Source organism: Marinobacter sp. (genome assembly GCF_033722735.1).
Taxonomy (GTDB): domain Bacteria; phylum Pseudomonadota; class Gammaproteobacteria; order Pseudomonadales; family Oleiphilaceae; genus Marinobacter.
On sequence record NZ_JAWVYN010000010.1, the window covers coordinates 57,672 to 114,786 of the forward strand.

Sequence of the window (57,115 nt, forward strand, 5' to 3'; positions counted from 1 at the left end):
CACCATCACCAGGGTGTCCCAACTGGCCCAGCCAATCTCCATCCAATCGACGTTACTCAGCAGGTCTTCCATCAGCGCAACACCTCCACGTGTACGTCGGCGGCCTCAAGGGCGCCCATGGCCACGTTCAGGTCGCCACCCACCAGGGACAAGGTGAGCTGGCCATAGGGGGTATCCTTGATGTGGTCAATGCGGCCGGAGAGGATGCTGAAATCCACCCCCGACTCCCGCGCCACCTTGCCCAGCAGCGGTTTGTAGGTCGCCTCACCGCGGAAGGTCAGGCGCAGGATACGGCCCTGGGCGTGAGCGAGGTCTTCCTCCAACTCCTGGTGGTCAATGCTCTCACTCTCGAACACAAAATCCCGGGTGGTAGGGTGTTTGGGGTGCAGGAACACATCGCTCACCGGCCCCAACTCCACCACCCGGCCGGCGTCCATCACCGCCACCCGGTCACAGACCCGGCGTACCACGTCCATCTCATGGGTGATCAGCACGATGGTCAGGCCCAGCTCCCGGTTGATATCAGCCAGCAGGCGCAGTACCGACTGGGTGGTCTGCGGGTCAAGCGCGCTGGTGGCCTCGTCGCACAGCAGGATGCTGGGACGGCAGGCGAGGGCACGGGCAATACCCACCCGCTGTTTCTGGCCACCGGACAACTGGGACGGGTATTTGTTGGCATGGTCACTCAGACCGACCCGCTCCAGCAGTTCCTGCACCCGTTCACGGATTTCACCGCGGCCATAGATACCCGCCAGTTTCATCGGAAAGGCGATGTTGTCCGCCACGGTCTTCGACGACAGCAGGTTGAAGTGCTGGAAGATCATGCCCACCTTGCGGCGGAAGGCCCGCAACTGGTCGGCACCGTAGGCGGTGACGTTCTCCCCCTCAATCAGAATACGCCCGTCGGTGGGGCGTTCGAGGAGGTTGATCAGCCGCACGAGGGTGGACTTGCCGGCGCCGGAGTGGCCAACAATGCCGAACACCTCGCCGGCCGAGATGGTCATACTGGTGGCATGCAGCGCGGGGATCGCCCGCCCGGCCACCTCGTAGGACTTCTGGACCTGATCAAATTCAATCACGGAGCAGCCTTGTGAGTGCAGCGTTAAAACGGGCAATTATAGACCAATCCGTTACTAAAACCCGAATGTGGCGTATGGTTAAAAGCCACTATAGGCGACTCACGTCTTCTTGATGACTGCGCTAAACTGCTAGCAGGCACCGTCTCTCCCACTCAACGCGGATACTGCAGTTTGACCGTTAACTCCGATAGCACGCCCACACGGATGACCTCAACCCAGGCCTGGGTAGCCTACCTGAGCAAGGTGGAACTGCCGGTGCTGGCCAATACCCTGCGCCGCATCAACGAACTGGCGGAAAGCAGCAACAGCACGGTCAACGAACTGGCCAACGTCATCCTCAACGACGCCCAGCTCACCTCCCAGGTACTGCGGTTGTCCAACACCGTGTTTTACAACCAGACCCGTACCCAGGTCAGCACCGTCAGCCGCGCCATTACCCTGATCGGCTTTGACGCGGTCAAGGCAATGGCCATCTCAAGCCTGCTGGTGGACACCCTGCTGCAACGCAGCGACCGGCCCCATCTGCTCAAGTGCCTGGCGCGGGCCCTGCACGCGGCGGTCCAGGCCCGTTGCCTGCTGCCCAAGCGCAGTGCCCAGGCCCTGGAGGAGGTGTTCATCGGCGCCCTGCTGATGAACATTGGGGAACTGGCGTTCTGGTCCTGCGACACCGACCAGGCGGCCGAGCTCGAACAGCAACTGCTCCAGGGCGAGCCGGAACTGGAGGCACAGAAATCGGTGCTGCACTGCAGCTTCGCCGAGATCACCCGGGGCTTGGTGGACGCCTGGGCGCTCGGTCCCTTCATCCGCGACGTGGTGGCGCCGGGACAGGCCCGCTCACCCGCCACCAGCCTGGTGAGGCACTCGGTGGAGCTGGCGCGGTTATCGGAGAACGGCTGGCGAGGCCCGGGCATGGACCCATTGCTGGACAAGCTGGCCCGGGACACCGGCCAGGCTCCGGCCACGCTACGGGACCAGCTCAAGATCAACGCCGACGAAGCCGCCAAGATGGCCGTCTCCATGGGTATTCCGGAAGTCACCGAGCTGCTCCCCGGGGCCCAGGGGCCGGCGGTGGAGGACCCTCCGGGTCCGGCACCGGTACGTGACCCGGCGCTGCAGCTGGAGATTCTGCGGGAGCTCACCCGCACCCTGACCGAGAAACCCGACATCAACGAGGTCTGCCAGCTGGTCACCGAGGGCATCCATCGGGCGGTGGGGATGGAACGGGTCGCCCTGCTGATGGGCGACCGCTCGGGCCAACACCTGGTGCCGCGCAAGATGGCCGGGCGCAACACCGACGCCTGGAAAGAGCATTTCGTCATCCCCCGGGACGGCACCGGCAAGCTGGGCGCCCTGTTGCCGTCCGGGACACCCACCATCTACCAGCCGGAGGCCACTGCCAGCGGCATCCCGGACGATCCCTGGCTGGGCCGGGTGCCGGCTCTGGTGGGCGCCCTGCTGGCCAGTGGCCGCCTGGTGGGCATGTTCTATGCGGACAACGCGGACGGCAACGCACAACCTTCGCAGGAGCAGCTCACCGCCTTCAGTCACTTCCTGCAGAACGCCCAGCTGTGCCTGACCATCCTGGCGAAGCGCTGACCCTTACCCTGGCCTTGCCATAGCCTTGCCCACGCTTACCCCGCGGGAACCGAAGCCCTGTTATCAACAAACCCGGGCAAGCCCGGGTTTGATTGACGCTGAGTTCGGCCGATGACCGTGACTAATGCAGTGCCCTGAGCTGTCGCGGGTAGAGTGCGGCGGAGACTTCCGGCTCTTCCAGCAGTTCCGCCAGCTCCAAATCCAGCTCGGTCTCTTCCCCTTCCTCGGGCAACGGCTCGAACAGGGTATTGAGCCACTCGGTCACCTTCGGAGCCTCTTCCCGCTGGTAATCGGTGGACAGGGCGCGAATGCCGCGAAAGCCGATGATGCGCTGGTGACGGGGGTCGCGGATCTGCTCGAAACCCCGCCAGTAGATCCGGTCCCGGGTGTGCAACTGCACGAACAGGGTGTCGATGGGATCGGTGGTTTCGGTCGTGCCGCTCTCAACGGCCTGCTCCTGCGCGGACTCGTCGTCCTCCACCTTGCGGCGAATGGTGGTCCAGGCCGGATAGAGCAGGGCCACTGCATCGGCCTCGACGTGTTCCCGCGCGGCGCGCAGAATCAACGCCCAGCGGGCCTTGTCGGCATCGGTTTCCAGTGAATTGATCGGTAAGTCGTAGCTTTGTTCGTTGGAGAGGACGATTGCCATCATCGGGGCGTCCAGTTCCCCCATGGCTTCGGCCTGTGCAACGGATACCAGCTCGTCGATTGCCATCGGTTGGTTCATAATCCACTCGCCTCCTCGATGCCATCAGGGTCAGGGAGCCCACCATCTTGAAGACTCCCTCACTGACAGCATAGCGTGTTCCGCACGTAAAGATAAACGCCAAAACCGTTACGATGGATCACCTCCCATCCGCCGGGAGTGGCTCAGGCTTTGGCCTGGGTTACAGGTGTTCGGTACGCCGGTAATGCTCAAACCAGGGCTGGGCTTCCTCCAGTTGGGCCGCCAGTTGCAGCAGCACCGCTTCATCCCCATGACGACCGCCAAACTGCACCCCGACCGGCAGCCCGTCCCGGGTCCAGTGCAGCGGGACCGACATCGCCGGGGTTCCCGTCAGGTTGGCGAGCTGGGTAAAGGGCGTGCGGGCCAGGTTGTCCAGGGCCAGTTGATCCACCTGACCGCTCTTGTGCACCAGCCGGCCCGCCTTCAGCGCCAACATCAACTTGGCCACCACCTGCAGGTGCGCGGGCGTCTCCATCTGGCCGATGCGTGCCGGCATCTGCCCAGTGGTCGGGCACAGGTACAGGTCGTAATTCTCAAAGAAGGCCCCCAAGGCTCGGGCGAAGTGGTTCCAGCGTTGGCGCATGGCAACGTAATCCGGCACTGGCAGGGTCCGCCCCAGCATCGCCAGCAGACGGGTCTCCAGCTCGAATTCCGATTCCCGAGCGCCAAACTCCCGTCTGGCCCGCTCCACCGCCGTCGACACCTCGCCGAAATACAGCCCCAGGTAACAGCGGGCCAGGTCGTGGCCATCATATTGCGGCTGGGCATACTCCACCCGGTGGCCGAGGCTCTGCAACAGCCGTCCGGTGGCCTCCACCGCCTCGATACAACTGGGGTCCACCTCAGTACCGTAAGGAGAGCTGGTGAACAGCCCGATCTTCAGCGGCCTTGGCGACTGCTGCATCAGCTTGGCAAAGGGTTGGGGCGGTTGGGGAATCTGGAACGGATCGCCCACCGCCGGTCCGGAGAGGACGTCCAGCATGGTGGCGCTGTCGCGCACGGTGCGGGTCACCACGTGATCGGTGGAGGCACCGGTCCAGGCCTCGCCCGCGATCGGCCCCACGGAAATCCGGCCACGGGAGGGCTTGAGCCCAAACAGGCCGTTATAGGCCGCTGGAATGCGAATCGATCCACCACCATCGTTGGCTCCCGCCATCGGCACAATACCGGCCCCAACTGCCGCGCCGGACCCGCCACTGGACCCGCCGGGGCTCAGTTGGGGGTTCCAGGGGTTGCGACTTGGCCCCCACAGGCGGGATTCGGTGATGGCCTTCAGGCCCAGTTCCGGGGTGGCGGTACGACCAATAATCACCAGACCGTTGTCTCGACTGCGACGCACGAACTCGGAATCCTGCTGCGGGATGTAGCGCTTGAAGCCCCGGCTGCCGTAGGTGCAGGGAACCCCCCGCTGTTCCTGGGCCAGGTCCTTGAGCAGGAAGGGCACACCGGCGAACGGCCCCTCCACCGCTGGCTGCCGGGTCAGGGCCTCGCTGTACTGGGGCTGGCAGATCGCATTGAGGGTGCCATTGACCCGCTGCGCCCGGGCGATGGCGGCCTCGCAGACCTCTCGGGTGGACACTTCCTTGCGCCGGATCAGGTCGGCCAGGGCCACGGCATCGTATTGCAAATAGTCGGTTTCTTTCATGGTCGGTTCCAGAACTCGTTGTTATTCAGTTCACTGATTGTCTGCCAGGATACCGGAGGCGGGGCAACAGGCAATTGACCCCATCGCCGGCCATGAAAAAGCGTAGATTGCGCTTGAAATCATCGACCTGGCGGGAAAAACTGAACATTCCTGTTCCCCGGATGAATTTGCCAGCCCGGACTATCAGCTCATGTGGAAATGGATCTTAGCCCTGCTTGTACCTGCCTTGTGCTGGGGCAGCCCAAACCAGACGGCCACAGTAACCGCCGCCGAGGACTGGATGTCGGTGGTGCGGGAGTCGCCTTACTGGGTCAGCCAGGGCGTCTATCAAAACATTGTGACCATCCGCCGCTGGGTCCTGACCGAATCCGGCTACTGTTCCGAATCGGACCGTCACATTCTGTTCGGCCGCCGGGGCCGCTTCCTGGGGTACATCGACAATGGCGTCTCCCGCATGGGAACCCAGCACCGCCTCAACGAGGCCCGCACCTCCCTGGCGCGCCGGGGCAAGGTACACACCTGGGTGGCAGGTGGCCCGGACAAGACCGGCTATCCCTTTGCCCTGGCCTGCGACCAGCCCCATGTCGAGCTGGAGCAAGCCATTGACCGATACCTGGGCACCAACGCCTCTGACCGTATCTGGGGGACCTGGGACGATCTCCGCTTCCGCACGGCGGAGGCCCCCGGAGCCCTGCACGATGCCCTGCGCCAGGTCTATCACACCCGCCTGAGCCAGAATCGCCTGCAGCTGCCTCGGGAACTGCCCCGCTACCTGGCCGGCCAGGTCCTGATTGAGAGCGGCGCCCGGGCCCAGGCCCATTCCGCGGCGAATGCCCGCGGCATCCTGCAACTGTCCCGCACCGCATTGGGCGACTGCGGCATTGCCCCCAACAACTACTGGCACCGGCTGGCCCAGCTCGACTGCGCCCTCAAGCTGATGAACCAGAATGCCCGCAACCTGCGCCCGGCTTTCGACAACCGCTTCGGTGAACTACCCGGAGCCAAACGCGAACGGCTGTTCACCCTGCTGCTGATCCAGGCCTATCACGGCGGCGCCAGCCGGGTGGAAGCGCTGCTGACCAGTGACGAGCTGTCCGCGCCGGCCGCCTACTTCTCGCAGCACCACGAACGCTACACCGCCGGGGACATCGCCTTCGGCATGGTGTACCACAACCTCGGCCGGGATCGACTCGGCCTGGCATCGCTGTATTATGTGGCGGATGTCGAACTGGCCACCGAAGCCCTCTGCCAACGCGCCCGGGCGCGGCAGGATGGCTTCTGCGACGACGCCAACTAGCCGTCCCAGGACCCGATCAGGAGCCAACTCTTGGAACTCGCCCTCATCCCGGAAGGACTGACCGCCACCACCGCCGTTGTTCTGCTGTTATGTTCTACCCTCACCTCGATGATCACCGCCAGCCTGGGGGCCGGTGGCGGGGTGTTGATGCTGGTGCTGATGGCCCTGTGGATCCCCCCGGCGGCGATCATACCGGTGCATGGCCTGGTACAGCTGGGGTCCAACGGGGGACGGGCGGCCATGACCTGGCGCCAGGCGGACTGGGCGGTGATTGCAGCCTTTGCCCCCGGGGTGGTGGTCGGCGCCGGCATCGGGGCCTGGCTGCTGGTGGACCTGCCCGCCTGGCTCTGGCAGCTCACCATTGGCCTGTTTGTGCTGTACCTGTGCTGGGGCCCGGCGTTGCCCGGGGCCGCCTTCGGTCGCGCCGGCGTTTTCCTGGCCTCGGCACTGACCACGTTCATCAGCCTGTTCGTCGGCGCCACCGGGCCGCTGGTGGCGGCGTTCATCAAGCAGATGCACGACAACCGCTTTACCACCATTGCCACCTTCGCCCAGGCGATGGTGTTGCAGCATGCCCCCAAGGCCCTGGTGTTCGGAGTCGCCGGCTTTGTCTTCCAGGATTGGCTGCTGTTCATCCTGGGCATGGTCCTGTTCGGGTTCGCCGGCACCTGGCTGGGCCTGCACACCCTGAAACGGCTCTCCAACCGCCATTTCCACCACATCTTCAATGTCGTGCTGACCCTGCTGGCCCTACGCCTGTTGTGGCAGGCGGCCGGCGCCAGTGGCTGGCTGGCTTAAGGCGTCTCGGGCGGCAACGGCACCGAAACGACGGTGTTGCGTCCCCGCGCCTTGGCGGCATAACAGCCCTCATCCGCCCGGGCCACGGTCTCCCGGGGGCCGCTGTCGCGGGCGGACAGCTCGGTCAGGCCAATGCTGGCGGTCACCCCAAACTGCTGGCCGTTATGGTCAACCCGCACCGAGGCCACCGCCTGGCGGATGTCCTCCGCCAGTGTCTCGGCCCGGGACAGGCCGCAGGCAGGCAGCAGGATACCGAACTCGTCCCCCCCCAAGCGGGCCACGGAATCGGATTTGCGCACCGATTCGGACAGCACGGACGCCAGTTCCCGCAACAGCTCGTCGCCAAGCAGGTGGCCGCCCTGGTCGTTCACCGGCTTGAACTGGTCCAGGTCAATCAGCATCAGCACGCTGGGTGTGGACAGATTGGCCGCCTCCCCCAGGTACTTGTTCAATGAAGCGGTGAAGGCCCGCCGGTTCAACAGCCCGGTCAGGCTGTCGTGGGTTGCCTCCCAGGACAGCCGCTCCTCCTGGCGCCGCCGCTCGGAGTCATCCCGCAGCACAAACACCAGCCGCTCCTTCTCCTCCCCAGGGTTCAGGCGCAGCATGGTCAATTCGATGTCGAATTCGTCCCCATCGCGGTTGTACAGTTCACCGTCCAGCACCGGCACCTCCCCCTCTGCCTGGAATCGCGCCGCATCCCAGCTTTCGCCGTCGGCCTCCACGGTCACCAGTTCGAAGAAATTGCCGCCAACGCCCGCCCCGCCGAATCCCAGGAAATCCCGGGCGGCCTGGTTGCTGTAACGGATATTGCCGTCACGATCGGTCAACAGCACCCCTTCCTGTAACACGCCGAGGATGCTCTCCGCCCGGCGCTGCTCCGCCCTGAGCTCCGCTTCCACTTCCAGCTCGTGGGTAATGTCCCGGGCCACGGTGATGGTACCCAGGGCCTTGTCGGCGGCGTCGATGCGCGCGGTCATCACATCCACCCAGATGGTACGGTCCTCTGAGCGGTGACGGATCCGGAGCTGGCCGCGATAGATGCCCCCCACGTTACGGGCCTCAAGCCACCGGCTCACCGCCTCGTCCCGGTCTTCGGGGTGGATGAAGGTGGCCAGGTAGCGATGGCGCAGTTCGTCGGCGTGGGCGCCGACAATCTTTTCAAAGGTCGGATTGACGAACTCAATGCGGCCCAGGACATCCGCCTGCAGAATGCCGATGGGGGCACTCTGGGACAGCGAGCGAAAGAAGGCTTCCCGGTCCGCCAGTGACGCCACCACCTCACTGCGTTCATCGAGCACGGTATTGAAGGTGTCCGCTACCTGACGGATCTCCCGCCCTCCGCCAACCTTTACCGCCCGGGACCGCAGCCCCAGGTGGCGCTCGGTGATCTGCTCCGCCAGGTCGGTCAATGGCGCCAACAGCCTGCGATACACCAGCAGTGCCAGGGGAACCAGGACCACCAGTACCGCCAGCGCGACCCATAGCAGGATTTGCGCCAGCCGTTCGGCGGGAGCGAAGGCTTCCTGCAAGGGCCAAATGGCGGCCACAAACCAGGGCGCCTGGTTCAGTTGCCTGATCGAAACCAGGGTTTCCAGCCCTTGCCGGTTGACGGCAAGCCGGGTGCCCTCGAAGCCGGCGAGGGCGTCCTCGAACACCTCGCTGCGGCTCGGCGCCGGTTGCAGCACCAGGGTGGGGGCACGGCCATGGGCCAACGTGGTGCCGGCCCGGGTCGCGGCATACAGGTAGCCGCTCTGGCCCAGTCGCACGTCTGCCAGGTCGGCCATGAAGTTATCGCCGTCCAGCCGGATGGCGCCGCCGAGCACACCAATCAGGCGCCCCCGGTGATCGAACACCGGCATGGCCATCATGAAGGCGGGAAGTTGGTTGCCATGGGACCGATAGGGCTCGGACAGGGCAAGGGTCAGTTGACCCGAGGCCTGCCGGAAATAATCCCGGTCGCTGACGTCCCGGCCAATCTGGTCATAGTCACGGGGGTATTCGCCGATCACGATGCCCTGCGTATCGAACAGGTAAACCGCATCGAACAGGTGGCGCAAGGCCACCTGGCGCTCCACCAACAGTTGGGCCCGTCCCTCGAACGCTTCCACTGTCATGGTCAACGATCGGGCGACATCGGTCAGCGCCTCCAGTCGCTCCACCAGCTTTCGGTCCAGTTCGGTGGCAATCAGGTTGGCCAGGGAGGCAACCCGGGTTTCCGCCTGGGCCTGAAGTTCCTGACGGCTCACCAGGCTGTTGACCACCGTCAACGCGACCGCTGTCAGGGAAATGGCCACGATGACCAGAATAACGGCGCGATTTACCAGACTGTCCAGCCAACGACGCAACATGATATCAGGCAATACCCTGCAGGAATGGCGCTCGAAAGCCGCCTGCTACTGGCGATGGTGATGTTTTGAGTGTAACAGATGCCCCTGAATCTGCAGGTGGCGGCTTTATTTTGGTAACGCAAATCGTTATCATTTGCGAGTTTATTCATTTTCTAGGTGCAACCATGTCAGACACTATGGATGTTACTTCGCCTGATGGACTCTTAGGGCCCGTACAGCAACTGGTTGAAATGGGTGGACCGGTGATCGTGGTGCTGTTGGCACTGGCCGTTGCCGGGCTGATCACCTTCTTCTATCTCCTGTTAGCCGGCGTGGTTTATGCCCCCCGGCGTACTCGCCAACTGCGACAGGCCCTCGACCAGTGGCAACAGCACCCGGACAGTGACTGCCTCGATCGGCTTCGAACTAACACCAGCTGGTTTGGCCGCGCCAACCCGCTCCGGTCCCTGATCATCGACACCATGCGGGCCCGGCTGGCCAAACAGGACCCTGCCACGCTGAAGGAAACTCTGGCCCGCGATGCCCGGGCTGCGCTGGAACCCTTCGAGGCGCCCCTGAAAATCATCGAGGTCATTGCCGCCCTGGCGCCCCTGTTGGGTCTGCTGGGCACCGTACTGGGCATGATGGATGCGTTTGGCGCCATGGCCACCACCGAAGGTCGGGCCAATGCCAGCCAGCTCAGTGGTGGCATCTACGAGGCGTTAACCACCACCGCCGCCGGCCTGATCGTGGCGATCCCCTTTGCCGCCCTGGCCGCCTGGATCGAGTTCCGCCTGCGCCGGCTCAACACGATGGTCAATGCCACCCTCGTTACACTGATGGCCCCGGCGATTGGCGCTGCCCGTCGGCAGCCGGCGGCCAATCCCGGGCCCGACAGGGTCAGCGACCCCCACGAGCCCTCCTTCGAGAGGGCAACCACGCGATTGGCCCATGCAGCTGGTTGAACCACGGCCGTCCCGGCCCATGCCCATCCGTATCACGCCGCTGATCGACGTGGTGTTTATCCTGCTGGTGTTCTTCATGCTCACCAGCCGGATGCTGCCCACCAGTTTTCTGGAGCTGGACAACCACACCGGCCAGGGCCAGTCCGTGGTGGGCGAACCGCGGCCGGAGTTGGTCATCGACACCTCCGGCCACGTGCAGTGGCAATCCGAAACCTGGGCACTGGCTGAGCTGACCACGGCATTGAAACGTCAGGGCCACCAAGATGTGAATCTGGCCACATCGGGGCAAACCTCGCTGACCAGCTTCACCGAAACCCTTACCGCCCTGCGGTCCGCCGGTATCGACGCCCATTGGCAACGCAACAAGCCTGCGCCGGCTAGCGACTAATCGAGCGAGTGTAAGCGATGGAATCCCTGGTACCTCCGCCGCCCGGCAGCGGCAAAGGCCTGATGGAGCGGGTCGAGGACAGCCTGCTGCCCCTGATCAACCTGGTCTTCCTGTTGCTGATGTTCTTCATTGTGGCCGGTCAGCTGTCCGACGACCCCTTGCCGGAGCTTCCCGGCATGGCGGATCAGGCCGACGAACAGAGGCCGGCTGCCGACCTGATTATCCAGGCCGACGGTGCTTGGCAGGTGAAGGGTAAGGCAATCAGCCCGGCCGATCTGCTCGATCACCTGCCCGCCCCATCCGAGGAACGACCGCTACGTATCGCCGCCGGTCGCGAACTCGCCATGTCGGAACTGGAAACCGTACTGGGGCAACTGGAAGACGGCGGCTACACCGAGATTATCCTGTTGACGGAGCCTGCCTCATGACCCACCGGGCTCGCTGGCTGTTTCTCCTGGTCTCAACGGCGCTGGCCCTGGCGGCAGTGGCCCTGGCACTGCCGCACGCTACGACCCTGCAGACGCCCGAGGGCGAAGCCGAGATCAACACCGCCGCCACCATCAAGATCACGTTGGCTGGCCAACCGACGCCGCAACCGGAAGAAGTGGTGGAACCACCCAAACCGGAACCTATGCCGGAGCCCGAACCGGAACCGGAACCGGAACCGAAACCCGAACCGGAACCCGAACCGGAACCCGAGCCCGAGCCCGAGCCGGAACCGGAGCCAACACCGGAACCCGAGCCGGTCCCGGCCGCCGAGGTTCCGTCTGAGCCCCAAACCACCCCGGTTGAACCGCCCCGGGTCGAGCAGGTGGAGCTGAGGGCTGGTGCCTCCAGCCAGGTGGACAACTACCTCAGCCGGTTGAACCGCCACCTCAGTCGGCACTACGACTATCCACGCCGGGCGAGGCGCCTGGGCCAGGAGGGCACGCCGGTGGTGGTGTTCGAGTTTGATCGCCAGGGCGCCTTGCTGAACTACGAGCTGCAGGCTTCCTCGTCTTACACCCTGTTGGACCGGGCGGCCATGGCACTTCTGCGATCGGCGGCGCCGCTCCCTCCGGTGCCGGATACGATGGAGGGCAACACCTTCACCTTCAGTCTGCCCATTCGCTTCCGCTTACGGTAGGGCCCGGAATCGCCGGGCAAAATCTTGCCCGGCCAGCAAGGGTTCGCCCGCTTCCCAGCAAGTACTTGCCTGCCAATCCAGGCTACCCGCCGACAAAATAATTAACTAGCTGTTATTTAAGCGTTTTCTATTATTGGCACGATAGTCGCTCTTGACTCGGGCGTCCAGGGAGATCCCCAAGGACAATCCTTTTCAACTACGTCATGGAGCAGACTATGCCAACTCCTTGTTATATCAGTATCGAAGGCCAAACCCAGGGCAACATCACCGCCGGTGCCTTCACCTCCGACTCCGTCGGCAACATCTACGTGGAAGGTCACGAAGACGAAGTGCTGGTGCAGGAATTCGACCACACCGTTACTGTTCCGACCGATCCCCAATCCGGTCAGCCCTCCGGTCAGCGTGTCCACAAGCCGTTCAGCTTTACCGCCGCGCTGAACAAGGCCACCCCGCTGATGTACAACGCGCTGGCGTCCGGTGAGATGCTGCCGAAGGTAGAACTGAAATGGTACCGCACCTCTGTAGAGGGCAAGCAGGAGCATTTCTTCTCCACCATTCTGGAAGATGCCACGATCGTCAACATTGACTGCAAGATGCCCCACTGCCAGGACCCGAGCAAGTCGGACTTTACCCAGCTGGTGCAGGTGTCCCTCGCCTACCGTAAGGTCACCTGGGAACACGCCATTGCAGGCACCTCCGGTGCCGACGACTGGCGCTCGCCGCTGGAAGCCTAATCCTTCCAGTAACGCATCAAGCGGCTCTATCTGACGCTTGGTGCGTTCTCCGTTTTATATACCTTGAACCGACTCATTGCCTCTACATCGCTCATTAAGATATCGTCGCTTACAGGCAAGCCAGCTCTTTGTCAGGGAGACAACGTGCCCACTGTCATAACGTTTTTTTTGAATAGAACCATCCTGTTTGCCACGATGCTGGCATTTGGCCTTATATTCTCCTCAGCACACGCACGAGAGCTCCTGCCGCTGCCAGAGCTGGAGCGGAGTGATATCGACGAACACATAAAAGTTAATATTCCCGGGCACCCTATCAAGCTGCCGCTGAACAGGCTGGATGGCGCCGTGTTCATGGGAAGCAATGGTGAAAGCATAATATTTTCCAAATCGAAACATTTCACTGTTGGCATGCTGGGCCCCCAAGACTGGCAAAACCAGGACATCACAATAAATGAAATACCCCAAGCCATATTCACCCAAAACTACCAGTCCATCCCAAGTCACGCAGTTCGGCAGCAAGTTGAAGCCATCTCAATCAATACCTTCAGAAAAGATCATGATTTCATTGGAAAGATGAGCTTGGGAGGAGGAACCACGGCCTTCGTAGCTTACTCACCAGAACGAAGTTCAATCATGATTACTTCAGAAGACAAACCACACATCTATACCGATATCGTGGTTTACGGTTTTTCATGGAATGAAATACAGAATTTGATTCTCAATGGAGTTGAGACCGAATGAGTATTCTTACATCCTCAGAAAAAGATCAAGTTATGGACATCCTCGGAGTTATTTTTCGAGGTCAACACTCCCAGTTTGAAAGTGTAAAGGATAACTTTAACTCCGATACACTCTACCTCCTAGAAGAGGCCCTTACAGCCCTTATGGAATGCAACCAAAGCATGAAGGAGCTCGCCACGGGCCTTGTTGGCGGAGCTTCCAGACTCACCAAGGGCTGGCTGAAACAGGTGCTGCGAACGATTTCCAGACGCCTGAAGGATGATGCGATTCAGTTCGATGGATTAGGCTGCCAGGTCACGGTAGTCAGGAACTATCGCACGGCTATCTATTATTCCGCCATGTGACGGCATTAAGAGCGTGGTCTTACCCCTGATAGGCCGTTATAGTTTTTATTTTGACCTTATCCATAACCTAAAGAAATGACTCTAGGCAGACAGCTACCTCGCTACAGGTTTTGGTAATCCGCATTACCATCTCTGCGGTTTCCTCCTTCCACATCTACCCGTATCATGGCTAGTACAGCCGACCACCCTTGCACTTCTTACATGTCTCCAGACCATCATCAGTCAATACAGCTTGGCGACCTCCTGTGCGAGGCCACCGAACAGCTGCTGTGGCCGTCCGCCCGGCACTGGGTGCGGGAGCGCCAGCCCAACAGCCTGCTCGAATGTCGGGTGGGTCATGGTCAGGCCACCTATCACCGCTTCGATTCCCGCCAGCAACACCATCTGATTACTTACGGCGCCCGTATGGTGGCGGCCAAGCAGCAGGCAGAAACCGCTATCCAGTGGCTCTCCAGCCGGGAGATTCAACAACGGCGATACTTCGCAGGTGAGCTGTCCACTCTGAACCTGCTGGCCCACACCTGCTGCCACGAGTTCGCCCACCTGTTGCAGCAGGTGGCGGGCAAACGGCTGCGGGGGTCGGTGCACAACCGGCATTTCTATGGGCTGCTGGACGACCTGCACCACCAGGGCAGGGCGGAAGAAGTGAGGGGCTACCTGGCCGAGGAGGCCCGGCGACGCAACCTGGCGTTATCGGCGACGCCCTTCACGCCGCCGGATCAGCGTACCCTGGTGGATCAGTGGCAAGTAGGCGACCGGGTCAGCTTCGGCGAGCCGCCCCGCCGGAAGCGGGGACGGATATTGAAGGTGAACCGCAAAACCTGCACCGTGGCCTGCGACCCGGGCACGGCGCGCTATCGGGTCCCGGTGCAGATGTTACGGCGGCTGGTGGTGAGTCCAGGCGACTAGGGCGTCACCTTGATCTCTTCGGCGTTGGCCACCAGGTCCTTCAGTTCCGGCAAACAGGAGCCACAGTTGGTACCGCAGCGCAATTGCTTGCCCAACTCCGCCACACTGGTGATGCCATCGGCGATGGCCGCCTCGATCTGATACTGCCCCACCTGGAAACAGCTACACACGATGGGGCCAATATCTTCGGCCTCCGCGTCGCGCGCAGCCAACAGCGCACGTCGATCGCGATCAGACAGGGTATCGCTGTCAAAGCAGGTCTCCAGCCACGCCAGGTCCGGCAGGCGGCTCACCTCCCGATCCACCAGGATCAGCGCTTCCAGCCGCCCCTCGACGATTCGGGCCGCGCGGAACATGCCCTGGGCCGGATCGTTCATCACCAGCTGGGGCACACCGCCGAGCCAGTAGTCCGCCTGGTTGCTCCAGTCTTCGTCCGCACGGCCCGCCAGCCACCAGCTGTCGCAGGCCGCCAGCGGCACATAGGTCCAGTAATCCGCCCGCCAGCGGTGGGGCCGGTTCTGCCGCACCAGCAGGCGGGCATGCCACCTGGCCTTGAAAGGTTTGACCGATGCCACGCCATGCTTGGATTCGGGCTGGCCGGAGACCGGGTCGGTCACCCGGGCCGTTAACGATGATGCCAGGCCGGCCGAGGTGAACTGCTGATTCCAGTGGATGGGCACGAACACCTCGCCAGGGCGCTGCTGGGGACAGCTGCGTACCTTGCCCACGTAATGCTGTTCGCCATTGTGCAGGCTGGCCAGTTCTTGGTCCTGCAGGCCATAGCGCGCCATGTCCTGGGGGTGCATCTCAATGAACGGCTCACCCCGGTGTTGCAGCAGTCGCGGTGATTTGGCGGTACGGGTCATGGTGTGCCACTGGTCCCGAACGCGCCCCGTGTTGACCACCAGGGGGGACTCATCGGAGGGCTGGCACACCGGCAGTACGGTGGCGATGGGCACGAATTTGCCTCGCCCGTTTTCGGTGCAGAACCTGCCCTCACCAAACAGCCGTGACCGGCCCGTGTCTTGGGGGGACAGCACCGGCCACTGGATCGGCGACAGCTGATCGTACTCGTCATCGCTCAGGTTCTGCAGGCCGGTGAGATTGAACACCCGCTGCCCCTCGTTACGAAACGCCGACAACGCCGCGTGCTCGCGGAACACATCCGCCGGGCGGGTATATCCAAAGGCCTCGCCGTGGCCCAGAGCCTTGCCCACCTCGCTCATGATCCACCAGTCCGGACGCACATCGCCGGGCAGCGGCAGGAACTGACGCTGGCGGGAAATGCGCCGCTCGGAGTTGGTCACGGTGCCGTCTTTCTCGCCCCATCCGGCCGCGGGCAGCACAATGTCGGCAAAGGCGCCGGTGTCGGTGCTGGCCATGCAGTCCGACACGATCACCGTTGGGCAGCGCTCCAGGGCCTCACGCACCCGGGCGGTATCCGGCAGGCTGACCGCCGGGTTGGTGGCCATCACCCACAGCACCTTGATCTTGCCGTCGTGGATGGCGTCGAACAGCTCCACCGCCTTGTGACCGGGACCGTCCGCCACCTGCTCACACTGCCAGAATTCCGCCACCAGCTCCCGGGCGCCCGGCGTCTGATAGTCCATGTGCGCCGCCAGGGTGTTGGCCAGGCCACCCACCTCGCGCCCACCCATGGCGTTGGGCTGACCGGTGAGGGAGAACGGACTGGCGCCGGGCCGGCCCACCCGGCCGGTGGCCAGGTGGCAGTTGATGATGGCATTGCCCTTGTCGGTACCGGCCACCGATTGGTTGGCGCCCTGTGAAAACCCGGTCACCGTACGTGGGGTCTCCAGGTACCAGCCATAGAAACACTCCACGTCCGCGATATCGAGATCACACTGGCGAGCGACGGACGCCACATCCGGCGCCGCCACACGAGCCGCCGCCAGGGCGTCGTCGAAGCCATCGCAATGACGGGCGATGTAATCGCCATCCAGCCCACGGTGATCCGCCAGCCACACCAACAGACCGTTAAACAGCACGGTGTCGGTGCCAGGCTTCAGTTTCAGGTGCAGGTCCGCCAGTTCCGAGGTGGCGGTTTCCCGTGGGTCGATCACCACCACCCGGCGGCCGTCCCGCGCGGCGGCCTTCATGCGCTGGTAGAGCACCGGATGGTTCCAGGCGGCGTTGCTGCCCACCAGCACCAGCAGGTCCGCCAGCTCCAGGTCTTCGTAACAGCCGGGGACCGCATCGGCGCCAAAGGCACGCTTGTGAGCCGCCACTGCCGAGGACATGCACAGCCGGGAATTGGTGTCGACGTGGGGCGTGCCAATAAACCCCTTGGCCAGTTTGTTGGCCACGTAATAGTCTTCGGTCAGTAACTGTCCGGACAGGTAGAATGCCACCGACTCGGGACCGTACTGTTCGATGGACTCACGGATGGCCGTGGCGGTCGCCTCAATGGCCTGGTTCCAGGCCACCTGACGTCCGGCCACCCGCGGGTGCAGCAGTCGGCCGTCGAGGTCGGTGGTTTCGTGCAGGTTGGTGCCCTTGACGCACAGGCGACCGAGGTTCGCCGGATGCTCGGTATCCCCGCTCACCGAGAGTCGGTCCGCGGTATTGGTAATGACACCACAGCCCACCCCACAGTAGGGGCAGGTGGTGTGGCATGAGGCCGTGTTAGAAACTGTCACGGTGTCTCCCGAAATTCTTGTCCGAGCCATAAAAAAAGCCCGAGTGCTCTTCCGTTGCCACGGATGGCAGCGTCGGGAAGGACAGTCGGGCTCCGGTGCCGGATCACTGGTGTATTCAAAAGGGTTAGAAAGTGGTTTGCCCAATATAGAAGCAATAACAGGGCCACCCCTGACCAATCAGGGTGTTAGCCCCTAACAGAGGGCGGCGACGGGACCGAACCACCTCAATTTGGTGCGCTTGCACCACAAAACGCACAAAAACCGGGCACAAAGGTCTTCCATGACATTGATCAAATCCCGTACAAATTGCCCTGACTGCTGAAATTCTGCACTTTGAACAAAATTGGCAAACTATTTGCTCACCTGACCCGGGTAAGCGGTAACACGCACGCCAAGTTCAGTTTTCAGAGGAATGCCGTCATGAATGCACAAGACCCACTTCGCATACTCCTTATCGACAAGGACAGCGACCGTGCCAGCCTGGTAAAGCTGGCGCTCGAGCAGGAGGGTCATGAGGTTATCAGTCAACGTCCCGACGCCACCGGCCTGACCGCCGCCGTCGCCCGGGATGAACCGGACATGGTCATCATCGATATGGATCTGCCGGACCGGGATACCCTGGAAAACATGAGCACCCTGAACGAGCACGCTCCGCGTCCCATCGTGTTCTGTGCCAACGAGCCGGCCGACCGCACTACCATTCGGGCCGCCATGCACGCCGGGGTCAGCGCTTACGTCATGGACGGCATCCAGCCGGACCGGGTTCGCTCCATCATCGATTCCGCAGTGGTGCAGTTCGAATCGTTCCAGGCCCTGCGTACCGAACTGGCCGAAACCCGCACCGCCCTGGAGGATCGCAAGCTGATCGAACGGGCCAAGGGCCTGATCATGAAGCGCGAAGGCTGCGACGAAGATGCGGCCTACCAGGTGCTGCGAAAGTCCGCCATGGACCACAGTGAGCGTCTGGCGGTGATTGCCGAGCGCGTCATCGAGTTGCTTGCTCCCGAGAATGGCACGGCAACAACAGACGGTCGCAACCTGAAACACGCTTCCTGAGGTTGCTCTCTCCATGTCCGCACTGACCCAGTTGCACAAACACCCGGGCTTCCAGATTCGCCTGGGGTTCGTGCCCCTGCTCGACAGTGCCCCCCTGATCATGGCCCAGGAACTGGGCCTGTTCGACACAGAGGGGCTGCACGTTGAACTGGTCAGGGAAGGCTCCTGGGCCTCAGTGCGGGACAAGATCAGTTTTGGGCTTCTCGACGGTGCGCAAATGCTCGCGCCCATGCCCCTGACCATGTCCCTGGCCAGAGGCCGGCCCACCACGGCCGTTGTCACCGGTATGGTTCTGAGCCGCAACGGTAACGGCATTACCCTTGCCAGCAAACTGTACAATCAGTTGCTGGGCCGTGGCGCCGATGTGGACGACCCCATTGCCTCTGCCCACTGTCTGATTGAACTGGCTCGGGAACGGGGGCGGCCAATCCAACTGGCCTCAGTCGCTCCCTGGTCCAGCCACGACCTGCAATTACGGGACTGGCTCAATTCCGCCGGCCCGGTCTCCGGCGACGATATCCAGATTATTCCGGTGTCTCCGATCCAGATGGTGGACGCCTTCCGTGCCGGCGCTATTGAAGGCTGCTGCGTGGGCGAGCCCTGGAACAGCCTGCTGGAACTCAAGGGATTGGGCCGCATTCTTCATTCCGGCCACCAGGTCTGGCAAAACGCTCCGGAGAAAGTTCTGGGTATGCGCGCCGACTGGGCAGAGCAGCACTCGGCCATCCACCTGCGTTTGATTCATGCCCTCTTGGGTGCCTGTCGCTGGCTGGATGATCCCAACAACCATCGCGAACTCCGCCAGGTACTGGCGCGCCCGGAATATCTGGGTAACCAGATCGACAGCCTCGATCACCATCCGTTCAGTCTGTTCCATCCCCGGCTGAACCAGCATTTCTTCCGCGATTCCGCCAATTTCCCCTGGCTGTCTCAGGCACACTGGCTGGCAACCCGGCTGGAATGCCACGGACAACTGGCCAAAACCGACATCACCACTCTCAAATCAGTGGTCAAACCGGCTTTGTACCGCCAGGCAGCGGATACGTTCGGAATCGACACCCCGCTGATCGATGGCAAGACCGAAGGCCGCCATCGCTTGCCGTTCACCCTCAACGGACGTCATGGCCCGGTTAGCGTCGCCAGCGACAGTCTTCTGGGCGAACAGCTCCACGAGTGGTAACGCCCACGCCTTGGCTTTGAGGCAATGCCCCAAAGCCGAACATCCCCGACTTTCCTCGCTCCAGTCGCTGCCCGACATTGAGGCAGTACGCTCAACTTCGGGCACGTCTTGCGCCAACTGACACCACCTACCGCCCCCAAATAATTCTATCATTCTGTTTTTATTGAACTTTCAAATGTGGCACGGAGTCTGCAGGTAACCCTCAAGCATGCATCGCCGGCCTTGGATCCACCCGGCATTACAACATCGAGATTGGCAAAGGCGCCCACCCTCATCCCATGTCATGGGCCGAAGGTTGTGGCGCCTTTTTATTGTTCTGAATTCTTCAAAGGAGAGGAATATGAGATTGAAGCCGTTATTGGTTGTATTGCTGTTCTGTAGTGGATGGCTGCAATCCGCCCTGGCCGAGATTGGCCCGGCGGAAAAACCCGACCTCAAACTGGGGTTCATCAAACTGACTGACATGGCCCCCCTGGCGGTAGCCTGGGAGCAGGGCTACTTTCTGGACGAAGGTCTGTTCGTGGAACTGGAAGCCCAGGCCAACTGGAAGGTCCTGCTGGACCGGGTCATTACCGGTGAGCTGGACGGTGCCCATATGCTGGCCGGCCAACCCCTCGGAGCCACCATCGGCTACGGCACCCAGGCGGACATCATCACCGCCTTCAGCATGGACCTGAACGGTAACGGCATCACCGTCTCCAACGACGTCTGGGAACAGATGCGCGAACACATCCCCAGCCAGGCAGACGGCAGCCCTGTCCATCCGGTCAGCGCCGACGCCCTGAAGCCGGTGGTGGACGCACACAAGGAGCGCGGTGAACGTTTCCCCATGGGTATGGTGTTCCCGGTGTCCACCCACAACTACGAGCTGCGCTACTGGCTGGCCGCTGGCGGCCTGAACCCGGGCTACTACGCCCCGCAGCGGGGCGACACCAGTGGCACCCTGGAAGCGGACGTGCACCTGTCAGTCACGCCGCCACCGCAAATGCCATCCACCCTGGAAGCCGGCACCATCAAGGGCTACTGCGTGGGCGAACCCTGGAACCAGCAGGCGGTGTTCAAGGGCATCGGTGTACCGGTGATCACCGACTACGAGATCTGGCCGAACAATCCGGAGAAAGTCTTCGGGGTCACCGAGGAGTGGGCCGAAAAGTACCCCAACACCCATCTGCGCATGCTGCGCGCCCTGATTCGCGCGGCCCATTGGCTGGATGAGAACAACAACGCCAACCGTGACGAAGCGGTGGAGATCCTGGCCCGCCCGAACTACGTCGGTGCCGACGCCCAGGTGATCGCCAACTCCATGACCGGCACCTTTGAGTACGAGAAGGGCGATGTCCGCTCGGTGCCGGACTTCAACGTGTTCTTCCGTTACTACGCCACCTATCCGTACCCGTCGGATGCCATCTGGTACCTGACCCAGATGCGTCGCTGGGGGCAGATTCCCGAAGCCAAGCCCGACAGTTGGTACATGGACATCGCCAAGAAGGTCTACCGCGCGGATATCTATGAGCAAGCCGCCCAGTCCCTGATCGACGAAGGCCTGCTCAACCCCGAAGACTTCCCGGACATGGGCGCGGAAAATTTCGAGCGACCGCAACAGGGCGAACTGATCGACGGGGTGACCTTCACACCGCGGACACCCAACGCCTACATCGACAGCTTTGAGATCGGTCTCAAAAGCCAGGAAACACCTTAATCCGAGTGATTACCGGAGGATGAGATGACTACCTTCACCCAGTCTGACAAATTAGCGGACGCCCCGCGCTGGTTGAGCGCCGTGACCGAGAAGCTGTCGCCCAAGGCGCTGCTTCGGTCTGGACAAACGCTGCTGTTGCCGATCATCGGCATCGCACTCTTCCTGCTCTTCTGGCAGTTGGTCGCGCCCCAGGTGAACACGTCACTGGGCACCTTCCCGGCACCGACGGATGTCTGGGAACAGGCGGGGCAACTGTGGCAGGAGCACAGCAACGAGCGTGACCGCGCCGACCGCTTTGTGACCATGCAGGAGCAACGCAACGCCCGCATCCTCCAGGAAAACCCTGACGCCGAGGTACGCATCCGTCCGTACCCCGGGGCACCCACCTTCATCGACCAGATCGGCACCAGCCTGGTCACGGTGCTGTCCGGGTTCCTCCTGGCCACCCTGATCGCGGTGCCCCTGGGCATCGTGGTGGGACTCAACCGCCACTTTGCAGCGGCGGTCAATCCGCTGATCCAGGTGTTCAAGCCGGTGTCCCCGCTGGCTTGGCTGCCGCTGGTCACCATGGTGGTCTCCGCCACCTACGTCAGTGACGACCCGATGTTCGAGAAGGCCTTCCTGACCTCGATGATCACCGTCACCCTGTGCAGCCTGTGGCCCACGCTGATCAACACCAGTGTTGGCGTTGCCGCCGTGAACCCGGACCTGCTGAACGTCTCCAAGGTGTTGCGACTGTCCTTCTGGACCCACACCCGCAAAGTCGTGCTGCCGTCTTCGGTGCCGATGATCTTCACCGGCCTGCGTGTGTCCCTGGGGATTGCCTGGATGGTGCTGATCGCCGCCGAGATGCTGGCCCAGAACCCCGGGCTCGGCAAGTTCGTGTGGGACGAATTCCAGAACGGCAGCAGCCAATCGCTCAGCCGGATCATGGTGGCGGTGGTCGCCATTGGCTTCATCGGCTTCCTGCTCGACCGGATCATGCTGCTGATCCAGAAGAAAGTCGCGTGGAATGAGTAATCGCCGACCGGAACGAATTGATAGGAGAGATCCCATGAGCAAGCCACATCTTGAACTGACCGGTGTCGACATGGCGTTTGACACCCCGAACGGCCCTTTCCTGGCACTGGACAAGGTCAACCTGAAGATCCGCAAGGGTGAGTTTGTCTCGCTGATCGGGCATTCCGGCTGCGGCAAGTCCACCGTGCTCAACATCGTCGCCGGCCTGCTGCAGGCCACCCGCGGCGGTTGCGTGCTGGACGGCCATGAAGTCAACACGCCCGGCCCCGAGCGAGCGGTGGTGTTCCAGAACCACGCCCTGATGCCCTGGCTGACGGTGTACGAGAACGTGGAACTGGCGGTGCAACAGGTATTCCGCAAGACCATGAACAAGAAAGAAAAGCGGGACTGGATCATGCACAACCTCACCCTGGTGAACATGCAGCACGCCATCGACAAACGCCCGGGAGAAATATCCGGGGGCATGGCGCAACGGGTGGGCATTGCCCGAGCCCTGGCCATGAAACCCAGCGTGCTGCTGATGGATGAACCATTCGGCGCCCTCGATGCGCTGACTCGTGCCCACCTGCAGGATTCGCTGATGACCATCCAGCAGGAGCTGAACAGCACCGTGATCATGATCACCCACGATGTGGACGAGGCGGTGCTACTGTCCGACCGCATCGTGATGATGACCAACGGCCCGGCGGCCACCGTCGGCGAGGAACTGACCATCGACCTGCCGCGGCCCCGCAACCGGGTTGCCCTGGCGGATAACCCGACCTACGTCCATTACCGGCAGGCGGTGCTGTCCTTCCTCTATGAGAAGCAGACCTTCCCGGGCAAGGGCGACGCCGCCGAGGCTGAGCCTGAACCCACGCCGGACGTGGAGGAGCCGGCCGAGCCCCCCGCTGCCGAGGAGGCCGAGACCGCCCCACTGGAACCGCAGCGCCGGGCCATTGCCTGACCGGCAAAGGCGTTAGCCCCAAAATTGGGCCAACACCCCGCCCTCGCCGCACACTTATGGTGCGAGCGAACCAGGGCGGGGCATTTGTTTCTCCTTTCCACCCCAGGATTCCCTTCATATCCCCTTGTAAATAAAGGGCAAACAACCTTGGCACGGTTATAGCTTTACAGAAACCAGGATGGGATCACCGACCCAGGTCGGCCAGACCATCCGATCTTCGTTGTTGGCAATGTTGCCGGACCATCCTGCCCGTACTGCGGGCGGCGATGCTCCGGCTTTTTTTATTGAGGCGGGAATCATGACGAACAAACTGGTGATCTGTGGCCATGGCATGGTAGCCCAGCGTTTGCTGGAGCAACTGTGTGCACAGCCGTCGATGCCGTATTCCCGCGTCGTGGTGCTCAGTGGCGAGCCCTCCCCGGCCTACAACCGCATCCTGCTGTCTTCCATGCTCGCGGGCGACGCCGGCGAATCCAGCCTGACCCTGCAAGGGGAGGACTGGTTCCAGCGCAACGGCATCGAGCGTCGCCAGGGGGATCCGGTGGTCCGCATCGACCGGGATGCCCAGCAGGTCGTTACCGCCAGCGGTCACAGCGAACATTATGACCACCTGGTGATTGCCACCGGCTCCCGGTCCGCCAGCCTCGGTCTCCCCGGCGAAGACCTGAAAGGGGTGGTGGGCTTCCGGGACCTGCGGGACACCCGCACCCTGATTGATCTGAGCCAGCGTTACCGCCGGGCCGTGGTGGTCGGCGGTGGCTTCCTCGGCCTGGAGGCTGCCGAGGGTCTGCGCTGTCGGGGCATGGCGGTCACCGTCCTGCACCGGGGCTCGCACCTGCTCAACCGCCAGCTCGACAAGGTTGGAGGCAACCTGCTCAAGGAGGCGCTGATCGAGCGTGGGCTGACCGTACGCACCAGCACCTCCCCGATGGCCCTGCTGGGCAACCAGCAGCTCCGTGCCGTGCAGCTGGCCGACGAAACCCTGATCAGCACCGACCTGGTGGTCATCGCTGCCGGCATTACCCCCAACGCGGAGATCGGCCGCGAGGCCGGTCTGGACTGTGATCGCGGCATTCTGGTGAATAACCGGCTGCAGACCAGCGATCCCAAAATCTTTGCCCTCGGCGAGTGTTGCCAGCTGGGCCGGGAGACCTTCGGCCTGGTGGAGCCGGGCTACGAGCAGGCCGCGGTGCTGGCGGAGGTGCTCTGCCAGACCAACACCACCGCCCAGTATCAGCCGTCGGTCATCGCCACCCGACTGAAGATCAGCGGTATCCCGATTTTTTCCAGCGGTCAGACCGAACCGGACGAGCACACCGAGTCGGTGGTCTGGCAGGACTACGAAACCAATCGCTATTGCCGGTTGATGATCCGTGACCAGAAGCTCACCGGCGCCGTGCTGTTCGGCGAAACCAGTGACGGCCCCTGGTACCACGAACGCATCCGCCTGGCGGACGACATTACTGAATACCGGGCCAGCTTGGCATTCGGGAAAGATTACTGCAACGCGGCAGCATGAACCCACCGGTCATTGATGAGAGGAAATCCCATGAGTAAGAAGAACCTGATAGTGATCGGCAACGGCATGGTCGGTCACCATTTTCTGGAACAGTTCGTTGATACCGAGGCTGCCGCAGGCTTCAACATTGTGGTATTCGGTGAAGAACCCCTGCTGGCCTACGACCGGGTCCACCTGTCCGAGTATTTTGGGGGTTCCACCCACGCCGACCTGGCCATGGGGACCGCCGAGTGGTACGCCGAGAAGGGCATCGATCTGCACCTGGACGAGCAGGTCACCGAGATCGACCGCGACAACAAGCGTGTAGTGACCCCGAAAGGCACCTACGACTACGCTGAACTGGTGCTGGCCACCGGTTCCTACCCCTTTGTACCGCCCATCCAGGGTAACGACCAGCCCAACTGCCTGGTGTACCGGACCCTGAACGACCTCGACCAGATCCGCGCCAGTGCCGAAGGCGGCAAGGTGGGCGTGGTGGTCGGTGGGGGCCTGCTGGGCCTGGAAGCGGCCAACGCCCTCAAGAGCCTGGGTCTGGAAGCCCACGTGGTGGAATTCGCCCCGCGCCTGATGCCGGTGCAGCTGGACGACGATGGCGGCGCCCTGCTGCGTCGCAAGATCGAAGAACTGGGCGTGCAGGTGCACACCGAGAAGGCCACCACCGCCATTGTCGAGGGTGAGGACTGCCGCCTGCGCATGAACTTCAGCGACGACAGCCACCTGGAGACCGACCTGATCGTGTTCTCCGCCGGTATCCGTCCCCAGGACGCCCTGGCCCGCAGCTCCGGTCTGGAGATTGGCGAACGTGGCGGCATCGTGATCAACAACCAGTGCACCACCTCCGACGCCAACATCCACGCCATCGGTGAGTGTGCGCTGTGGAACCAGCGTATCTTCGGCCTGGTAGCGCCGGGCTACACCATGGCCCGCACCCTGGCCGGCGCCCTCAACGGCGACGGCGAGGCCGCCTTCACCGGCGCCGACATGAGCACCAAGCTCAAGCTGCTGGGCGTTGATGTGGGCTCCATTGGCGACGCCCACGGCCAGACCCCGGGGGCCCGCAGCATCCGCTTCAACGACGAGGCCACCGGTGTCTACCGTCGCATGGTGATCAGCGAGGACGGCAAGAAGCTGCTGGGCGCCATCCTGGTGGGCGACAACGGCCCCTACGACACCCTGCTGCAGTATGCCCTCAACGGCATCGACCTGCCGGCCAGCCCGGAAGCGCTGATCCTGCCGGAATCCGAAGGCGGCGCCCCGGCCCTGGGCCCCGACGCCCTGCCGGACACCGCCTCCATCTGTTCCTGCCACAACGTCACCAAGGGCGACATCTGTGGCGTCATCGACGCTGGCTGTACCGACCTCGGCGGCGTCAAGGCCGAGACCAAGGCCAGCACCGGCTGTGGCGGCTGTGCCGCGCTGCTGAAGAACGTGGTCGACAGCGAGCTGGAAAAACGCGGCGTGGAAGTCAGCACCGACATCTGCGAGCACTTCCCGTACAGCCGCCAGGAGCTGTTCCACCTGGTCAAGGTCAACGGCATCCGCACCTTCCGCCAGCTGATCAGCGAGCACGGCACCGGCCACGGCTGTGACATCTGTAAGCCGGCGGTGGCCTCCATCCTGGCCACCGTGTGGAACGAGCACATCCTGGCCACCGACCATGTGCCGCTGCAGGACACCAACGACACCTTCATGGCCAACATGCAGAAGAACGGCACCTACTCCATCGTGCCACGGGTTCCGGGCGGGGAGATTACCCCGGACAAGCTGATCGTGCTGGGTGAGGTGGCCAAGGAATACAACCTGTACACCAAGATCACCGGCGGCCAGCGGGTCGACCTGTTCGGCGCCACCCTGAGCGAGCTGCCGGAGATCTGGGAAAAACTGATCGCGGCGGGCTTCGAGACCGGCCACGCCTATGGCAAGTCCCTGCGGACCGTGAAGTCCTGCGTCGGCAGCACCTGGTGCCGCTACGGGGTTCAGGACAGCGTCGGCATGGCGATCCTGCTGGAAGAGCGCTACAAGGGCCTGCGCTCACCGCACAAACTGAAAATGGCGGTGTCCGGCTGTACCCGTGAGTGTGCCGAGGCCCAGAGCAAGGACATCGGCGTGATCGCCACCGACAAGGGCTGGAACCTGTACGTCTGCGGCAACGGTGGTATGCGTCCCCGCCACGCCGACCTGTTTGCCACCGACCTCAGCGACGAGGAACTGATCCGCACCATCGACCGGGTACTGATGTTCTACGTCCGCACCGCCGACCGGCTGCAGCGCACCAGCGTGTGGCTGGAAAACCTGGAAGGCGGGCTGGACTACCTCAAGGAGGTGATCCTGGACGACAAGCTAGGCCTGGGCGCCGAGCTGGACGAGCACATGGCGAAGGTGATCGACACCTACCAGTGCGAGTGGAAGACCGCCGTGGAAGACCCCGAGAAGCGCAAACGCTTCCGTGAGTTCGTCAACGACGACCGTAAAGATCCGGTCCAGCAGTGGACCCAGGAACGCGACCAGCGTCGCCCTGCCGCTGAAGCCGAAACCGCCTAAGGAGGAAGACAAGATGAGCACCAAGACCCAATGGCAAGCCGTTTGTAAAGTCGAAGACCTGATCGCGGATTCCGGCATCGCGGTGTGGACACCCGCCGGCCCGGTGGCTATTTTCCACCTGCCGCACCAGACGCCAGCCCTGTTCGCGGTCGGCCACTTCGACCCGTTCAGCAACGCCAACGTGATCGCCCGGGGCATTACCGGCGATCTCGGCGGCGAGCCGGTGGTGGCCTCACCGATCTACAAGCAGCACTTCAGTCTGCGCTCCGGCGTCTGCCTGGAAGACGACAGCGTGCAGATCCCCACCTACCCGGTGCTGCTGGACGGCGATACGGTGATGCTGGAAGTGCCGGTGGAAAGCCGCAGCGAGGCGGTCGCCTAACCCGAGAACGGTTATCCGGGACAGCACCGCCTGTCCCGGTGTATTTCCCCGGGCTGGACCACCTCAGAACGTTTCGTTGAAGGGGCGCAGGTCCAGCTCATGGGTCCTGGCCGACCGTGGCTGCAGATGCAGTTGCCAGTAAACTTCGGCCACCGCATCCGGCGCCAGTGAGCCACCCGGGCACACAACGCGCGACCCAACCCTTCCCGCCTCCCCACACCAACGACGATTGCGCAGGGCGTTCCTTGCCGCTTATTCAACGCATCCCCTAGGTCGTCACACCGATGCTGCAACGGTGTCGCGGGTCACTTTCTCAATATGCACCGGCGCGTACTTATGATAGGGACAAGGTATCCAGGCGCATCAGCGGAACCAGCCAATGGGCGTCGGAGTACGCATCGGTGGACTTCAAGGCGACGGCGTGCAGGTCAATGGCGCAGAATAGAATCATGCCAGCCTCCAGTATCGGCGGTGTCTTTGCCGCCTACCAGCCTACTCCGGATGACGGGCTATGGAAGGCTAACTGCATAATTTTAAGATTGATTTCTAATTGATCGTCTCGATCCCTTTTTTACTTTTTTATAACCTTGTGGCGCCCTATTGCGCCCAATACAGCACAACCGAGCCCTATCAGTATTAGCGCTAACAGCACCCCATCGGGCACGTAGAAGCTGGTATACACATTCCAGCCCAGGGCACCGAGTATTTTAGAGAAGGCGGTGGGGGCACCGGCCAGATGGCCGCCCAGTGTGCCCGACATGGCAAACAGGCCACCTCCCAGCAACGCCAGGAATACCAGGACCCAGCGCCGCGCGCCGGTAAACGCGGCCGCGCCGGCACGCCAGATCAGGACGGCGACCATCGTCCAGACGGCCATGGACCACAGCGACATCAGGATGTGATTGCGGGCCAGAGGGCTGTGTAGATTGGCCTCCCAGGGCCATACCAGGAAGCCGGTGATGATCGCGGCCAGGGCCCCCAGCAAGCTCAGTAGCAATAGAGGCAGCAGGGCGGCCTGGGAAATCTCCGCCGTGCGACCCCGGCCCAGGGTCCCGAACAGAACCAACAGGACGGCGAGGGCCCAGAAACCCACAGGAAAGTGCACAATCATGTGATGCATGCCGGTCATGGGCAGTCCCCTTGGCGAGTGGGCGAAAAGCTGAACCAGAGTCCAGCCAGGGCACCGGCCAGCAACAACAGACCAGCGGCCAGGGTCAGCCACCACTGGCGGATGATGGCTTCGTTGAACTCCATTTCCACCCCGTAGTAGGCGAGCTGTTTTTCGCTGTGGCGGGGGCGCACTGGCTTGCCTTCGGCAATATCCGCGCTGCCGGCATGGGCCTGACTGATCAACAGCGGCCAATTCACCTGGCCAGGGTAGAATAGGGTGGCCTCAAACCACGCCTGGGACCAGTCCGGCTCACTCCCTTCGAAGGCGACAGCCTGGATGTCTGCACTGCGGCCAAGACCCAGGCTGAAGGGGTGGGATACGTAATGCCAACGACTGCCGGTAGCGTTACGGTGAACAGCAAACCCCAGGTGGTAAAGCCCCTGTTCCCGGAACATTTTGTCATCCAGCGGCATGCCGGTATCGCGGCTGCGCACCAGGGTTACGTCCCAGTAACCGTCGCGCCAACGGGCATCGCCATGCACCCGGATATCGCCCCGCGATCCAGCCCCTTCGCGCAGCAGGCGGCGGGGAATCACGTCGCCATCTTGCCAGTCGCGAGTGGCGTCGAAGGGAATGGCGAAGGCCTCGGCCAGGTAGTAGATACCGTCAAAGTCAACCCGGTTGGCCTGGACATCCTCCCAGCGCAGGGCATGGATGCCAGAGCGCTCAGGATCGAACATCCACAGCGGTTGCTTGGCATCGCTGTCCCAGTTGGTTGTGTAGGGCCCACGACCGGCATCGCCGTGGCGGTGCTCGCCAACCCACTGGTCATCAGACATACCTACGGCGTTCGAGCGCCCCGCGCGCCAGTGCCAGAGGTCCAGGAAATAGCCCGCCTCCCGTTGGGCCTGGAGCGCGTCGGCATCCACTACGGTTCGCCAGTCGCCGATGTCCTGGCGGGTACCCGGCAAGTGCTTGCGGATATCGCTCTGCCCCAGGGTATTACCCAGGTGAGGGTGGGAAGCTACATCCGCCGGGGTGGCGGAGTCGGTAAAGAAGCGGGCGTTGGCACCAATGGTGATATAGCCGCCGTAGCGGGCAAATTCCGGTACGCCGCCATCATCAACCAGCATGGACACCCGGTCTTCATAGGTGTTGTCGGGGTCAGGGCCCGCGCGGGAGGCCCCGTGGCGAATCCATTCGCCATCCGTGAAGCGCAGCATATCATGATAGACGTAGGCTTGATCGGCAGGCCAGCGGTAGCGAAAGAATATTTGCTCCCTGTTATATGAAACCTTGACTTGCAACGGCATTGTCAGTCGGCTCGGGATATAAATGTTGCGCTCGGGATCGTTATGGATGACGCCCATTCCCTGGGTCATCCAGGCAAGGCCCGTGGCGAGCACAAGGCCACAGAGTATGGCCGGAATCCGCCAATCGTGCATCTCCTGTGCCCTCCGATTATCTATTTTAGTGAGTCTAAAATAGACAATGTGGGTGTCGCTCTGACCTGCATCAATCGCCGTCCTGAAATTTAAGGCGTATCACTCTTTCTGCACCATCTTCCATGAGAGGGATTAACGGTGTTCGGTTTAGGAGCCAGGGCGGTGGCGAAAGCTGCTGGCTATCCGTGGAGGAGAACAGATGTTGGGTATAACGCTACTGAGGGCAAGCCGCCCGAACTTCCTGGTGCTTGCGCCCTTGTGTGTGGCGTTGGGCATTGTGTTGACATGGCGCCAGATGACGGCCCTGAATGGCATGCATCTGGCATTGGTCCTGGTGGGGGCGTTACTCGCCCATGCGGCAGTCAACCTGTTGAATGAATACCAGGACTTCCGCTCCGGGCTTGACCTGACCACCACCCGCACCCCGTTTTCCGGTGGTAGTGGCGCATTGCCGGAGATGCCGGAGGCCGCGCCCCAGGTCTTGGTTGCAGCATGGGCGACACTGGCGGCGGCTGCTGGGATTGGCCTCTATTTCCTGTGGTTGCGGGGCCTACCCATGCTGTTGCTGGGTGTGGGCGGGCTAGTCCTGGTCATTGGCTACACCCGGTGGCTCACCCGGTCGCCCTGGTTATGCCTGCTTGCGCCCGGCCTAGGCTTTGGGCCAGTCATGATATGGGGAACGCAAGTTGCCCTGGGCGGGCAGCCGGATGCTAGTTCTGTCCTGGTGGCCACGATAGTGATGCTGTGGGTCAGCGAGTTGCTGCTGATCAACCAGATCCCCGACGTGGCGGCGGATCACCAGGCCGGTCGTCGCCACCTGCCGATCGTGTTTGGCCTGAAGACGGCTGCGACGGTAGTGGCGATGTTGTTGCTGGTGAGCTACCTGCTACTGGGGATTGCCTTGTTAACCGGGGCACTACCAACGGCCAGCGGGGTGACAATGCTCACGTTACCAGCGGCGCTCTGGGTGACCTGGCGATTGCCCCATGCGCTGCATAGCACCGGCAAGTTGATCCCCGTGATGGGTGCGAATGCTGCCGCATTGCTGGCCACGTTGGCGTTGCTGGGGATAGCATTGTGGCAGGGGTAGATGAAGGCAAGAGCGACCGTTAAATGTGGGAAAGTTGGCTGTGGGCAGATCGGTCAGGCTGCCTTGGGAATGCCTCCTCATAAGCCCACCTGATCCTTTCCCAAGTCACCACCCGCTCACTCAGAGTCGTTCATCCACTGCGGTCTTGCTTGAGCGCTGGATAAACCCTATGACTTTTGGTCCTGATAATGTCGCAGCAGAAACTCAACGCTCTCAATCAGGAAGCTGGGAGAGGGCCACTTTACGACAGGCGGACAGCATCGCGACCTGCAGATCGGTGGAGTACACCGCTGGACCCAAATTGATGGCCGCGGCGGCCAGGCCCGTTGTCGACATTGCCACTTTCACTGCACGTCGGTTCCGGTAAGATCAGGGCTGACCTACAGAGCCAGCGAATCGCTCAGAGACGATTCCAGCCATAGCCAGCGGCTCCCGACAACAACCAACAATAAGGACATCCCCTTGAAACAGCTCAGCCCGGCAGACCAGCTATTCCTGTGGCTGGAGAAGCGCCAGCAACCGATGCACGTTGGCGGACTGCAACTGTTTTCCTTTCCCGACGATGCGCCGGACGACTATGTGGCGCAACTGGCCGAGCAACTGCGCCAGCAAACCCGGGTAACGGCCCCCTTCGACCAGCGCCTGACCAGCCGCCTGGGCAAGAGTTACTGGACCGAGGACACCCAGCTGGACCTGGAACACCATTTCCGCTTCGAGGCCCTGCCCACCCCCGGGCGCATCCGCGAGCTGCTGGCCTTTGTGTCCGCCGAACACAGCCACCAGATGGACCGGGAGCGGCCGCTGTGGGAGTTTCATCTGATCGAGGGCCTGCAGGACCGTCAATTCGCGCTCTACAGCAAGATCCACCATGCCCTGGTGGATGGGGTGTCGGCGATGCGCATGGCCCAGCGGATGTTGTCCCACGATCCCCAGGACCGCGACATGCCGCCGATCTGGGCGATGCCGACCCGTACCCGGGAGCACCGGCAGCGGCCATCCGTCATTAGCAGCCTCAGCCACCTGATGGGCGAGTCCGGTCGTCAGCTCGGTACCGTGCCCACGGTGGCCCGGGAGCTGCTGCGCACCGTCAATGAGGCCCGCAAGAATCCGGAATACGATTCCCTGTTCCGGGCGCCGAGCTGCATCCTCAATCAGAAGGTCACCGGCTCCCGTCGATTCGCCGCCCAGTCCTACAGCCTGCAGCGCATCAAGGACGTGGGGGCGGCGTTCGGCGCCACCGTCAACGACGTGGTGATGGCCATGTGCGCCAGCGCCTTGCGCACCTACCTGATGAATCAGGACGCGTTGCCGGACAAACCGCTGATTGCCATGGTGCCGGTGTCCCTGCGCAAGGACGACAGCACCGAGGGCAACCAGGTGGGCATCATCCTGGCCTCCCTGGGCACCCACCTGGCGGACCCGGGCGAACGGCTGCGCCATATTCACCAGGAGGTCAATGCCGCCAAGCAGCGCTACGCCAGCATGTCCTCCGAGGAGATCATGAACTACACCGCGTTGACCCTGGCGCCGGCCGGTTTCCACCTGCTGACCGGGCTGGCCCCCAAGTGGCAGACCTTCAACGTGGTGATTTCCAACGTGCCGGGCCCGTCGGAACCCTGTTACTGGAACGGTGCGAAACTGGAGGGGATGTACCCGGTGTCCATCGCCATGGACCGGCTGGCCCTCAACATGACCCTGACCAGCTACTGCGACCAGATTGAGTTTGGCCTGATCGGCTGCCGGCGAACTCTGCCCAGCCTGCAGCGGTTGCTGGACTACCTGGAAGACGGATTGAACGATCTGGAGCAGGCGGCGGGCTTGTCGCCCCGGCAGGGCACCGGGACAGGTTCATGAGGTAGCGCCGGTGGTTAACCGGCGATCTCCTCGGCGTTCTTGACGGACACCTGGTCATTGAGGGTCCAGAAATCGTAGAGCACCCCGATCAGGAACAGACCACCGGTGAGCAGGTAGAGGATACCGGTGATCCACTTGCCCATGTACATGCGGTGGACGCCGAATACCCCCAGGAAGGTGAGTAACAGCCAACTGATGTTGTAGCTGGTAGGCCCCGGACGGAACCGCAGGTCCGCCTCCCGGTCCATGGCGGGAATCAGGAACAGGTCGATGATCCAGCCGATGAAGAGCAGACCCAGGGTGAAGAACCAGATGGTGCCGGTTACCGGCTTGCCGTAATAGAACCGGTGCGAGCCCAGGAACCCGAAGATCCACAACAGGTAACCGAACAGCTTGCTGTGGGTGTCTGCTTGCTGCATGCCGCATCCTCTTGCTAATGGTTCCCCGTCGGGGGGCCCGACGGTGCATGATGGTGTGGCGCCACTTACCGGCAAATCCGCGCCTTGTCAGGGCCCCATTTCCGGAGCGGGATCCGGGCCATCCTCGCGGAATTCACTGGCGGACTTACCGGTCCACTTGCGGAAGGCCCGGCTGAAATTGGACAGGTCGGCGTAACCCAGTTCGTAGGCGATCTCGCTGACCGACTTGTTGGTGTAGCGCAGCAGCTGGATGGCCCGATCCTTGAGAACCGACTCCACCACCTCGCGGTAGGTGGTGTCCTTTTCCGCCAGTCGCCGTTTCAGGGTCCGTGACGACACGCAGAAGCGTTCCGCCATGGCTTCCAGGGACGGCAGGGGGCCGGGCATCACGTGCAGCATGTTGCGGATGGCAAAGGTGATGTCGCCCTGATCCTTGAGCGCCTTCTGCAGCTCGAACTCGCACTGGTCGCGGGCCATCTTGGAGGCCTCGGCGTCCGCCAGCCGCATCCGCGCCTGCAGCAGCGGCTTGGGGAAGACAATCATCTCGCTCTGCTGCCCGTACATGACGGTGACCGGGATCTGGTCGGCGAATTTCTGGAAGTACTCCGGTTCCGGGCCGGTCAGGTGAACCTCGATCATCTCGAGGTTGCCGGCGCTTAGGTCATACCCCAGCTCGGCGGCACTGTCCCGGTCGATCAACTGGTCAGTCAGCATCATCAGCATGGCCGCCACGGTTTCTGCCAGGAAGTGGTAGAGGTGGGGCACCTCAAACTCGGCTTTCAGGGTGACAATGGCCTTATCGCCGGCGTCGCTGAAGCCCATGCTGATAAAGGGCGCGCGAAGCTGCAGGTAACGACGCACGGATTCCAGGGCATCCCCCAGGGTGGAGCTGGTCAGCGCCGCAAATCCCAGGGTGCCGTGGACCGTCAGCCGCAGTTCCCGCGCCAGCAGGAAGCTCAGCCCCTGGTGCCCGGCCAGGTTTAACGCCCGCTCCGCCATCAGGATGGCATCGGTCACGAACACCCGGCTGTCGTTGGCCTTGAGGTCCTCGGCGGTGAAGTTCAGCCCCTCGAACAACTGACGTTCGTTATGACCCAGCTTGCCGACGGTTTCTGCGAGCACGCGCATATACACCCCCGGAACCAGGAAAAGACCCAGCATTTGGCGTTCTTTTTCAGGGCTAGTGGCTGCCATGACACGTCCTTCAGTAGTGATCGGCCCTCACCCAGCTTGCGCCGGCACCAATCGGATCATCGATATCTCGAGTATGGATGCTACCACGAAGCCGCACCCCTCCACACTGTGGCTGGCGCGCCTGTTCACCGGGTCAACGGGGTCAATTTTAACCAGCGCTGGCCCAACCTCCACGACCGGCGTCCCGTTTTCGCCTTCATCGCCAGGTTTGACTCGTGGACACTGAACCCATAACGACAGCGCAACGCGTGATAAAAATCAGACAAGCACCGGGAGTTTCAACAATGCTGACCACAAGCCGTTCCACTAACACCAAGACTCGCACCCCAGACAATGTCACCATCAAGCCTCAGCGCATGGGCTTTGAGTTTGATGAAAAGAACCCCCGTTACTGGCTCGACAATAGCTATCTGCTGAGCCACACCATGAACGCCCTGTCGGTACTGTTCCCCCAGGGCGAGCAGTTCTTCGTGGATTCAGTGCGCTATTTCCGTGACCAGATCACCGACCCCAAGATGAAAGAAGAGGTGCGTGGATTCATCGGCCAGGAAGCCATGCACTCCCTGGAACACATTAGCATGAACCAGCACGTGCGCGACCAGGGCATGCCGGTGGAGGAGCTGGAAAAGCAGCTCAGCGTGATCCTGGGCATCGCCAAGAAACTGCCCAAGCGCCATCAACTGGCCATCACCTGCGGCCTGGAGCACCTGACCGCGATGATGGCGGACATGCTGCTGGAGCGTGACGACGTCCGTGAAGACATGCACGAATCCATGCGCACCATCTGGGTGTGGCACGCCATCGAGGAAACCGAACACAAGGCGGTCACTTACGATGTCTTCCAGCAGGTCGGCGGCACCTACGCCGAGCGCGCCTTCTACCTGATCTTCAGCACCGCCGCGCTGGGCGTGGTGGCCAGCGCCTTCACCGCCCAGATGATGCTCAAGGACCGCAAGCACTTCAGCTTCAAGGACGCCGCCAAGGGCCTGTGGCGCATGTGGGGCAAGGACGGCGCCTTCTCCAGCCTGATCCCGACCTGGCTGGAATACTTCAAGCCGGGCTTTCACCCCTGGGACCACGACAACAGCCAATTGATTGAGGAATTCAAGGCCCAGGTCAGTGAGCACATCGCGCCAGAATTTCGTAACGGCAACCGTCGTACCCTGAACTGATCCAACCTCGCCTTTAACCCCTGGGGACGGCTTGCCGTCCCCCTTTTTTGCCCTGGTCAAACCGACGGATGCGGGTGCGATCTCGCCGGAACAGACTCACAGCCGCTCTGCACCACCTCGCCCTTAAACCAAAGCCGCCACTCACCGGGCGCGTAGATGTCCCACTGCTCGTCGGTGGTCAGCGGCTCGGTGACAATGACGCTGACAATGTCATTGGGGGTGGTTTCCGACTCGAAATCCACGGTCACGTCCGCATCCTTCAGCCGGGCCGGGCCGAACGGGGCGCGGCGGGTGATGCTGGCCATCCTGGTGGTGCAGAAGGTGAACAGCCAGTCGCCATTGCTCAGCAACAGGTTGAACACGCCCCGGTGGGCATACTCCGTCGCGTAGGTCACCAAACGGTCGGTGAGGGCCTGTCGGGAGATTCCCGGGTCGCTGTCACTCCGGATCCGGTTCAACAGGTCGCAGAACAGGGCCTCGCTGTCGGTATCGCCCACCGGCTGATAGAACCCGGGTGATGGCCGGAATCCCTGCAGTTGGCCGTTGTGGGCGAAGGTCCAGTATTGGCCCCACAGCTCCCGCACAAACGGGTGGGTGTTGGCCAGGCACACTTCTCCCACGTTGGCCTGACGAATGTGGCACACCGCCACCTCGCTCTTGATGGGGTGGGTCTGGACCACCTCGGCAATGCGGGAGCTGGCGCTGGCCCCGGATTCGAGGAATACCCGCACGCCCTTGCCCTCGTAAAATGCGACCCCCCAACCGTCCCGATGGGGGCCGGTGGCACCGCCGCGACGTGTCAGGCCGGTGAAGCTGAAACACAGGTCGGTGGGGGTGTTGGCACTCATCGCCAGTAACTCGCACATCGCCCGCAAGCCCTCAGTCCGAATCCACGGTGGCCGGCCGGCATTGCCGCGGGGCCTGGGCCGGCGCAGGGACGGCCTGGCCCGACCCGCTAACCTCGCACCGTCGTTCCGCCGTCCGGAACAGGGCGTCCACCTGGTGTCCGTCACGGCTGGAATGGGCAATGCCGTAGCTGGCGCTAATCCGGGGCGCGTCGTGAGGGGCGTGCAGATCCCGTTCGGCGATTCGCCCGGCCAGCCCGGCCATCAGCCGATCGGCGGCGTCGGACGAGACATCCCGCAGGATCAGGCCGAAACGGTCCTCACCCAGCCGGCCAATCTCGTCGGTGATTCGCAACCGCTCCGTCAGGCACCGACTGACCTGCTGCGCCACCTCATCCGCCACTTCCCGGCCGAACTCACGCCGTACCTGCTGCAAGGCGTCGACCGTCACCAGCACCAGCGCGTAGGCACTGTTACTGCGCTGGCACTCGGCAATGGTCCGCACCAGGGCCTCCCGGAACCGATCCCGATTGGCCAGGCCGGTGACCGCATCGGTCCGGGCCAGCGCCAGCATCCGGCGTTCAGCCTCTTCCCGGCGCTGTTCATAGAGATGGACAAAGGCCAGCATCAGGCCGGCGCACAACACCATGTTCAGCAGGTCAATGCCTTCGCCGACGCTTTCCACCGTGCCCAGGAACCAGCCGTAGCTGGCGCAACCGGCCACCATGAACGGCATACTGAGCCGCAGGCCCTCACGCTGCCCCAACAGCTGATAGGCCAGTACCGGCATCATCAGCACCCAGGCAAACGCCGCCATGGAGGCATTGGGCCACAGAATGATGAGATTGAAGAAGGCAAACAGCGGAATCAGCAGGCCATAGATCCAGGCCCGGAGGCTGCGGGCACGGCCCAGCCGTACACAGCCGGCCAGCAACGTCAGGGCGGCGACGATCTCGCCGGTGGCCAGCCAGGGGTTATGGTTAAAGAACTGCAGACCGGCGAAGCCCAGCAGGGTGGCGGCAGAAACACCATAGAGCAATCGAAGGAGGGAGCGCCGCTGACGGTCCCGCAGGCCCGCATGGCTGTGGCCGAGGGAATCATGGGTAACGCTGGATTGAGGAGGTTTCATAGTGGCTCGATCCCTGACTTATCAACAGTATAAGCCCCTGCTCCCGGGTGTAAACCTGGGAGCAGGCTCCCCGCCGTTACTGTTTGTTCATGGCGGCGAGAGGGTCGAGCGCTGGTATCCGGCTTAGTTGTACAGGTTTTTGCGGGAGAAGCGGGACACCAGCGGCTGGTAGGCAGCCCCCAACACCCGGTTCAGTGCGTCGATGCCCCAGGCATCCGGGCCCACCAGGATGCGGGATTCGTCGCGCAGGATCCCCTTGATGATGGTCTCCGCCGCCTTGTCCGGGGTGGTCATGGCCAGCTTGTCAAAGCCCTGGCGCTGGGCCTCCGCGTTCTCGGATTTACCCATGCGGGCGGCCTGGGCGATGTTGGTCTTGATGCCGCCCGGGTGCACGCAGCTGACCGCCACCGGCTGGTTCTCCAGCTTCATTTCCTGGCGCAGGGCCTCGGTGAAACCGCGTACGGCAAACTTGGCGGCGTTGTAGGCGCTCTGCTTGGGCACACCAATCAGTCCGAAGACGCTGGAAATATTGACCACGTGACCATCGCCGGAGGCGATCAGGTGGGACAGGAAAGCCCGGGTGCCGTGAGCCACGCCCCAGAAATCGATGTCCATGATCCACTTGAAGTCCTCGTCCGTCATTTCGCGAACGGAGGCCGACAGCGCCACCCCGGCGTTGTTGATAACCAGGTTGACCTGGCCGAAGTCCTTGGCCACTTCCTCGGCGTGGGCGTAGATGGCGTCACGGCTGGAGACGTCGAGCAGATAGGTTTTCACCTCGGCGCCGCCGCACTCGGCCACCGTATCTTTCAGTCCCTGTTCATTGACATCGGACAGCGCCAGACGGCAGCCCCGCTGCGCCAGCTTCCTGGCCAATGCCCGGCCAATACCGGAACCGGCACCGGTGACGACTGCGACCTTGTTCTTCAAATCTTTCATAAACCGTGACCTCTTGTTGTTGCCTTCAGCGTCGGCACTGGCGGGTGTTCCGTGTTGCTGGGCGCCACGGACATCACCCGTTAAAGCAATTGCTCTAATTTCGGTCTACTGTATCACCTGTGTGTCATCGGCATATGGCATTACCGGAGTCCTGGCCCTGGCGTTTCGGTCAGTCGCCGCCCCCGGCAAAGGGGACGCCAGCCGCGGCATTGGTTACAATCCAAGGCGCTGGTTGATTCATCCACAACATGGAAACCCTTTATGGAATGGAGCCTTACGCATTTCTGGCTGATCCTGGCCCTGGTGCTGTGCCTGGCAGAGCTGGCCTCCGGCGTGCTTCTGCTGCTGGCACTGGGCATCGCTGCGGGCCTGACCGCGGCACTGGCCGCCATGGGAGCCGGCTTTGAATGGCAGTTGGTGGGCATGGGAGTGTTGTCCGGCATCCTGGTGCCGGTCGCCATCCGCTGGATTCGCCCCCGGTTCTCCCCCAGGGGCGTGTCCTACGGCACCACCGGCACCGGGGTCGAGACCGGCAAGCACTTCCGCACGCTGCGGCGGGATTTCGACCACGCCAGCGGCATCATAATCAACGGCGACTTCTATCGCCTGAAGGTGGCCAACAGCCACCAGACCGAGTTGCCGGAAGGCACCGAGGTGGTGTTCGACCACTTTGACGGCACCACCGCCATCGTTCGTCCCGTTAGCCAAGACAAGGAGCAGTAAGCATGGAATCCCTGATCAGTCCCACCCTGATCCTCAGCCTTATTTTCGTCGCCATCGGCGTCTTCATCATCGCCAAGGGCCTGGTCATCGTGCGCCAGTCCGAGGTGATGGTGATCGAGCGCCTGGGCTCGTTCAACCGGGTGCTGGAGAGCGGCGTCAACATCATCATCCCGTTCATTGAACGGCCCCGGCCCATCACCATGATCCGCTACATCAAGGTGGGTCAGGAATACCAGCCGGTGGTGAGCGACGAGAGCCGCATCGATCGCCGGGAAACGGTGATGGATTTCCCCGGCCAGCCGGTGGTGACCACCGACAACGTCACCGTATCCATCAACGGCGCCCTGTACTACCAGATCATCGACCCCCGCCGGGCGGTCTATGAAGTGGCCAACATGAGCCAGGCGGTGGAAGTGCTGGCCAAGACCACCCTGCGTTCGGTGGTGGGCAAGATGGAACTGGACAAGCTGTTCGAGTCCCGCAGCGAGGTCAACAACGCCATCCAGGCGGAGATGGAGGAGCCGGCCTCAAAGTGGGGGGTCAAGCTGACCCGGGTGGAGGTGCAGGACATCAGCATGCCCGAGGAAGTGGAAGAGGCCATGCGCCTGCAGATGGCCGCCGAGCGCAAGCGCCGGGCCACAGTAACGGAGGCCGAGGGGGAGAAGGCGGCGGCCATCGCCATGGCCCAGGGCCAGCGGGAGTCTGCCATCCTCAACGCCCAGGGCGACAAGGAATCCGCCATCCTGCGGGCCCAGGGCGAGCAGGAATCCATCCGCCTGGTCCTCAGTGCCATGGGTGAAACCGAAGACAACAAGCAGACGGTCATCGGCTACCTGCTGGGGCAAAGCTACATCAAGGCGCTACCGACCATGGCCAAAGACGGTGAGCGGGTGTTCGTGCCCTACGAATCCTCCGCGCTGCTGGGCTCCATGGGCATGTTCCGGGAGCTGGCCGGCACCCCGGAAGACGCCGTGCGCGCCACCCTCAAACGCGACGGCCTGCGTGGCGGCTTCGTCGCCGGCGCCGGGGCCGCCGACGCCTAGAGTCCCGCTGGATTGATTTGTTGACCCGGTCATTTCATTCCTCCAGGAGGTGGTCCAGCGGGCGCTGATAACTCGGTGCAAACACCTCCAGGAAATACAGCACCTCCGGCAGGGCTTCCTGCTGGAGGCGCTGAAAGATCTGCGCCGCGGCGGGTTCAAATTCCTTGTTACCCGCCTGCATCTCGGCCTGGCACTTGAGCCACGCCGATAGCCGGTCCGCCGCCTTGATCAGCTCTTTCACCTCGTCCGGCCATTCCGACTCCCGCAGGTACTGCGCGAAATCCCCCTGCAGCGATGCCGGCAGCAGCGCCAACAGTTCGCTCTCGGCCTTGTGCTCGATATCGCCGAAGACTTCCCGCATCACCCTGGAGTGGTACTTCACCGGGGTCGGCATGTCGCCGGTAATGACCTCCGTGGCATCGTGATAGAGGGCGGCGGCGGCCACCCGGTCGGCATCCACCGACCCCTCGAAATGCCGGTTACGGATCAAGGCCAGGGCATGGGCGAGGGTGGCCACCTCCCAGGAGTGGGTGGCCACGTTCTCCTCGATGGCATTGCGCATCAGCCCCCAACGCTTGATCCAGCGCAGGCGGGCCACGTAGGCGAAGAAATGGCTGATTGGCGATTGGCTCATGCGCGACCGGCCTCCGTCACCGGGCATCCAGGCTGAATTCCACGGTGACCAGACCATCACTGCCCGCCGGCGCCGTCAGCACCGGATCCAGCAGGAACAGCTGGCTGGCCGGAATGTCGTATTGCTCCAGAAGCTGCCGCTGCAGCCAACCGCCCCGGGCCGCGGCCAGGTTGCCGAGCGCCTCGGGCGGCAGCGAAGCCGGCGCGGCCAGTTCCGTCAGCAACAGGGTCTGCCAACGACCGCCGGCGATGCTCTCGCCGCCATTCTCGTTGCGCAAGGCGGTGAGGGCCTCCCGCCCGCGCTCGTCCACGAAGGCCTCCTCGAGGGCCTCGATCTGCTGTTCCAGGGTGGCATCCGACGCCAGACCGAGACGCTGGTACAAACGCGCCTGTTTCAGAGCCAGGCCGTCCAAAGCCGGGGATACCGCGCCGCGAACGTTGAGCAGCAGGTTCGAGCGTTCCTTCAGGGCATTGGCAAGGGCTGCCAGTTTCTCGGCCTCACCCTCGGCCAGCGTTACCTCACCCGGCACGAACTGCACCCGGCCCAACTCCTCGCCGCTCAGACCCGCCAGCTCCGCTACCGATCCCAGCATACTGAAGGGAGAGGCCGCAGCCTTGACCAGCAGGTTGACGAAAGCCCGCATCACCACCCGACTGACCTGGAACTGGGGATCGTCCAGATCCCCTTCAATGGGAATATCGATCTCGATGATCCCGTCGCTGTCCCGTAGCAATGCCAGCCCCAACTTGATGGGCGCATTCACCGCCTCTTCGCTGTCCACCTCCTGGCCCAACGCCAACTGATCGAGGGTGACCACATTTTCCGCCTCCAGGTGACTGCCGGTGAACTGGTAATCCAGGCCCAGCGCCATCTTGCCGCTGTCCACGCCGTAGCCGAGATAGCGGCCGAAATAGGGGCTCAACACCGGCAGCGATAGCTGGGAGACCGCCAGATTTAGCTTGCTGGCGTCCTCCCCGCCCAGTGCCCCGAGGGTCCCGGTAAAGTCGAGCTGACCCAGCTCGCCGACCCGGCCACGGATGGCCACCGAGCCCTGCTGGGGCGACACGTTACTGAGGCCGTTGACCGAGCCGGTCAGTTCCCGCAGTCGTGTCGCAAACACCGGCGAGACACTGCGATCGGTGTAGGCCACATCCCCATCCTGCAGCACGAACTCGCCAATCCGGAAGATGAAGCCATCGCCACTCTCGTCCCCGGAACTCTCGGCAGCCGGTTCCGACTCGCCACCGGTGGCAACAATCTGCTCGACGTTGTGCACGCCCGAGGCCTGTCGGGTCAGGTTGACCTGCGGCGCCGACAGGCTCACGGTACCGATTTCCAGCCGCGCCGGTGCCAGGTTGTACTCGATGGGGGCCAGTTGCAGGGTCTGCCAGGCCAGCAGGGGCTCGTCACTGTCCTGCAGGGTGACATCGAACCCGCTGACTTCGCCGCGTCCGCTGAAGGTGCCGGTCATCGGGTCCTGCTGTCCGTCCAGGTCCAGGTCGCCATCCAGGCTCAGCCGTCCGTCCCGGATGGCCAGGGCCGCACCACCTTGCACGTAAGGCTCGAACTGCGCCAGCGCCACCTCGGCGGCGGACAGTCCCGCTTCCAGGTTGAACGGTTCCAGGGTGACCTGACCGCGAGCGTTCAGGCGCCCCCCCGCCGCCAGGGCAGCCTCAAGCCGATAGGGCAGCGGGTCCGCCAGCCGGTGGCTCAGCTGTTCCAGCTCGAACTGGAGCTCGACCAGGGACAACTCGGCCGGAGTGGCCAGCTGTTCGTCCCGCCAATGCAGCTGGCTGTCGACGAGACGAATGGTCGACACTTCCCACTGGAAACCGCCCCCGGCAACCTCGTCAGCCCCGGCCCCGGACGCTTCCGGGGCCTCTTCGGCGGCCGCCAGGGGCCGCAGCAGATTGATTGCGCCATCCGCCCCCCGTACCGCGCTCACGTCCAGGCCGTTCAGCGCCACGGTGCCCACACCGGCGTAGCTCTCCGCCAGGCTGAACCTGATATCGTCCACCGCCAGCTCGGCCAACGACACCACCGGTTCCTCGCCTGCCTCCGGCAGCGCCACCGCCAGGTCCGCCAGCGTCAGCACGCCGTTGGTGGTGACCAGCGAGAAGGTTTCGTGTGCCGCCAGCTCGTAATCGGACTCCACCGTGACCGTTCCACCCTGTAGCCGGTAGGGGAGCACTTCCTGCAGGAAGTGGGACAGGGTGGCGTGGCCGACATTGTCGATCCGCAGGTGACCGCGGGAATACAGTGGCGTGACGCTGAGTTCGCCCTGCCAGGCCACCGTCTGCTCGCCCAGGGCCGCCTCCAGGGTGTAGCTGCTGTCACCGCCTTCGCGGCTGAAGGTGGCCAGGTCGGTCAGCTGCAGGTCCAGGGGGCTGATGGTGAACTGGCCGGGCTCGGGCTGACTGAAATCCCGAAACAGCAGGTTACCGCCCTGGACCTGGATGCGGGCGAAGTACAGCTTGGGCGGTGGGCCCGATTCTTCCTCGGCCACGGCAGGCTCCGGACCCGGCGGGTTGTGGTCCAGCCAGTCGCGGGCGACATTGACGTTGTAGTCGTCCAGCAGGTCGAGGCGGATATAGGGGTCTTGCAGTTCGATGCTGTCGAAAGCAATGACGCCGGTGACCAGTCGCCATAGGGCGAGGTCCACCGCAAAGCGGTCGAAGGCCACCACCCGCTCCTCGGCGTCCGCGGCATCCAGCCCGACCACTTCCACCGTCATGGCGAAGGGGTTGATATGGATGGCCTCCACGCTCGCCTGCCAGCCCAGGTGCTGCTCGGCGCGCTCGGGCAGGGTGCGAGCCAGCCACCAGGGCAGGGCCAGGAAGCCCGCCAGGGCATACACCACCAACAACACCGCCAACCAAAACCAAACCCGCTTGTAGATCGCTTTTCCCTGGCCAGCCTCTGCCACGTCCCGACTCCTGTTGTTGATTTGTTCCAATGATCCACTAATCCTGAAAGAATACACAATCGTACAATCGACTACAGAGTATCGTTACAGGACGAAGTGAATGGACATTAGCCACATGCGTCGGGACTTCGAAAGTGAAGGCCTCGACCGTGAGCACCTCGATGACAATCCAACGAAGCAATTCGAGCAATGGTTCCACGATGCCAAGGAAGCGGGCATCCTCGAACCCAACGCCATGTCCCTGGCCACCAGCGACCGGGATGGCCACCCCAATCTGCGTACCGTGCTGCTGAAGTACTTCGACGACCAGGGATTCGTGTTCTACACCAACTACGGTAGTCGCAAAGCACAGGAAATCGAGGAAAATCCCAACGCCGCCCTGCTGTTTCCTTGGGTGGGCCTCAACCGACAGGTGATTGTCCAGGGCCATGTGGAGAAGGTCAGCAAGGCCGAATCCCTGCGCTACTTCGCCTCCCGCCCCCGGGGCAGCCAGATCGGCGCCTGGGTCTCCGAGCAAAGTCGGGTGATCACCTCCCGCGGGCTGCTGGAGCAGAAGGTGGCCGAGATCAAGCAACGCTTCAGCAGTGGCGAGGTCCCACTGCCGTCATTCTGGGGCGGCTATCGGGTGGTGCCCCAACGCATCGAGTTCTGGCAGGGTCGCCCCAGCCGCCTGCACGACCGTTTCGAATATGTGAGGCAGGACGATGGCTGGCTCATCCAGCGCCTGCAACCCTGATTCACTGGGCCTGTGGCTGGCACGAGTCCCAGAACAGGAGATGGTGCAGCTGCCGCACTGGCTCAGCACGGCGGAGCGGGACCGGGCGCAGTCGTTTCACCAGACGGGTCTCCGGGAGTTCGTCCACAGCCGCTGGCTGATCCGGCAGGCACTGGCCGAGGCCAGCGGGCATCCGGTGGACGACTGCCGGGTACTGGCCCACCGGCCCGTCGCGTCGCTCTCGCCACCGGGCTGGACCCTGTCCCTCAGCCACAGCCATGGCCTGGCAGCGTGCGCGGTCTCGGGCCTCGGCCAGGTGGGTGTCGACATCGAGCCTACAGACCGTCACAGCCAATGGCGCCGCATCGTGCGCCGCTGGTTCAGCCCAGCGGAACAGGACTGGCTGCTCGCCGAGGACTCCGCCAGCAGTTTCGTGCGTACCTGGACCCTCAAGGAGGCTTGGCTGAAGGCCACCGGCCGGGGCATTGCCGGTAACCTGCAGACCCTCCAGATCCTGCCGGGACACGAGCTGCGGGGGGATCGGCCGGAGCCGGACTGGCGCGCCTCCCTGGGCACCGTCGACGATCACACCGTGGCCCTGGTCTACCGCGCCGGCCCCCACGCCGTGCCCTCGGACACGCTGCTGAAGTTGGCTGACGGCATGACCCTGTTGGCAGAACCCTGTCCTGACACTCGGGTACACTGGCTCAGCCATACGCCCATTCTCACGGAAGACCGATCATGACCGACCCCCAAGCCCAACGCTGCCCCTGGTGCGGTGACGACCCACTGTACGTCCACTATCACGACACGGTCTGGGGCCGCCCCGAGTACGACGACCTGGCGCTGTTCGAGAAGCTCTGCCTGGATGGCCAGCAGGCGGGCCTGAGCTGGATCACCATCCTGCGCAAGCAGGACAGCTACCGCGAAGCCTACGACGGCTTCGACCCGGAAAAGATCGTCCATTACGATGACCATAAGGTGGAGGAACTGCTGAGCAACCCCGGCATCATCCGCAATCGCCTGAAGGTCCAATCCATCATCCGAAACGCCCGGGGGTTCCTCGGGTTTCGCGAGCGGGGCGAGTCCTTCAGCCATTTCCTCTGGAGTTTTGTGGGCGGACGCCCCATCCAGAACACCTGGCAACGGTTTGAGCAGGTGCCGGTGACCACCCCGGAGGCAGAGGCCATGTCCAGGGCGTTGAAGAAAGCGGGATTCAACTTCGTCGGCCCCACCATCGTGTACGCGTTCATGCAGGCCACCGGCATGGTCAACGATCACCTGGTGGGGTGTCCGGCCTATCGGGCCTGTCTGGAGGAAGCCGGCTAGAGACCGGGAATTCCGGAGGGCTTGGGATTGGTCAGGAGGGAACGGCAAGGTGCCAAGCAAGGTTGATCGGGGACGCCCTTGACGCCGGGCGCCCCGATCAGGAGGCAAGACACCCTCCATTACCCGGAAACGAAGCGACCGGTTCCGCCTCCGGGTAATTCCGTGACCACGGGTTACGCCGCGACGATGGCGTACTCGTGGTTGTGCGGTTCGATCAGCGCACCGTGCAGTGCGGCAATCGACTTGTCGTAGGCGTCTTCGTCGATCACGAACTGGATATCCACCTGGCGCATGCACTGGTTGATGGCCAGCACGCTGATCTCTTCGTCCGCCAGGGCCTTGACCGAACGGGCCAGGATGCCGGGCACCTTCATGTCAGAGCCAATGGCCGATACCAGCGCCACCTTGCGGGTATTGATCTCCGCGTTGGGGAACACTTCCTTCAGCGCCTTGACCACCCGCTTGACGTGTTTGAGCGTGGTGTCCACGTAGTGGGTGATGGTGTTGGCGTTGGTGTCCTTGGACACGAAGCGCACCTTGTAGCGGCTCAGGGTATCGAGAATCTTGCGATCGGAGCCGGGCTCGCCCTGCATGTCCTGATCGAACACCTCGATGGCGAATACGCCCTTGGCGCCGGCGACAATCTCCACCTGGGGCTTCTCACTGACGTAGTCGCCGGTGATCAGCGTGCCGGTGTGCTCCGGCTCGAAGGTGTTCTTCACCCGCAGCGGGATCTCGTTCTGACGCAGGCCCTTGCCGGCCCGGGGGTGAATAGCCTCCATCCCCAGGTTGGCGAGTTGGTCCGCCACGTCGTAGTTGGTCCGGCCCAGCGGCACCACCTTGTCTTCGCCCACGATATTGGGGTCGGCGGAGCTGAGGTGGTATTCCTTGTGGATGACCGCCTCCCTCGCCTCGGTGATCACCGCCACCCGGCTGAAGGTCATCTCGCTGTAGCCCCGGTCGAACGTGCGCATCAGGCCTTCCTTGCACTGGGCATAGCCGGTCACGATGGGCAGCTCGCGGGTCAGGTCGACACTCTCGAAGGCCTGCTTCAGCTTCTCGTCCAGCGGCAGCAGCTCGTTGTCGCGCCAGCCGGTGAGATCGACGAAGCGGGCGTTGACCCCTTCCTGTTGCAGCTTCAGCGCCGTATTGAAGGCACTGTGGGCCTCACCGATGCCCGCCAGCATCTCGCGCACCGTCAGCAGGTGCTCTTCGAGCTGGAACTGGCCGTAGGAACACAGCCGCTGCAGGTCGATCAGGCAGCCACGCACCCCTTCGATGCGGTCGGTGATGAACTGGTCTGCCTGCTGCTTGAGCATCGGGTCTTCGAACAGCTCGCCGTTGAGGTCGGTCAGGAACTGGACCAGCTTGGTCAGGTCGTCGCCCCAGGCCCAGTCCGACTCGGCATCGGCGAACAGGGCGTACACGCCCGGCTCGCCGGTTTTCTTGTGTTCCAACAGCTCGTTGGTCACACCGCCGTAGGCGGAGACCACAAAGATGCGCTGGTACAGCTCACCTTCGCTGCGGCCGCCCAGGATAATGTTATCCCGGACCGCCTCGTAGTTGCTCATCGACGTGCCGCCGATCTTCTCTACGGTATGTTGTTGGCTAGTCATAATCGTTTCGTCCTTGGCGTTACGACGCCTGACTCAGACTTTCACTCAGAACTTCCTCGAAACACTGGGCCAGGATCTCGGTGCCCTTCTGCAGGTCCGCCTCGCTGGTGGTCAGCGGCATCAAGCACTTGATCACTTCGTCATCCGGACCGCTGGTCTCGATGATCAGGCCCTTCTTGAAGGCCAGGGCGGTGATCTTGCCGGCCAGTTCGCCGTTGGGGCAGGCGATGCCGCGCATCAGGCCACGTCCTTTAACGTAGAAGTCGTCGCCGTGCTTGTCGACAATGGCCTGCAGGCCGTTGCCCAGCACCTCGGTCTTGGCCTTGACCTCGTTGGCGAAGGCATCGTCCTTCCAGTAGGTCTCAATCGCGGCGCGGGCGGTGATGAACGCCATGTTGTTGCCGCGGAAGGTGCCGTTGTGTTCACCCGGCGCCCAGACGTCCAGCTCTTCCTTGAACAGCACCAGGGCCATCGGCAGGCCGTAACCGCTCAGGGACTTGGACACGGTCACGATGTCCGGCTTGATGCCGGCGAAATCGAAGCTGAAGAAGCCGCCGGTGCGGCCATTGCCCGCCTGGATGTCGTCCAGGATCAGCAGCATGTCGTATTTCTTGCACAGCTTCTCCAGCGCCTGCAGCCACTCGGCGCTGGCCGCATTGAGGCCGCCCTCACCCTGTACCGCCTCAACAATCACCGCGGCCGGCAGGTCCAGGCCGGAGGAGTTGTCGGACAACATCTTGTCCATCATCTCCAGGGTGTTGATGTCCTTGCCCAGGTAACCGTCGTAGGGCATGAAGGTGACGCTGTTCAGCGGCACACCGGCGCCACCACGGTGGTGCTTGTTACCGGTGGCGGCGACGGCACCCAGGGAGACGCCGTGGAAGCCGTTGGTGAAGGATATAATGCCATCACGGCCCTTGACCTTGCGGGCCAGCTTCAGCGCGGCTTCGACACAGTTGGTACCGGTGGGGCCGGTGAACTGCATTTTGTAGTTCAGGCCACGGGGCTCCAGGATGTGCTTCTTGTACGACTCAATGAAGTCATGCTTGGCACTGGTGAACAGGTCCAGGCCCTGGCTGATGCCGTCGCTCTCGATGTACTCGAGCAGGGCTTTCTTCAGTACGTCGTTGTTGTGGCCGTAGTTCAGGGAACCGGCGCCTGCCAGGAAATCCAGGTACTCCTGGCCGTCTTCTGAGTACACGTGGGCGTTCTTGGCACGGTTGAAAATCATCGGGAACGCCCGTGAATAAACGCGTACTTCGGATTCGGTTGACTTGAAAATATCCATTGTCTTGCCTCTTAGCATTTTAGGTTCGAGGTGGATGTGCATCGGTTGGCCGGTTTCGGTCGCGACCCCGCGACGCACGTGATTTATAAGCCGTGTGGAAGCCCGACCTCAGCGGGCCGCCGACTTATCAGGTGACGGGTTTCGTGAAGGGCCCGATGCGGAGCAGGAACTCGGAGTCGTGCTCGCCGCCGAAATGGGCGTCCTTCTCGAAATGTTCGTGGTACTTGAGCTCGGCGCCCATGTCCCGGGCAAAGGAACGGAACAGCGCCCACGAGGCTTCGTTGTCCTCGGTGATGGTGGTCTCGAGATGGGTGACATCCCGACACACCTCCCGGGCAACGATGTCTTTGATCATGCGCTTGGCCAGGCCCTGTCCACGACCTTTCTCGTGTACGGCAACCTGCCAGACGAACAGCGTATCGGGCTGTTGGGGGGGGATATAACCGGAGATAAAGCCGACCAGTTCACCGTCCAGCTCAGCGGCAACACACGTCTCGGCAAAATGGGTACACTGCAGGAGGTTGCAGTACATGGAATTGGGGTCCAGCGGGGGACATTCGGCCACCAGCTGGTGGAGCCTGTGGCCATCACTCTTCACGGCCTTGCGAAGGGTAATGGCGGTGGTATTCGAACCTTCCGTCGTCATAGCGTCGTTAATTCGCTGCAAAAGTTAGTGCTGAATTATATAGAGCTCGAAAGATATTTCAAGTTAACTAATGCACCCTCGCTGGTCATGTGGCGAATTTTTAATCAGATCCGCCCCACCACAGGGCGCTCACGACAGGCACAGAATAACGTCATCACAGGCCAGATCGGTCCCTTCCACTATGCGCTGTCGGTAGGACTGCGCCGCCGCGGAGCCCACCGGCCAAAGCCTGTCAAACGTCGCCAGCCACTTCTCCCTGGAGAAATCGACCGGCAACAGACCCACCCCATCCAGCTCGCCCCGATGCCCCGCCAACGGCGTCAAAAGCGGTTCCGAAGCGCTCAGCCGCGCGATCAGGCCCCGGTGGTCGCCCAGCAGGTTGGCCATCCCGGCGGAGCCATTATTGACCAGCCAGCGACGACGCCCCTCTACCTCTCCACTCCAGACCAGGGGCAGACAGGTGTGGCTGCACAAAATCACATCGGCGTCGGTCTGGCGGAACCACTGCGCAAGCGGGCCGACTCCCGTTGCGGTCAGGTGTTCGCGGGACAGCCCCCAACCGGCCAGCGACTCGGGATCCCCGTGCAGCACCAAAACCTTTAGGCCACCAAATATCCCGCTGCGCCAACGGGGTAGAGTCTTTAGCTGATCCCGGATCTCGGCATGACGGTGGGCATGACCTTGCAGGCGCGCCATGATCCGGTTCGAGCGGGCCACCACGGTGTCATCGACAAACTCCGGGTAGCCGCAGCCGCAACCGGCCCCGGAGGACGGGTTGGCCAGCTCGACTTCCACGTTGCCCAGCATCGCATGGTGGCGGAGCACCCGCCGGTTGATAATGTCGAACAGCTCGTCACTGGCGTTGAACCAGTTGAAATCTCCGTTGAACAGGAGCCGGACCGAGCGACCCGCCGCCCGCTCCGCCGCCGCCATGGCCTCAATGGTGTCGAGGGCGAAGGGATTACCGTACAGGCCGCCAATGACGTACAGCACGTCCTCCCCCCAGGTCTCGGGAGCCTGACACAACTGCTGCGGGCGATAACGATAATGCAGCGGGCAGCTGCGACCGGCCGGTTGCGCGCTCATCAGGGGGCTCCGGCGCCTAGTTGACCGATCCCGACGCCGCCGGCGCCTTGCCCAACAGCCGGCGCGCCAGCAGCGGCAGGAAGAAGCCGGCGCTGCAGAGCAGGAAGCCGTAGGCGTTCACCCCCAGCAACAGCGCGTACTTGCCCTCGCCGATGGCCCAGGACGGCGGTAACAGGCCGGCGGCCAACAGCACGCCCAGCCCCAGACCGGTCCAGAAACTCAGGTGGAAACTCCAGGGCGACCACTGGGTGAAGCCGTAAAACAGGAACACCGGCGCCAGGCCCATCACCATGGTGCCGGAAATGGTGGTGGCCTTGAGAATGTCGGTGCCCGCGAACATCGGCAGGTTGCCGAGGATGGCGAACACCACCATCACCACCGAGCCCACCCGCAGGCTCGGCACCCGGTCCGCCGCACGCCGGGCCAGCCGGGGCAGGTCCACCGCCAGCGACTTGGCCAGGGAGGAGAAGGTGGAATCCAGGGTCGAGCCGGCGGAGGTCATCATCACCACACTCATGAAGAACAGCGCGGTCAGGCCGAGGGACTGGCCCACCGCCGCCGGGGCGTTGCCCATCGCCTCGATGCCGTTAAGCTGGGCATGAACCCCCACCAGGCTGAACACGAACACCGCCACGAACCCCAGCAGCCCCGCCACCACAAAGCTCTTGAGCATGGCCTTCTCCTTGTTGACGAAGCCCCGGTCGGTGAGCACCGGGTCGTGGAACGGGTAGCTGAAGATCTGCAGACCGGCCACCAGTAGCAGGTCCATGCCAGCCTCCAGGCGGAACTCACCAGTGGTAAGCAGGGTGGAGGGCTCATTGGCGGGGACAATCAGGAACAGCACGGCGCCCACAAAGAATACGAACACCACCGCCTGGATCACGTCGGTAAAGATCGAGCTGCGCAGTCCACCCTTGAGGCTGTAGGCCAGGGTAAACACGGTGAACAACATGGCCGCGCCATAGTATTCCCAGTCGCCGGGCAGTCCGAAATAACCACCCACCACCGCGGTGTTGCTCCACACCTCATTGTAGAGCCGGATCAGGATGGCCGCGGCGAAGCTCAACGCCGCCAGCCGGCCAAAGCGGGAGGTGAGGAACTCCTGGAGGCTGCCCGCACCGGTTTGGGTGCGGATCAGGTAGATGACGTACCCGGCCACCGGAATCGACAGCCAGTAGGTGGCGTAGGCCAACCCACCCACCACGCCGTAGGCGGCCCCCAGGTTGGCGGCGTTGGTCACCGACTTGGCGAAGATCCAGCTGATGAAGATGCTGGCAGTGAGTGACCACTGACTGACCGGGTTACCTTGGGCATCCGCCCCCTTGTAGAAGGAGGCGGCGTTGGTGCTGCGGGGGGAGAGCCAGTACATGATGGCCCCGTACACCAGCAGGAAGCCCCAGAACAGACTGGCTTCGGTCATCGACATGGTGCTAGTTCCTCCGTGTTCTTCCGTACTCGGTGATTGTTCGGTTGGCGCTGGGCCGATGTCCGCTATTTGGCCTCAGCGCAACTGGCCCCGTAGCGGTAGCAGGCAAAGCAGCGGTGGTGCCGCAGCATGATGCGCCGGCCCAGACTCTCCTTCAGGGTGCCGCCGAGGTCGTAGTCGGGGTCGTCGTCCACCAGGGTGCAGGCGTAGACCCGAACCCGGTCGCCTTTCTTCACCAGCATGCGGGTGTAGGTGCACATGAAGTGGGCCCGGCTTTCTTTCGTGGGGTACTTCTCCATGCAGGTCTCGGTGATTTCCGGGCTGCCATCCTCGGACCCGGGGGTGCCCAGATCGGGAAACGAGGTGAACGCCAGGGACTCGGGAATGCCGTGCTCGCGGAAGATGGCGCGGAACCGGTCCTCGACCACAGTCGGATCCTCCCCCGGGTCGGTCTGGCGGGCGATGGACACCACGAACCCCTGTTCGTGAAGCCAGCGGATCCCCTCCAGCGCCCTGGCGAAGCTGCCCTCGCCACGGTCCCGGTCATGACGGCCGGCGTCCGGGTAATCGAGACTGACCCGGAAGTGAATGTCGTGGGGATTGTCCAGCAGGGGCGCGACCTGGTGGCGTCGCTTCAGCAGGGGCTCGGTGGCGTTGGTCAGCACGAAGCAGGGCCGGTGGCGGCTGGCGTAGTCGAGGATATTGACGAAGTCGCGGATCACGAAGGGCTCGCCGCCGGTGAACGAGAACTGCTCCACTCCCATTTCCACCGCTTCGTGGATGAACGGCTTCACGTCCGCCAGCTTCATGGCGGACAGCCGGTTGTCGCCGGGGTGGGAACCTTCCAGGCAGAAGGGGCAGGCCAGGTTGCAGGCGGTACCGGTATGAATCCACAGTTCCTTCAGCCGGTCCGCATCGATATGGCCCCGGGGTTCACCGGCTCGGGTATGGGTCCAGCTGTCCACCGCCCGGGGGCTGACCACTTCCACCGCCGGTATCCGACGGGCCGTGCTTTCGTTAAACGGCATACACTCTCTCACTCGTCATTGTACTGTCTGTTGGCACCGTCATTCTCCCGACCATTGCTGCTGGCTGATCCGGGACTGTTCCGGTCCGCCCTTGCCCCGCCGCCACCGATGCAGCTTCTCCAGCAGGTTCAACACCGCCTGGGGGGCATGGGCCCGTTTCCATTCGCCGGCGGCGTACTTGGCCGCCTCGTTCCAGGTCGGGTAGGGGTGGATGGTGCCCAGAATCTTGTTCAATCCCAGCCCGTGCTTCATCGCCAGGGTGAACTCGGCGAGGATCTCCCCACCCCGGGCCCCCACCACCACGGCCCCCAGAATTTTGTCCTTGCCAGGCGCTGTCAACACCTTGATGAACCCGTGGTTCTCGCTCTCGGCGATGGCCCGGTCCAGGTCGTCGATGCCGTAACGGGTGACCTCGTAGGCCACCCCCTTGGCTTTCGCCTCTGTTTCGCTCAGCCCTACCCGGGCCACCTCCGGCGCGGTGAAGGTCACCCAGGGCATCACCCGGTAGTCCGCCCGGAAACGTTTGAACTGGCCAAACAGGCCGTTCACCGAGGCGTACCAGGCCTGGTGGGCCGCCGCATGGGTGAACTGGTAGGGACCCGCCACGTCGCCGCAGGCAAAGACGTTGGGAAAGCCCACGCTGAGGTCTTCCTCCACCGGCACGGTGCCGTTGGCCGCCGGTTCCAAGCCCAGCGCCTCCAGGCCCAGACCCGCCGTGTTACCGCTGCGGCCCACCGCCACCAGCACCCGGTCGAAGGGAATTCGCACCCGCTCGCCCTGGTAATCACAATAGAGCACCCGCTCATTCCCTTCCTGAACAAACTCCAGGGGCAGGTGCTCCAAACGCAAGTCCACCCCTTCGGCAATAAACTGATCCCGGATTGCCCCGGCCACATCCGCATCCTCACGGGGCAACAGCCGCGGCCCCCGCTGCACCTGGATCACCTGGGAGCCCAGTCGCTGGAAGGCCTGGGCCAACTCGCAGCCGATCGGGCCTCCGCCAACGATCAGCAACCGGTCAGGCTGTTCCTCCAGCCCCCACAGCGTGTCCGAGGTCAACGGGTCCATCTGTTCCAGCCCCGGTATGGCCGGCAGCGCCGGCTTGCCACCGGTGGCAATGATGATGCTGCGGGCCGTCAGCCGCTGGCGGTGCCCGTCACCGGCGGTCACCTCCACCTCCCAGGGGGACACGAAGCGGGCATCCGCGGAGAGGCAGTCCACGCCGAGCTTGCGATAGCGTTCCGGCGAGTCATGGGGCTCCACTTCGGCAATGATCCGTTTCACCCGCGCCATGATGCTGGTGAACGAGCCCTCAACCGGCACCGACTCCAGACCATAACGATGGGCATGGCGCAAGGTATCGGCGGCCCTGGCTGACTTGATCAGGGCCTTGGAGGGCACACACCCGGTGTTCAGGCAGTCTCCCCCCATCTTGTCCCGTTCGATCAGGGCGACTTTCGCTTTGACCGCCGCCGCAATGTAGGCGGACACCAGGCCCGCGGACCCGGCGCCGATCACCAGCAGGTTGTAATCGAACTGCCGGGGCTTATGGAACCCCCGGTAGGCCCGCCGCTGGCGGATGAAACCGAGGACGAACTTGGCGATCAGCGGGAACAGCCCCAACAGCGCAAAGGCCCCCAGCACCTCCACGGATACGATGTCTTCCAGCGCCTGGATCTGCGCCAGCTGGGTGCCGGCGTTCACGTACACAAAGGTGCCGGGCATCATTGCCAACCAGCTGACCAAGGCGTAGGTACGCAGTTTCATGCCGGTCAGCCCCATGGCCAGATTGATCAGGAAGAAGGGGAACACGGGCACCAGGCGCAGGGTGGCCAGGTAAAACACGCCGTCCTTGTGGATGCCGCGATCGATCCGCGCGACGGTTTCAGCATACCGCTGACGCAGGGTGTCCCGGAACAGGAAGCGGGCGGCCAGGAACGCCAGCGAGGCGCCGACGGTGGAGGCCACCGAGACCGCCAGCAGGCCGTGCAGGTTGCCGAAGAAGGCGCCCCCCGCCAACGTCAGCACCGCGGCTCCGGGCAGCGACAGGGCGGTGACCGCGATGTAGATCAGCACAAAGCCGCCGATGGCGGTGGCGGTGTGGCGGGCGATCCACTGGTCAAGATTGGCCTGGTGCTGTTGCAGGGTTTCCAGGGTCAGTAGCTGGTGGCCGTCCAACGCGATAAACACCAAAACCAGGGTGGCAATCACGGTGATCAGCAGGAGTTTTTTACGATTCATGGGACCAATGGGTTCCTTGGTGGCGAATTGACTGCTGCCATAGACAGCCTATATACGAGGATGTTACAAGCCAGTAGTCACTTTTTTATAACGTTTACTTTAAGAATCAGGAACTTTTCCAGGTTTCCGCCGACTCACCTGCGACCCGGAACGCATCAGGAACCCAGCATGAACATTGCCACGGAGCGAGAAGACGAAGCCCTGCTGATCGACCGGTTGCGGGCTGGCAATGCCGAGGCCTTCCAGGAGGCGGTGAGGGTCTACACCCCCGGGATGCTGGCCGTGGCCCGTTATTACACTGACCATAGCAGCGCCGAGGACATCGTGCAGGATTGCTGGCTGACCGTGGTCGGCGCCATCCGGGACTTCGAAGGCCGGGCGTCGCTCAAGACCTGGCTGCACCGCATCGTCGCCAACAAGGCCAAGAACCTGCTTCGCAAGCAGCGACGGGAGGTGACGGCGGACTTCTCCGAAGTGCTCGATCCGGAGCTGGACCGGCGCTTCAAGCCCAACGGACGCTGGGCCGAGCCACCCCGGTTCACCACCACCGAGTCGGCCGAAGCGCTGCTGGAAAACGGGGCCCTCAGCGACTGCCTGGACAAGCACCTGTCCCACCTGCCCGAAACCCAGCGTTCCGCCCTCATGCTCTACGAAGCCCATCAGCGCCGGTCGGACGAAGTCTGTAACATTCTCGATGTCAGTGCATCCAACCTGAGGGTGTTGCTGCACCGGGCACGGCAGAAAATCTTCCTGATGGTGGAACAGTTCCAGGAGACCGGCGAATGCTGATGTGTCGAGACCTTGCAATCATTGCCAGCGATTATCTGGAGGGCGAGCTTGCCACGGCGGACCGGCTGTCGGTCAAGATGCACCTGATGATGTGTCGCCATTGCCGGTCGTTCATCGGCAACCTGCGCAACAGCGTGGAACTGATGCGGGCCCACTCCAGCCAGTCCCTGGACCCGGCGTACGCCCACCGGCTGGACGAGGAAATCGCCCGCGCCCTGGCCCAGCAGCAGCCAAAGGGCGATCCGGACTGACCGTTACAGGGCCCGCGCCAGAGCCGCCGCGCCGGGCTCACGCTCCCGCCCCTGCAGCTCCTCAACGACCATGTGCCGCCAGGAGTCCAGGTCCACCGGCACGCTGCCGGTGATCTCCAGCTGACGTTCATCCAGGGTATCCGTCAACCGGTCCGCCCCTGGCGCCAGCAGCACCTGGTCCCGCTGGCGCAGCAGGGCCTCGATCTGGGGCCGGAAACAGCGCACCATGGCGGAAATCCAGCGATTCACCGGCCAACTCGGGTTGGCGTGGTCCACCGTGAAGCGATCCAGCAACGGAATCACCCGCTCTGCCGGCATCCAGCTCTCATCGGTCACCCAGCGGTTGACCTCAAACAGTTCGATGGGGTAGCCCCAGGCGTCCATGGCAATGGCCACCAGATGCACCACCCGGTCCTTCCCCACAGGCCCAAGCACCGGCTGCCAGGCCGGGTCGATGGCCCCGTCGCGGACAAACAGGTGGAAATGGCCGTGCTCGTCGT

The 57,115-nt window shown here is 63.0% G+C and carries 52 protein-coding genes (2 of these 52 only partly in view); 29 read left to right on the top strand and 23 right to left on the bottom strand.

Translation table 11 applies throughout. From position 1 onward, the window contains the following. Together R3175_RS09355 and R3175_RS09360 are read right to left on the bottom strand one after the other, a co-directional pair. On the bottom strand, positions 1-72 hold the beginning of the coding sequence (locus R3175_RS09355) for a methionine ABC transporter permease (RefSeq protein ID WP_318944003.1). 594 nt of this gene lie to the left of the window's left edge; 72 of the gene's 666 nt are visible here — the first part of the coding sequence; it begins with the start codon at positions 70-72; its stop codon lies beyond the left edge, outside the window. Further along, positions 72-1,079, bottom strand: coding sequence for a methionine ABC transporter ATP-binding protein (locus R3175_RS09360; RefSeq protein ID WP_318944004.1), 1,008 nt, complete (start codon positions 1,077-1,079; stop codon positions 72-74). Before R3175_RS09360 ends, R3175_RS09355 begins: the two co-directional genes overlap by 1 nt. 204 nt (positions 1,080-1,283) lie before the next feature. Between R3175_RS09360 and R3175_RS09365 the strand changes: the two genes are divergently transcribed. Beyond that, positions 1,284-2,675, top strand: coding sequence for an HDOD domain-containing protein (locus tag R3175_RS09365; RefSeq protein ID WP_318944005.1), 1,392 nt, complete (start codon positions 1,284-1,286; stop codon positions 2,673-2,675). A 121-nt stretch (positions 2,676-2,796) separates the two neighbouring features. Here the strand turns inward: R3175_RS09365 and R3175_RS09370 are convergent, their stop codons facing one another. Both R3175_RS09370 and R3175_RS09375 read right to left on the bottom strand, forming a co-directional pair. Continuing rightward, positions 2,797-3,402, bottom strand: a complete 606-nt coding sequence (locus tag R3175_RS09370; RefSeq protein WP_318944006.1) for a hypothetical protein — start codon at positions 3,400-3,402, stop codon at positions 2,797-2,799. Positions 3,403-3,562: 160 nt separating this feature from the next. After that, positions 3,563-5,047: an amidase gene (locus R3175_RS09375; RefSeq protein ID WP_318944007.1), complete on the bottom strand. Its 1,485-nt coding sequence runs from the start codon at positions 5,045-5,047 to the stop codon at positions 3,563-3,565. Positions 5,048-5,237: 190 nt separating this feature from the next. Here R3175_RS09375 and R3175_RS09380 point away from each other — a divergent pair, with 190 nt between their 5' ends. After that, a complete protein-coding gene (locus R3175_RS09380; protein ID WP_318944008.1) occupies positions 5,238-6,344 on the top strand; it encodes a hypothetical protein in 1,107 nt (368 codons plus the stop codon). 30 nt (positions 6,345-6,374) lie between these two features. Then, positions 6,375-7,142 (top strand): sulfite exporter TauE/SafE family protein, encoded by a 768-nt coding sequence (locus tag R3175_RS09385; RefSeq protein WP_318944009.1) that lies wholly within the window; start codon positions 6,375-6,377, stop codon positions 7,140-7,142. Here the strand turns inward: R3175_RS09385 and R3175_RS09390 are convergent. After that, entirely contained in the window at positions 7,139-9,490 is a 2,352-nt protein-coding gene (locus R3175_RS09390; RefSeq protein ID WP_318944010.1) for a diguanylate cyclase domain-containing protein, read from the bottom strand. The genes R3175_RS09385 and R3175_RS09390 overlap by 4 nt on opposite strands. A 230-nt stretch (positions 9,491-9,720) precedes the next feature. On the opposite strand from R3175_RS09390, the gene R3175_RS09395 reads away from it, so the two are divergent. The 8 genes from R3175_RS09395 (at position 9,721) to R3175_RS09430 (ending at position 14,676) form a co-directional block, all read left to right on the top strand. After that, the gene (locus R3175_RS09395; protein WP_318944011.1) at positions 9,721-10,434 is read left to right on the top strand and encodes a MotA/TolQ/ExbB proton channel family protein; all 714 of its coding nucleotides are present in this window, start codon (positions 9,721-9,723) and stop codon (positions 10,432-10,434) included. Further along, a complete protein-coding gene (locus R3175_RS09400) occupies positions 10,421-10,822 on the top strand; it encodes a biopolymer transporter ExbD (RefSeq protein WP_318944012.1) in 402 nt (133 codons plus the stop codon). Before R3175_RS09395 ends, R3175_RS09400 begins: the two co-directional genes overlap by 14 nt. Positions 10,823-10,839: 17 nt before the next feature. Next, positions 10,840-11,250 (top strand): ExbD/TolR family protein, encoded by a 411-nt coding sequence (locus R3175_RS09405; protein ID WP_318944013.1) that lies wholly within the window; start codon positions 10,840-10,842, stop codon positions 11,248-11,250. Further along, entirely contained in the window at positions 11,247-11,948 is a 702-nt protein-coding gene (locus R3175_RS09410; protein ID WP_318944014.1) for an energy transducer TonB, read from the top strand. The genes R3175_RS09405 and R3175_RS09410 overlap by 4 nt, the downstream gene beginning before the upstream one ends. 215 nt (positions 11,949-12,163) lie before the next feature. Further along, positions 12,164-12,682 carry an Hcp family type VI secretion system effector gene (locus R3175_RS09415; protein ID WP_318944015.1) on the top strand — a complete coding sequence of 173 codons (519 nt, stop codon included), beginning with the start codon at positions 12,164-12,166 and terminating at the stop codon, positions 12,680-12,682. 144 nt (positions 12,683-12,826) lie between these two features. Next, positions 12,827-13,423, top strand: a complete 597-nt coding sequence (locus R3175_RS09420; RefSeq protein WP_318944016.1) for a hypothetical protein — start codon at positions 12,827-12,829, stop codon at positions 13,421-13,423. Then, complete coding sequence (locus tag R3175_RS09425) at positions 13,420-13,767, top strand: hypothetical protein (protein ID WP_318944017.1); 348 nt, start codon at positions 13,420-13,422, stop codon at positions 13,765-13,767. The genes R3175_RS09420 and R3175_RS09425 overlap by 4 nt, the downstream gene beginning before the upstream one ends. 201 nt (positions 13,768-13,968) lie before the next feature. Then, positions 13,969-14,676, top strand: a complete 708-nt coding sequence (locus R3175_RS09430) for a hypothetical protein (protein WP_318944018.1) — start codon at positions 13,969-13,971, stop codon at positions 14,674-14,676. On the opposite strand, the gene R3175_RS09435 is transcribed toward R3175_RS09430, so the two are convergent. Next, the gene (locus R3175_RS09435) at positions 14,673-17,333 is read right to left on the bottom strand and encodes a molybdopterin-dependent oxidoreductase (protein ID WP_318944019.1); all 2,661 of its coding nucleotides are present in this window, start codon (positions 17,331-17,333) and stop codon (positions 14,673-14,675) included. The two genes, R3175_RS09430 and R3175_RS09435, sit on opposite strands and share 4 nt — an antisense overlap. A gap of 420 nt (positions 17,334-17,753) precedes the next feature. Here R3175_RS09435 and R3175_RS09440 point away from each other — a divergent pair, with 420 nt between their 5' ends. From R3175_RS09440 to nirD, 8 genes are all read left to right on the top strand, one after another. After that, the gene (locus tag R3175_RS09440) at positions 17,754-18,389 is read left to right on the top strand and encodes an ANTAR domain-containing response regulator (protein ID WP_318944020.1); all 636 of its coding nucleotides are present in this window, start codon (positions 17,754-17,756) and stop codon (positions 18,387-18,389) included. Positions 18,390-18,402: 13 nt separating this feature from the next. Next, positions 18,403-19,569, top strand: a complete 1,167-nt coding sequence (locus R3175_RS09445) for a CmpA/NrtA family ABC transporter substrate-binding protein (protein WP_318944021.1) — start codon at positions 18,403-18,405, stop codon at positions 19,567-19,569. A gap of 340 nt (positions 19,570-19,909) precedes the next feature. Next, complete coding sequence (locus tag R3175_RS09450; protein ID WP_318944022.1) at positions 19,910-21,268, top strand: CmpA/NrtA family ABC transporter substrate-binding protein; 1,359 nt, start codon at positions 19,910-19,912, stop codon at positions 21,266-21,268. Between the two features lie 24 nt (positions 21,269-21,292). Continuing rightward, entirely contained in the window at positions 21,293-22,288 is a 996-nt protein-coding gene (locus R3175_RS09455) for an ABC transporter permease (RefSeq protein WP_318944023.1), read from the top strand. A 34-nt stretch (positions 22,289-22,322) separates the two neighbouring features. Further along, complete coding sequence (locus tag R3175_RS09460) at positions 22,323-23,234, top strand: ABC transporter ATP-binding protein (protein WP_318944024.1); 912 nt, start codon at positions 22,323-22,325, stop codon at positions 23,232-23,234. Positions 23,235-23,532: 298 nt separating this feature from the next. Next, the gene (locus R3175_RS09465) at positions 23,533-24,753 is read left to right on the top strand and encodes an NAD(P)/FAD-dependent oxidoreductase (protein ID WP_318944025.1); all 1,221 of its coding nucleotides are present in this window, start codon (positions 23,533-23,535) and stop codon (positions 24,751-24,753) included. 30 nt (positions 24,754-24,783) lie between these two features. Continuing rightward, positions 24,784-27,294, top strand: a complete 2,511-nt coding sequence (nirB, locus tag R3175_RS09470; protein ID WP_318944026.1) for a nitrite reductase large subunit NirB — start codon at positions 24,784-24,786, stop codon at positions 27,292-27,294. Positions 27,295-27,307: 13 nt separating this feature from the next. Further along, a complete protein-coding gene (nirD, locus tag R3175_RS09475) occupies positions 27,308-27,676 on the top strand; it encodes a nitrite reductase small subunit NirD (RefSeq protein ID WP_318944027.1) in 369 nt (122 codons plus the stop codon). Between the two features lie 571 nt (positions 27,677-28,247). On the opposite strand, the gene R3175_RS09485 is transcribed toward nirD, so the two are convergent. Further along, complete coding sequence (locus R3175_RS09485) at positions 28,248-28,805, bottom strand: DUF2231 domain-containing protein (protein ID WP_318944028.1); 558 nt, start codon at positions 28,803-28,805, stop codon at positions 28,248-28,250. Further along, complete coding sequence (locus tag R3175_RS09490; RefSeq protein WP_318944029.1) at positions 28,802-30,232, bottom strand: ethylbenzene dehydrogenase-related protein; 1,431 nt, start codon at positions 30,230-30,232, stop codon at positions 28,802-28,804. The genes R3175_RS09485 and R3175_RS09490 overlap by 4 nt, the downstream gene beginning before the upstream one ends. A 199-nt stretch (positions 30,233-30,431) precedes the next feature. Between R3175_RS09490 and R3175_RS09495 the strand changes: the two genes are divergently transcribed. Together R3175_RS09495 and R3175_RS09500 are read left to right on the top strand one after the other, a co-directional pair. After that, complete coding sequence (locus R3175_RS09495; RefSeq protein WP_318944030.1) at positions 30,432-31,322, top strand: prenyltransferase; 891 nt, start codon at positions 30,432-30,434, stop codon at positions 31,320-31,322. A gap of 462 nt (positions 31,323-31,784) precedes the next feature. Then, positions 31,785-33,176, top strand: coding sequence for a wax ester/triacylglycerol synthase family O-acyltransferase (locus R3175_RS09500; protein WP_318944031.1), 1,392 nt, complete (start codon positions 31,785-31,787; stop codon positions 33,174-33,176). Positions 33,177-33,190: 14 nt separating this feature from the next. On the opposite strand, the gene R3175_RS09505 is transcribed toward R3175_RS09500, so the two are convergent. Further along, entirely contained in the window at positions 33,191-33,595 is a 405-nt protein-coding gene (locus R3175_RS09505; protein WP_318944032.1) for a TM2 domain-containing protein, read from the bottom strand. A gap of 87 nt (positions 33,596-33,682) precedes the next feature. Further along, entirely contained in the window at positions 33,683-34,789 is a 1,107-nt protein-coding gene (locus tag R3175_RS09510; protein ID WP_318944033.1) for an AraC family transcriptional regulator ligand-binding domain-containing protein, read from the bottom strand. Positions 34,790-35,073: 284 nt separating this feature from the next. Between R3175_RS09510 and R3175_RS09515 the strand changes: the two genes are divergently transcribed. Beyond that, positions 35,074-35,961, top strand: a complete 888-nt coding sequence (locus R3175_RS09515; protein ID WP_318944034.1) for a metal-dependent hydrolase — start codon at positions 35,074-35,076, stop codon at positions 35,959-35,961. 56 nt (positions 35,962-36,017) lie between these two features. Here R3175_RS09515 and R3175_RS09520 read toward each other — a convergent pair whose 3' ends face one another. The 3 genes from R3175_RS09520 to R3175_RS09530 all read right to left on the bottom strand — a co-directional run bounded on the left by R3175_RS09520 (position 36,018) and on the right by R3175_RS09530 (position 38,874). After that, on the bottom strand, positions 36,018-36,827 hold the full coding sequence (locus tag R3175_RS09520; protein WP_318944035.1) for a class II glutamine amidotransferase: 810 nt from the start codon (positions 36,825-36,827) through the stop codon (positions 36,018-36,020). 13 nt (positions 36,828-36,840) lie between these two features. Further along, a complete protein-coding gene (locus tag R3175_RS09525) occupies positions 36,841-37,935 on the bottom strand; it encodes a GGDEF domain-containing protein (RefSeq protein ID WP_318944036.1) in 1,095 nt (364 codons plus the stop codon). 123 nt (positions 37,936-38,058) lie between these two features. After that, positions 38,059-38,874, bottom strand: a complete 816-nt coding sequence (locus R3175_RS09530; protein WP_318944037.1) for an SDR family oxidoreductase — start codon at positions 38,872-38,874, stop codon at positions 38,059-38,061. 261 nt (positions 38,875-39,135) lie between these two features. Between R3175_RS09530 and R3175_RS09535 the strand changes: the two genes are divergently transcribed. Beyond that, positions 39,136-39,597 carry a nodulation efficiency, NfeD-like protein gene (locus R3175_RS09535; RefSeq protein ID WP_318944038.1) on the top strand — a complete coding sequence of 154 codons (462 nt, stop codon included), beginning with the start codon at positions 39,136-39,138 and terminating at the stop codon, positions 39,595-39,597. Positions 39,598-39,599: 2 nt separating this feature from the next. Then, on the top strand, positions 39,600-40,640 hold the full coding sequence (locus R3175_RS09540) for an SPFH domain-containing protein (protein ID WP_318944039.1): 1,041 nt from the start codon (positions 39,600-39,602) through the stop codon (positions 40,638-40,640). A 34-nt stretch (positions 40,641-40,674) separates the two neighbouring features. On the opposite strand, the gene yfbR is transcribed toward R3175_RS09540, so the two are convergent. Both yfbR and R3175_RS09550 read right to left on the bottom strand, forming a co-directional pair. After that, positions 40,675-41,274, bottom strand: a complete 600-nt coding sequence (gene yfbR / locus R3175_RS09545; RefSeq protein ID WP_318944040.1) for a 5'-deoxynucleotidase — start codon at positions 41,272-41,274, stop codon at positions 40,675-40,677. Between the two features lie 16 nt (positions 41,275-41,290). Further along, positions 41,291-44,200 carry a DUF748 domain-containing protein gene (locus R3175_RS09550; RefSeq protein WP_318944041.1) on the bottom strand — a complete coding sequence of 970 codons (2,910 nt, stop codon included), beginning with the start codon at positions 44,198-44,200 and terminating at the stop codon, positions 41,291-41,293. A 100-nt stretch (positions 44,201-44,300) separates the two neighbouring features. Here R3175_RS09550 and pdxH point away from each other — a divergent pair, with 100 nt between their 5' ends. The 3 genes from pdxH to R3175_RS09565 are packed head-to-tail and all read left to right on the top strand — an operon-like array spanning position 44,301 to position 46,244. After that, positions 44,301-44,936 (top strand): pyridoxamine 5'-phosphate oxidase, encoded by a 636-nt coding sequence (gene pdxH / locus R3175_RS09555; protein WP_318944042.1) that lies wholly within the window; start codon positions 44,301-44,303, stop codon positions 44,934-44,936. Further along, a complete protein-coding gene (locus tag R3175_RS09560) occupies positions 44,905-45,660 on the top strand; it encodes a 4'-phosphopantetheinyl transferase family protein (protein ID WP_318944043.1) in 756 nt (251 codons plus the stop codon). Before pdxH ends, R3175_RS09560 begins: the two co-directional genes overlap by 32 nt. Next, positions 45,657-46,244, top strand: coding sequence for a DNA-3-methyladenine glycosylase I (locus R3175_RS09565; RefSeq protein WP_318944044.1), 588 nt, complete (start codon positions 45,657-45,659; stop codon positions 46,242-46,244). Before R3175_RS09560 ends, R3175_RS09565 begins: the two co-directional genes overlap by 4 nt. Before the next feature lie 173 nt (positions 46,245-46,417). On the opposite strand, the gene R3175_RS09570 is transcribed toward R3175_RS09565, so the two are convergent. The 7 genes from R3175_RS09570 to R3175_RS09600 all read right to left on the bottom strand — a co-directional run bounded on the left by R3175_RS09570 (position 46,418) and on the right by R3175_RS09600 (position 55,575). Further along, positions 46,418-47,860, bottom strand: a complete 1,443-nt coding sequence (locus tag R3175_RS09570; RefSeq protein WP_318944045.1) for an aspartate kinase — start codon at positions 47,858-47,860, stop codon at positions 46,418-46,420. A gap of 19 nt (positions 47,861-47,879) precedes the next feature. Beyond that, entirely contained in the window at positions 47,880-49,148 is a 1,269-nt protein-coding gene (gene ectB / locus R3175_RS09575; RefSeq protein ID WP_318944046.1) for a diaminobutyrate--2-oxoglutarate transaminase, read from the bottom strand. 127 nt (positions 49,149-49,275) lie between these two features. Then, a complete protein-coding gene (gene ectA / locus R3175_RS09580; RefSeq protein ID WP_318944047.1) occupies positions 49,276-49,794 on the bottom strand; it encodes a diaminobutyrate acetyltransferase in 519 nt (172 codons plus the stop codon). Positions 49,795-49,923: 129 nt separating this feature from the next. Further along, the gene (locus tag R3175_RS09585; RefSeq protein ID WP_318944048.1) at positions 49,924-50,880 is read right to left on the bottom strand and encodes a hypothetical protein; all 957 of its coding nucleotides are present in this window, start codon (positions 50,878-50,880) and stop codon (positions 49,924-49,926) included. A 16-nt stretch (positions 50,881-50,896) separates the two neighbouring features. After that, a complete protein-coding gene (locus tag R3175_RS09590) occupies positions 50,897-52,306 on the bottom strand; it encodes a sodium:solute symporter family transporter (protein ID WP_318944049.1) in 1,410 nt (469 codons plus the stop codon). Positions 52,307-52,371: 65 nt separating this feature from the next. Continuing rightward, positions 52,372-53,334, bottom strand: a complete 963-nt coding sequence (locus R3175_RS09595) for a radical SAM protein (protein WP_318944050.1) — start codon at positions 53,332-53,334, stop codon at positions 52,372-52,374. Positions 53,335-53,373: 39 nt separating this feature from the next. Further along, positions 53,374-55,575, bottom strand: a complete 2,202-nt coding sequence (locus tag R3175_RS09600) for an FAD-dependent oxidoreductase (RefSeq protein ID WP_318944051.1) — start codon at positions 55,573-55,575, stop codon at positions 53,374-53,376. Positions 55,576-55,743: 168 nt separating this feature from the next. On the opposite strand from R3175_RS09600, the gene R3175_RS09605 reads away from it, so the two are divergent. Beyond that, the gene (locus tag R3175_RS09605; RefSeq protein ID WP_318944052.1) at positions 55,744-56,364 is read left to right on the top strand and encodes an RNA polymerase sigma factor; all 621 of its coding nucleotides are present in this window, start codon (positions 55,744-55,746) and stop codon (positions 56,362-56,364) included. After that, complete coding sequence (locus R3175_RS09610) at positions 56,358-56,615, top strand: zf-HC2 domain-containing protein (protein WP_318944053.1); 258 nt, start codon at positions 56,358-56,360, stop codon at positions 56,613-56,615. Before R3175_RS09605 ends, R3175_RS09610 begins: the two co-directional genes overlap by 7 nt. Before the next feature lie 3 nt (positions 56,616-56,618). On the opposite strand, the gene R3175_RS09615 is transcribed toward R3175_RS09610, so the two are convergent. Further along, a protein-coding gene (locus R3175_RS09615; RefSeq protein ID WP_318944054.1) for a DUF6969 family protein crosses the window boundary here: on the bottom strand, positions 56,619-57,115 show its 3' portion. The gene runs 241 nt beyond the window's last position; the window shows 497 of its 738 coding nt (coding positions 242-738); its start codon lies beyond the right edge, outside the window — the gene reads right to left on this strand; its stop codon occupies positions 56,619-56,621.

Excerpts from the sequence above, each read along its gene's own strand:
- R3175_RS09395 (WP_318944011.1), top strand. The coding sequence starts at position 9,721 with ATGGGTGGACCGGTGATCGTGGTGCTGTTGGCACTGGCCGTTGCCGGG.
- R3175_RS09465 (WP_318944025.1), top strand. The coding sequence starts at position 23,533 with ATGACGAACAAACTGGTGATCTGTGGCCATGGCATGGTAGCCCAGCGT.
- yfbR (WP_318944040.1), bottom strand. The coding sequence starts at position 41,274 with ATGAGCCAATCGCCAATCAGCCATTTCTTCGCCTACGTGGCCCGCCTG.
- ectA (WP_318944047.1), bottom strand. The coding sequence starts at position 49,794 with ATGACGACGGAAGGTTCGAATACCACCGCCATTACCCTTCGCAAGGCC.
- R3175_RS09455 (WP_318944023.1), top strand. The coding sequence starts at position 21,293 with ATGACTACCTTCACCCAGTCTGACAAATTAGCGGACGCCCCGCGCTGG.
- R3175_RS09560 (WP_318944043.1), top strand. The coding sequence starts at position 44,905 with ATGGCTGGCTCATCCAGCGCCTGCAACCCTGATTCACTGGGCCTGTGG.
- nirD (WP_318944027.1), top strand. The coding sequence starts at position 27,308 with ATGAGCACCAAGACCCAATGGCAAGCCGTTTGTAAAGTCGAAGACCTG.
- R3175_RS09430 (WP_318944018.1), top strand. The coding sequence starts at position 13,969 with ATGTCTCCAGACCATCATCAGTCAATACAGCTTGGCGACCTCCTGTGC.
- R3175_RS09485 (WP_318944028.1), bottom strand. The coding sequence starts at position 28,805 with ATGACCGGCATGCATCACATGATTGTGCACTTTCCTGTGGGTTTCTGG.
- R3175_RS09585 (WP_318944048.1), bottom strand. The coding sequence starts at position 50,880 with ATGAGCGCGCAACCGGCCGGTCGCAGCTGCCCGCTGCATTATCGTTAT.
- R3175_RS09445 (WP_318944021.1), top strand. The coding sequence starts at position 18,403 with ATGTCCGCACTGACCCAGTTGCACAAACACCCGGGCTTCCAGATTCGC.
- R3175_RS09460 (WP_318944024.1), top strand. The coding sequence starts at position 22,323 with ATGAGCAAGCCACATCTTGAACTGACCGGTGTCGACATGGCGTTTGAC.
- R3175_RS09415 (WP_318944015.1), top strand. The coding sequence starts at position 12,164 with ATGCCAACTCCTTGTTATATCAGTATCGAAGGCCAAACCCAGGGCAAC.
- R3175_RS09370 (WP_318944006.1), bottom strand. The coding sequence starts at position 3,402 with ATGAACCAACCGATGGCAATCGACGAGCTGGTATCCGTTGCACAGGCC.
- R3175_RS09590 (WP_318944049.1), bottom strand. The coding sequence starts at position 52,306 with ATGTCGATGACCGAAGCCAGTCTGTTCTGGGGCTTCCTGCTGGTGTAC.
- R3175_RS09600 (WP_318944051.1), bottom strand. The coding sequence starts at position 55,575 with ATGAATCGTAAAAAACTCCTGCTGATCACCGTGATTGCCACCCTGGTT.
- R3175_RS09510 (WP_318944033.1), bottom strand. The coding sequence starts at position 34,789 with ATGGCAGCCACTAGCCCTGAAAAAGAACGCCAAATGCTGGGTCTTTTC.
- R3175_RS09570 (WP_318944045.1), bottom strand. The coding sequence starts at position 47,860 with ATGACTAGCCAACAACATACCGTAGAGAAGATCGGCGGCACGTCGATG.
- R3175_RS09515 (WP_318944034.1), top strand. The coding sequence starts at position 35,074 with ATGCTGACCACAAGCCGTTCCACTAACACCAAGACTCGCACCCCAGAC.
- R3175_RS09610 (WP_318944053.1), top strand. The coding sequence starts at position 56,358 with ATGCTGATGTGTCGAGACCTTGCAATCATTGCCAGCGATTATCTGGAG.
- R3175_RS09380 (WP_318944008.1), top strand. The coding sequence starts at position 5,238 with ATGTGGAAATGGATCTTAGCCCTGCTTGTACCTGCCTTGTGCTGGGGC.
- ectB (WP_318944046.1), bottom strand. The coding sequence starts at position 49,148 with ATGGATATTTTCAAGTCAACCGAATCCGAAGTACGCGTTTATTCACGG.
- R3175_RS09565 (WP_318944044.1), top strand. The coding sequence starts at position 45,657 with ATGACCGACCCCCAAGCCCAACGCTGCCCCTGGTGCGGTGACGACCCA.
- R3175_RS09375 (WP_318944007.1), bottom strand. The coding sequence starts at position 5,047 with ATGAAAGAAACCGACTATTTGCAATACGATGCCGTGGCCCTGGCCGAC.
- R3175_RS09540 (WP_318944039.1), top strand. The coding sequence starts at position 39,600 with ATGGAATCCCTGATCAGTCCCACCCTGATCCTCAGCCTTATTTTCGTC.
- R3175_RS09450 (WP_318944022.1), top strand. The coding sequence starts at position 19,910 with ATGAGATTGAAGCCGTTATTGGTTGTATTGCTGTTCTGTAGTGGATGG.
- R3175_RS09400 (WP_318944012.1), top strand. The coding sequence starts at position 10,421 with ATGCAGCTGGTTGAACCACGGCCGTCCCGGCCCATGCCCATCCGTATC.
- R3175_RS09410 (WP_318944014.1), top strand. The coding sequence starts at position 11,247 with ATGACCCACCGGGCTCGCTGGCTGTTTCTCCTGGTCTCAACGGCGCTG.
- R3175_RS09365 (WP_318944005.1), top strand. The coding sequence starts at position 1,284 with ATGACCTCAACCCAGGCCTGGGTAGCCTACCTGAGCAAGGTGGAACTG.
- R3175_RS09605 (WP_318944052.1), top strand. The coding sequence starts at position 55,744 with ATGAACATTGCCACGGAGCGAGAAGACGAAGCCCTGCTGATCGACCGG.
- R3175_RS09530 (WP_318944037.1), bottom strand. The coding sequence starts at position 38,874 with ATGAAAGATTTGAAGAACAAGGTCGCAGTCGTCACCGGTGCCGGTTCC.
- R3175_RS09520 (WP_318944035.1), bottom strand. The coding sequence starts at position 36,827 with ATGTGCGAGTTACTGGCGATGAGTGCCAACACCCCCACCGACCTGTGT.
- nirB (WP_318944026.1), top strand. The coding sequence starts at position 24,784 with ATGAGTAAGAAGAACCTGATAGTGATCGGCAACGGCATGGTCGGTCAC.
- R3175_RS09490 (WP_318944029.1), bottom strand. The coding sequence starts at position 30,232 with ATGCACGATTGGCGGATTCCGGCCATACTCTGTGGCCTTGTGCTCGCC.
- R3175_RS09425 (WP_318944017.1), top strand. The coding sequence starts at position 13,420 with ATGAGTATTCTTACATCCTCAGAAAAAGATCAAGTTATGGACATCCTC.
- R3175_RS09405 (WP_318944013.1), top strand. The coding sequence starts at position 10,840 with ATGGAATCCCTGGTACCTCCGCCGCCCGGCAGCGGCAAAGGCCTGATG.
- R3175_RS09505 (WP_318944032.1), bottom strand. The coding sequence starts at position 33,595 with ATGCAGCAAGCAGACACCCACAGCAAGCTGTTCGGTTACCTGTTGTGG.
- R3175_RS09495 (WP_318944030.1), top strand. The coding sequence starts at position 30,432 with ATGTTGGGTATAACGCTACTGAGGGCAAGCCGCCCGAACTTCCTGGTG.
- pdxH (WP_318944042.1), top strand. The coding sequence starts at position 44,301 with ATGGACATTAGCCACATGCGTCGGGACTTCGAAAGTGAAGGCCTCGAC.
- R3175_RS09440 (WP_318944020.1), top strand. The coding sequence starts at position 17,754 with ATGAATGCACAAGACCCACTTCGCATACTCCTTATCGACAAGGACAGC.
- R3175_RS09595 (WP_318944050.1), bottom strand. The coding sequence starts at position 53,334 with ATGCCGTTTAACGAAAGCACGGCCCGTCGGATACCGGCGGTGGAAGTG.
- R3175_RS09390 (WP_318944010.1), bottom strand. The coding sequence starts at position 9,490 with ATGTTGCGTCGTTGGCTGGACAGTCTGGTAAATCGCGCCGTTATTCTG.
- R3175_RS09525 (WP_318944036.1), bottom strand. The coding sequence starts at position 37,935 with ATGAAACCTCCTCAATCCAGCGTTACCCATGATTCCCTCGGCCACAGC.
- R3175_RS09535 (WP_318944038.1), top strand. The coding sequence starts at position 39,136 with ATGGAATGGAGCCTTACGCATTTCTGGCTGATCCTGGCCCTGGTGCTG.